Source organism: Sphingomonas panacis (assembly GCF_001717955.1).
GTDB lineage: Bacteria > Pseudomonadota > Alphaproteobacteria > Sphingomonadales > Sphingomonadaceae > Sphingomonas > Sphingomonas panacis.
In genome coordinates this window covers 285,026-340,163 of the sequence record NZ_CP014168.1, presented here as the reverse complement: position 1 = coordinate 340,163, position 55,138 = coordinate 285,026, and the positions used below count along the sequence as shown (strand labels likewise).

At 67.2% G+C, this 55,138-nt stretch carries 56 protein-coding genes (1 of these 56 only partly in view); 18 read left to right on the top strand and 38 right to left on the bottom strand.

The features are described 5' to 3' along the window. Nucleotides 1-207: the 3' end of an FKBP-type peptidyl-prolyl cis-trans isomerase gene (locus J0A91_RS01505; protein WP_069203432.1), read on the top strand. The gene continues 399 nt to the left of window position 1, outside the view; only the last 207 of its 606 coding nucleotides appear in the window; its start codon lies off the left edge, out of view; it ends in the stop codon at nucleotides 205-207. Between the two features lie 166 nt (nucleotides 208-373). Here J0A91_RS01505 and J0A91_RS01500 read toward each other — a convergent pair whose 3' ends face one another. From J0A91_RS01500 to J0A91_RS01470, 7 genes are all read right to left on the bottom strand, one after another. Beyond that, nucleotides 374-1,423, bottom strand: a complete 1,050-nt coding sequence (locus J0A91_RS01500) for a cell wall hydrolase (protein WP_150126790.1) — start codon at nucleotides 1,421-1,423, stop codon at nucleotides 374-376. A gap of 180 nt (nucleotides 1,424-1,603) precedes the next feature. Then, nucleotides 1,604-4,444, bottom strand: a complete 2,841-nt coding sequence (locus J0A91_RS01495; RefSeq protein ID WP_069206925.1) for a M16 family metallopeptidase — start codon at nucleotides 4,442-4,444, stop codon at nucleotides 1,604-1,606. Between the two features lie 191 nt (nucleotides 4,445-4,635). After that, nucleotides 4,636-4,818 carry a hypothetical protein gene (locus J0A91_RS01490; RefSeq protein WP_069203431.1) on the bottom strand — a complete coding sequence of 61 codons (183 nt, stop codon included), beginning with the start codon at nucleotides 4,816-4,818 and terminating at the stop codon, nucleotides 4,636-4,638. Next, nucleotides 4,815-5,960: a tRNA guanosine(34) transglycosylase Tgt gene (tgt, locus tag J0A91_RS01485; protein ID WP_069203430.1), complete on the bottom strand. Its 1,146-nt coding sequence runs from the start codon at nucleotides 5,958-5,960 to the stop codon at nucleotides 4,815-4,817. Before tgt ends, J0A91_RS01490 begins: the two co-directional genes overlap by 4 nt. A 96-nt stretch (nucleotides 5,961-6,056) precedes the next feature. Beyond that, on the bottom strand, nucleotides 6,057-6,953 hold the full coding sequence (gene era, locus J0A91_RS01480; RefSeq protein WP_069203429.1) for a GTPase Era: 897 nt from the start codon (nucleotides 6,951-6,953) through the stop codon (nucleotides 6,057-6,059). A 114-nt stretch (nucleotides 6,954-7,067) separates the two neighbouring features. Further along, nucleotides 7,068-7,796, bottom strand: coding sequence for a class I SAM-dependent methyltransferase (locus J0A91_RS01475; protein WP_069203428.1), 729 nt, complete (start codon nucleotides 7,794-7,796; stop codon nucleotides 7,068-7,070). Next, nucleotides 7,796-8,221 carry a GtrA family protein gene (locus tag J0A91_RS01470; protein WP_240502165.1) on the bottom strand — a complete coding sequence of 142 codons (426 nt, stop codon included), beginning with the start codon at nucleotides 8,219-8,221 and terminating at the stop codon, nucleotides 7,796-7,798. Before J0A91_RS01470 ends, J0A91_RS01475 begins: the two co-directional genes overlap by 1 nt. 65 nt (nucleotides 8,222-8,286) lie before the next feature. On the opposite strand from J0A91_RS01470, the gene J0A91_RS01465 reads away from it, so the two are divergent. Further along, complete coding sequence (locus J0A91_RS01465; protein WP_069203426.1) at nucleotides 8,287-10,062, top strand: hypothetical protein; 1,776 nt, start codon at nucleotides 8,287-8,289, stop codon at nucleotides 10,060-10,062. A gap of 118 nt (nucleotides 10,063-10,180) precedes the next feature. Here the strand turns inward: J0A91_RS01465 and J0A91_RS01460 are convergent, their stop codons facing one another. The 9 genes from J0A91_RS01460 to J0A91_RS01420 all read right to left on the bottom strand — a co-directional run bounded on the left by J0A91_RS01460 (nucleotide 10,181) and on the right by J0A91_RS01420 (nucleotide 19,337). Beyond that, nucleotides 10,181-10,801: a MarC family protein gene (locus J0A91_RS01460; RefSeq protein ID WP_069203425.1), complete on the bottom strand. Its 621-nt coding sequence runs from the start codon at nucleotides 10,799-10,801 to the stop codon at nucleotides 10,181-10,183. A gap of 10 nt (nucleotides 10,802-10,811) precedes the next feature. After that, nucleotides 10,812-11,405 carry a hypothetical protein gene (locus J0A91_RS01455; protein WP_069203424.1) on the bottom strand — a complete coding sequence of 198 codons (594 nt, stop codon included), beginning with the start codon at nucleotides 11,403-11,405 and terminating at the stop codon, nucleotides 10,812-10,814. Continuing rightward, nucleotides 11,402-12,277 (bottom strand): bifunctional methylenetetrahydrofolate dehydrogenase/methenyltetrahydrofolate cyclohydrolase FolD, encoded by an 876-nt coding sequence (gene folD / locus J0A91_RS01450; protein WP_069203423.1) that lies wholly within the window; start codon nucleotides 12,275-12,277, stop codon nucleotides 11,402-11,404. Before folD ends, J0A91_RS01455 begins: the two co-directional genes overlap by 4 nt. Before the next feature lie 4 nt (nucleotides 12,278-12,281). Beyond that, complete coding sequence (locus J0A91_RS01445) at nucleotides 12,282-12,605, bottom strand: DUF167 family protein (RefSeq protein ID WP_240502164.1); 324 nt, start codon at nucleotides 12,603-12,605, stop codon at nucleotides 12,282-12,284. After that, entirely contained in the window at nucleotides 12,572-12,883 is a 312-nt protein-coding gene (locus J0A91_RS01440) for a YggT family protein (RefSeq protein WP_338056937.1), read from the bottom strand. The genes J0A91_RS01445 and J0A91_RS01440 overlap by 34 nt, the downstream gene beginning before the upstream one ends. Before the next feature lie 61 nt (nucleotides 12,884-12,944). Then, nucleotides 12,945-13,844, bottom strand: a complete 900-nt coding sequence (argB, locus tag J0A91_RS01435) for an acetylglutamate kinase (protein WP_069203421.1) — start codon at nucleotides 13,842-13,844, stop codon at nucleotides 12,945-12,947. A gap of 54 nt (nucleotides 13,845-13,898) precedes the next feature. Further along, a complete protein-coding gene (locus J0A91_RS01430; protein WP_069203420.1) occupies nucleotides 13,899-15,488 on the bottom strand; it encodes a S1C family serine protease in 1,590 nt (529 codons plus the stop codon). Nucleotides 15,489-15,577: 89 nt separating this feature from the next. Beyond that, entirely contained in the window at nucleotides 15,578-17,104 is a 1,527-nt protein-coding gene (locus J0A91_RS01425) for a hypothetical protein (protein ID WP_069203419.1), read from the bottom strand. A gap of 64 nt (nucleotides 17,105-17,168) precedes the next feature. Continuing rightward, entirely contained in the window at nucleotides 17,169-19,337 is a 2,169-nt protein-coding gene (locus tag J0A91_RS01420) for a primosomal protein N' (protein ID WP_069203418.1), read from the bottom strand. Between the two features lie 147 nt (nucleotides 19,338-19,484). Here J0A91_RS01420 and J0A91_RS01415 point away from each other — a divergent pair, with 147 nt between their 5' ends. Further along, nucleotides 19,485-20,363: a tyrosine recombinase XerC gene (locus tag J0A91_RS01415; RefSeq protein ID WP_069203417.1), complete on the top strand. Its 879-nt coding sequence runs from the start codon at nucleotides 19,485-19,487 to the stop codon at nucleotides 20,361-20,363. 154 nt (nucleotides 20,364-20,517) lie between these two features. Here the strand turns inward: J0A91_RS01415 and J0A91_RS01410 are convergent, their stop codons facing one another. Beyond that, nucleotides 20,518-20,883 carry a PRC-barrel domain-containing protein gene (locus J0A91_RS01410; RefSeq protein ID WP_069203416.1) on the bottom strand — a complete coding sequence of 122 codons (366 nt, stop codon included), beginning with the start codon at nucleotides 20,881-20,883 and terminating at the stop codon, nucleotides 20,518-20,520. 132 nt (nucleotides 20,884-21,015) lie between these two features. On the opposite strand from J0A91_RS01410, the gene J0A91_RS01405 reads away from it, so the two are divergent. Then, on the top strand, nucleotides 21,016-21,558 hold the full coding sequence (locus J0A91_RS01405; protein ID WP_069203415.1) for a hypothetical protein: 543 nt from the start codon (nucleotides 21,016-21,018) through the stop codon (nucleotides 21,556-21,558). Nucleotides 21,559-21,674: 116 nt separating this feature from the next. On the opposite strand, the gene J0A91_RS01400 is transcribed toward J0A91_RS01405, so the two are convergent. Further along, nucleotides 21,675-23,237: an amidase gene (locus J0A91_RS01400; RefSeq protein ID WP_069203414.1), complete on the bottom strand. Its 1,563-nt coding sequence runs from the start codon at nucleotides 23,235-23,237 to the stop codon at nucleotides 21,675-21,677. 199 nt (nucleotides 23,238-23,436) lie between these two features. Between J0A91_RS01400 and J0A91_RS01395 the strand changes: the two genes are divergently transcribed. Beyond that, nucleotides 23,437-24,120, top strand: coding sequence for a hypothetical protein (locus J0A91_RS01395; protein ID WP_069206923.1), 684 nt, complete (start codon nucleotides 23,437-23,439; stop codon nucleotides 24,118-24,120). A 7-nt stretch (nucleotides 24,121-24,127) separates the two neighbouring features. Here the strand turns inward: J0A91_RS01395 and J0A91_RS01390 are convergent, their stop codons facing one another. The 4 genes from J0A91_RS01390 to J0A91_RS01375 form a co-directional block, all read right to left on the bottom strand. Continuing rightward, nucleotides 24,128-25,453, bottom strand: a complete 1,326-nt coding sequence (locus J0A91_RS01390; protein WP_069206922.1) for a glycosyltransferase — start codon at nucleotides 25,451-25,453, stop codon at nucleotides 24,128-24,130. Nucleotides 25,454-25,999: 546 nt separating this feature from the next. Next, entirely contained in the window at nucleotides 26,000-27,220 is a 1,221-nt protein-coding gene (locus tag J0A91_RS01385) for a GGDEF domain-containing protein (RefSeq protein ID WP_069203413.1), read from the bottom strand. A gap of 69 nt (nucleotides 27,221-27,289) precedes the next feature. After that, a complete protein-coding gene (locus J0A91_RS01380) occupies nucleotides 27,290-27,988 on the bottom strand; it encodes an HAD family hydrolase (RefSeq protein ID WP_069203412.1) in 699 nt (232 codons plus the stop codon). A 1-nt stretch (nucleotide 27,989) separates the two neighbouring features. After that, nucleotides 27,990-29,189, bottom strand: a complete 1,200-nt coding sequence (locus tag J0A91_RS01375) for a toxic anion resistance protein (RefSeq protein WP_069203411.1) — start codon at nucleotides 29,187-29,189, stop codon at nucleotides 27,990-27,992. Between the two features lie 262 nt (nucleotides 29,190-29,451). Here J0A91_RS01375 and J0A91_RS01370 point away from each other — a divergent pair, with 262 nt between their 5' ends. Both J0A91_RS01370 and J0A91_RS01365 read left to right on the top strand, forming a co-directional pair. After that, the gene (locus tag J0A91_RS01370) at nucleotides 29,452-30,558 is read left to right on the top strand and encodes a sensor histidine kinase (RefSeq protein WP_069203410.1); all 1,107 of its coding nucleotides are present in this window, start codon (nucleotides 29,452-29,454) and stop codon (nucleotides 30,556-30,558) included. Continuing rightward, on the top strand, nucleotides 30,555-31,355 hold the full coding sequence (locus J0A91_RS01365; protein WP_069203409.1) for a LytR/AlgR family response regulator transcription factor: 801 nt from the start codon (nucleotides 30,555-30,557) through the stop codon (nucleotides 31,353-31,355). The genes J0A91_RS01370 and J0A91_RS01365 overlap by 4 nt, the downstream gene beginning before the upstream one ends. Nucleotides 31,356-31,622: 267 nt before the next feature. On the opposite strand, the gene J0A91_RS01360 is transcribed toward J0A91_RS01365, so the two are convergent. Further along, nucleotides 31,623-31,892, bottom strand: coding sequence for a DUF3297 family protein (locus tag J0A91_RS01360; RefSeq protein ID WP_069203408.1), 270 nt, complete (start codon nucleotides 31,890-31,892; stop codon nucleotides 31,623-31,625). Nucleotides 31,893-31,988: 96 nt separating this feature from the next. Continuing rightward, nucleotides 31,989-32,366: a hypothetical protein gene (locus J0A91_RS01355; RefSeq protein WP_069203407.1), complete on the bottom strand. Its 378-nt coding sequence runs from the start codon at nucleotides 32,364-32,366 to the stop codon at nucleotides 31,989-31,991. A gap of 153 nt (nucleotides 32,367-32,519) precedes the next feature. Here J0A91_RS01355 and J0A91_RS01350 point away from each other — a divergent pair, with 153 nt between their 5' ends. Together J0A91_RS01350 and J0A91_RS01345 are read left to right on the top strand one after the other, a co-directional pair. Then, a complete protein-coding gene (locus J0A91_RS01350; RefSeq protein WP_206364962.1) occupies nucleotides 32,520-32,927 on the top strand; it encodes an EVE domain-containing protein in 408 nt (135 codons plus the stop codon). Nucleotides 32,928-33,090: 163 nt separating this feature from the next. Further along, on the top strand, nucleotides 33,091-34,032 hold the full coding sequence (locus tag J0A91_RS01345; protein ID WP_420852808.1) for a phosphatase PAP2 family protein: 942 nt from the start codon (nucleotides 33,091-33,093) through the stop codon (nucleotides 34,030-34,032). A gap of 95 nt (nucleotides 34,033-34,127) precedes the next feature. On the opposite strand, the gene J0A91_RS01340 is transcribed toward J0A91_RS01345, so the two are convergent. The 4 genes from J0A91_RS01340 to J0A91_RS01325 form a co-directional block, all read right to left on the bottom strand. After that, entirely contained in the window at nucleotides 34,128-35,213 is a 1,086-nt protein-coding gene (locus tag J0A91_RS01340) for a TrmH family RNA methyltransferase (protein WP_083224431.1), read from the bottom strand. A gap of 100 nt (nucleotides 35,214-35,313) precedes the next feature. Next, nucleotides 35,314-35,775, bottom strand: coding sequence for a transcriptional regulator NrdR (nrdR, locus tag J0A91_RS01335; protein WP_069203406.1), 462 nt, complete (start codon nucleotides 35,773-35,775; stop codon nucleotides 35,314-35,316). A 1-nt stretch (nucleotide 35,776) separates the two neighbouring features. Next, nucleotides 35,777-37,102 (bottom strand): serine hydroxymethyltransferase, encoded by a 1,326-nt coding sequence (gene glyA / locus J0A91_RS01330; protein ID WP_069203405.1) that lies wholly within the window; start codon nucleotides 37,100-37,102, stop codon nucleotides 35,777-35,779. Further along, nucleotides 37,099-37,551: an RpiB/LacA/LacB family sugar-phosphate isomerase gene (locus J0A91_RS01325; protein ID WP_069203404.1), complete on the bottom strand. Its 453-nt coding sequence runs from the start codon at nucleotides 37,549-37,551 to the stop codon at nucleotides 37,099-37,101. The genes glyA and J0A91_RS01325 overlap by 4 nt, the downstream gene beginning before the upstream one ends. Nucleotides 37,552-37,780: 229 nt before the next feature. Here J0A91_RS01325 and J0A91_RS01320 point away from each other — a divergent pair, with 229 nt between their 5' ends. Genes J0A91_RS01320 through J0A91_RS01310 form a run of 3 tightly spaced genes read left to right on the top strand, consistent with a single transcriptional unit; the run spans nucleotide 37,781 to nucleotide 40,227 of the window. After that, nucleotides 37,781-39,007: a BtaA family protein gene (locus J0A91_RS01320; protein ID WP_069203403.1), complete on the top strand. Its 1,227-nt coding sequence runs from the start codon at nucleotides 37,781-37,783 to the stop codon at nucleotides 39,005-39,007. After that, the gene (locus tag J0A91_RS01315; protein WP_069203402.1) at nucleotides 39,007-39,669 is read left to right on the top strand and encodes a class I SAM-dependent methyltransferase; all 663 of its coding nucleotides are present in this window, start codon (nucleotides 39,007-39,009) and stop codon (nucleotides 39,667-39,669) included. Before J0A91_RS01320 ends, J0A91_RS01315 begins: the two co-directional genes overlap by 1 nt. Before the next feature lie 12 nt (nucleotides 39,670-39,681). Beyond that, nucleotides 39,682-40,227 (top strand): Uma2 family endonuclease, encoded by a 546-nt coding sequence (locus tag J0A91_RS01310; protein ID WP_069203401.1) that lies wholly within the window; start codon nucleotides 39,682-39,684, stop codon nucleotides 40,225-40,227. Between the two features lie 294 nt (nucleotides 40,228-40,521). Here J0A91_RS01310 and hemA read toward each other — a convergent pair whose 3' ends face one another. Beyond that, nucleotides 40,522-41,763 carry a 5-aminolevulinate synthase gene (gene hemA, locus J0A91_RS01305; RefSeq protein WP_069206918.1) on the bottom strand — a complete coding sequence of 414 codons (1,242 nt, stop codon included), beginning with the start codon at nucleotides 41,761-41,763 and terminating at the stop codon, nucleotides 40,522-40,524. Between the two features lie 240 nt (nucleotides 41,764-42,003). Between hemA and J0A91_RS01300 the strand changes: the two genes are divergently transcribed. Beyond that, a complete protein-coding gene (locus tag J0A91_RS01300; RefSeq protein ID WP_169833063.1) occupies nucleotides 42,004-42,162 on the top strand; it encodes a hypothetical protein in 159 nt (52 codons plus the stop codon). Here J0A91_RS01300 and murI read toward each other — a convergent pair. Beyond that, nucleotides 42,159-42,956 carry a glutamate racemase gene (murI, locus tag J0A91_RS01295; protein ID WP_069203400.1) on the bottom strand — a complete coding sequence of 266 codons (798 nt, stop codon included), beginning with the start codon at nucleotides 42,954-42,956 and terminating at the stop codon, nucleotides 42,159-42,161. The two genes, J0A91_RS01300 and murI, sit on opposite strands and share 4 nt — an antisense overlap. Before the next feature lie 116 nt (nucleotides 42,957-43,072). Between murI and plsY the strand changes: the two genes are divergently transcribed. Further along, nucleotides 43,073-43,681, top strand: coding sequence for a glycerol-3-phosphate 1-O-acyltransferase PlsY (plsY, locus tag J0A91_RS01290; protein ID WP_069203399.1), 609 nt, complete (start codon nucleotides 43,073-43,075; stop codon nucleotides 43,679-43,681). Next, nucleotides 43,674-44,759, top strand: a complete 1,086-nt coding sequence (gene dprA, locus J0A91_RS01285) for a DNA-processing protein DprA (RefSeq protein WP_069203398.1) — start codon at nucleotides 43,674-43,676, stop codon at nucleotides 44,757-44,759. The genes plsY and dprA overlap by 8 nt, the downstream gene beginning before the upstream one ends. Before the next feature lie 42 nt (nucleotides 44,760-44,801). On the opposite strand, the gene J0A91_RS01280 is transcribed toward dprA, so the two are convergent. The 3 genes from J0A91_RS01280 to gor form a co-directional block, all read right to left on the bottom strand. Then, nucleotides 44,802-45,575 (bottom strand): helix-turn-helix domain-containing protein, encoded by a 774-nt coding sequence (locus J0A91_RS01280; RefSeq protein ID WP_069203397.1) that lies wholly within the window; start codon nucleotides 45,573-45,575, stop codon nucleotides 44,802-44,804. An 83-nt stretch (nucleotides 45,576-45,658) separates the two neighbouring features. Then, the gene (locus J0A91_RS01275; protein ID WP_069203396.1) at nucleotides 45,659-47,692 is read right to left on the bottom strand and encodes a M13 family metallopeptidase; all 2,034 of its coding nucleotides are present in this window, start codon (nucleotides 47,690-47,692) and stop codon (nucleotides 45,659-45,661) included. A 74-nt stretch (nucleotides 47,693-47,766) separates the two neighbouring features. Beyond that, nucleotides 47,767-49,116 carry a glutathione-disulfide reductase gene (gor, locus tag J0A91_RS01270; RefSeq protein WP_069203395.1) on the bottom strand — a complete coding sequence of 450 codons (1,350 nt, stop codon included), beginning with the start codon at nucleotides 49,114-49,116 and terminating at the stop codon, nucleotides 47,767-47,769. 144 nt (nucleotides 49,117-49,260) lie between these two features. On the opposite strand from gor, the gene J0A91_RS01265 reads away from it, so the two are divergent. Continuing rightward, nucleotides 49,261-49,698, top strand: a complete 438-nt coding sequence (locus tag J0A91_RS01265) for a hypothetical protein (protein ID WP_150126788.1) — start codon at nucleotides 49,261-49,263, stop codon at nucleotides 49,696-49,698. A 3-nt stretch (nucleotides 49,699-49,701) separates the two neighbouring features. Here the strand turns inward: J0A91_RS01265 and J0A91_RS01260 are convergent, their stop codons facing one another. Next, the gene (locus J0A91_RS01260) at nucleotides 49,702-50,118 is read right to left on the bottom strand and encodes a Rieske (2Fe-2S) protein (protein ID WP_069203393.1); all 417 of its coding nucleotides are present in this window, start codon (nucleotides 50,116-50,118) and stop codon (nucleotides 49,702-49,704) included. Between the two features lie 141 nt (nucleotides 50,119-50,259). On the opposite strand from J0A91_RS01260, the gene J0A91_RS01255 reads away from it, so the two are divergent. Next, nucleotides 50,260-51,267, top strand: coding sequence for a glycosyltransferase family 2 protein (locus J0A91_RS01255; RefSeq protein ID WP_069203392.1), 1,008 nt, complete (start codon nucleotides 50,260-50,262; stop codon nucleotides 51,265-51,267). 31 nt (nucleotides 51,268-51,298) lie between these two features. Here J0A91_RS01255 and J0A91_RS01250 read toward each other — a convergent pair whose 3' ends face one another. The 4 genes from J0A91_RS01250 to lepB all read right to left on the bottom strand — a co-directional run bounded on the left by J0A91_RS01250 (nucleotide 51,299) and on the right by lepB (nucleotide 53,539). Continuing rightward, complete coding sequence (locus J0A91_RS01250; RefSeq protein WP_069203391.1) at nucleotides 51,299-51,589, bottom strand: helix-turn-helix domain-containing protein; 291 nt, start codon at nucleotides 51,587-51,589, stop codon at nucleotides 51,299-51,301. Then, on the bottom strand, nucleotides 51,586-51,948 hold the full coding sequence (locus J0A91_RS01245) for a type II toxin-antitoxin system RelE/ParE family toxin (protein WP_069203390.1): 363 nt from the start codon (nucleotides 51,946-51,948) through the stop codon (nucleotides 51,586-51,588). The genes J0A91_RS01250 and J0A91_RS01245 overlap by 4 nt, the downstream gene beginning before the upstream one ends. Nucleotides 51,949-52,010: 62 nt before the next feature. Then, on the bottom strand, nucleotides 52,011-52,724 hold the full coding sequence (rnc, locus tag J0A91_RS01240) for a ribonuclease III (RefSeq protein ID WP_069206916.1): 714 nt from the start codon (nucleotides 52,722-52,724) through the stop codon (nucleotides 52,011-52,013). Further along, on the bottom strand, nucleotides 52,679-53,539 hold the full coding sequence (gene lepB, locus J0A91_RS01235; RefSeq protein ID WP_069206917.1) for a signal peptidase I: 861 nt from the start codon (nucleotides 53,537-53,539) through the stop codon (nucleotides 52,679-52,681). Before lepB ends, rnc begins: the two co-directional genes overlap by 46 nt. 107 nt (nucleotides 53,540-53,646) lie before the next feature. On the opposite strand from lepB, the gene pgi reads away from it, so the two are divergent. Further along, nucleotides 53,647-55,137, top strand: a complete 1,491-nt coding sequence (gene pgi, locus J0A91_RS01230) for a glucose-6-phosphate isomerase (RefSeq protein WP_069203389.1) — start codon at nucleotides 53,647-53,649, stop codon at nucleotides 55,135-55,137. Nucleotide 55,138 lies beyond the last annotated feature (1 nt).

The window sequence follows — 55,138 nt, the reverse complement described above, 5'->3', positions numbered from 1 at the left end:
AGCCTTGGCTACGGTGACGAGGCCAAGGGTCCGATCCCGGCGCATTCGGTTCTGGTGTTCACGGTCGACCTGCTCGATTTCATTCCCGAAGCGACGCTCCGCCAGATGCAGATGCAGCAGCAGATGCAAATGCAGCAGCAGGGTGGCGCGCCGGGTTCGGCTCCGCCAGCCGGCGCGGCACCGGGCGCGATCCCGCCGGGGCAGTGATTCGGGGGCGGCGCTTCGGCGCTGCCGTTGAAGGGGCTAACCGGACCCACTCCCATTCGTGCTGAGCCTGTCGAAGCACGTGTCCAGAACACGCCCTTCGACAAGCTCAGGGCGAACGGTCAGTTAGATCAATCATGGCGCTCCGTTCGCAAGAACGGGGCGTTATTTATTGCAGGGGCTTGCCCGAGTCTTTCCAGCGATCGAGGATCTGCGAGTCGCCGGGCTGCGCCTCGGCCGCGCGTACTGGCGCGATCGGTGTGCCGCTTTGCGCATACGCGGGCTGGATGGTCGGGGGCGGGGTGCGCGGCGCTGGGACAGGTACGGTCGCCGCGGCGAGCGTGATGGCCGGCACGGGCTGCGCCTCGACGATGCGGGCGTGTGGGCCGGGCACGGGTTCGCCGCCCGCGTAGATCTGGCGGAACGCGCCGGGCGTTCCCCACCAGCCCTGCCAGCGGTGGAAGAAATGCGCGCCGATCGCCGCCGTCATCACCAGATGACGGCTCCACGCGGGGGTGACGGCATAGGTGTGGTAATGCGTCGCCAGCCCGACCGGCGCGCTGACATAGCCGCCAAGCGCCGCCGCCGCGACTCGCATCGCGCGCAGCCAGTACGTGCGTGAGGGCTGGCCGCGCGTCATTGCGCCGTCGCAGGCGAAGCTGAACTGGCAGCCGCTGCGCTCCGAGCCCTGATAGACCACGCCGCACACCGTCGCCGGAAAGGCGGGGTGACGGACGCGGTTGAGGATCACCTGCGCGACCGCTTGCTGGCCGGCGTCGGGTTCGGTCGCCGCTTCGTAATAGATCGCTGTGGTGAGGCATTCGAGCGCGCGGCCGCGATCGAGCGCGGTGGCGTGGCGCATGTCGAATGGCGCGGCGGGGTGGATCGAGGCGTCGGCGGCGGCGAAGGACGCGGCTTCGGGGGGGAGCGGCAGATCGGGCAGGTCGATCGTGCCGGTCGTGCCCGTGGCCGGCGCGGCAAGCGCGGCGCCGGCGCTGTCGTCGGCGGCGTAGAGCAGTGCTGCGCCGGGGAAATGATCCTCGACCTCATAGCCGCGCGCGATCGTCGTGACTGGAGCGGCAGGCGCTCCCTGCGCCTCGATCGCGCGATAGGCGGCGTGCGCGGACATGCCCGCACAGACCAGCAACGACAGCCCGGCGACGTGCAGCCCGGTCAGCTTGCGATCAGGTCGCGATTCGGGGGCGGGCGGCCGGGTCATGCGCTCGCGCATAACCGATCGCGATCGAGGCGGCTCCCGGCATTTCACGGGTGTCTCGCTGCGAAACAGGTGGTGGTTTAGGTAACTTTTCGTCGCCCCGACGCGGGCCGGGGCCGCCGCGCTTCGGAGCAACCGGCCTGTCACATTACACAGCGGCCCCGGCCTGCGCCGGGGCGACGGTTATTTCAGTCCTGCCTTTCCAAGATCGAGCGCGCTGGCCGGGATCACCTCGACCTGCGGATAGGCCTTCTTCAGCGCGTCGAGGAACAGCTTGGCATCGCCGACCACGACGATGCTTGCGCGGGACGGGTCGATCACCGACTGCGCCGCTTTCTGTACGGCCGCCGGATCGACCGCCGTCACCGCCGGGATGTAGCGCTTCAGTTCGTCGAGCGGTACGCCCTCCAGCATATATTGGCCGAGCACCGCGGCGATGCCGCCAGTGGTTTCGCTGGTACGGCCGAAGCTGCCGATCAGCACCGCCTTGCGGGTTTCCAGCTCGGCGGCCGGCACGGGTTCGCTGCCGAGTCGCTTCATCTGCTCGATCATGATCGCGACCGTATCGGGTGCGGTCGGGTTCTTGGTCTGGGTGCGCGCCGAGAGCGTGCCGGGGCCGCGATGCGCGATAAGCGAGCTGCTCGCGCCGTATGCGAGGCCACGTTTGATGCGGATTTCCGAATTGAGCCGCGACGAATAGCCGCCGCCCAACACCGCATTGGCGACGCTCGCCGGGTAATAGGCGGGATCGTTGCGCGCGATGCCCGGCCGCGCGACGACGACGCCAGCCTGCCCGGCATCGGGCATATCGACGACGATCACGCGCGGCGCCGGATAGGCGCTCGCAACCGGGGCGGCGGGCGTGGCGGCGGCGGGTGCGGACCAGCGCGCGAAATTGGCTTGGGCGAGCGTTTTCGCCTGCGGGACCGTAATGTCGCCGACGAGGATCAGGCTCGCCTGATCGGGTCGCCACGCCTTGCCATAGGCGGTGCGGATATCGCCCTGCGTGATCGCCTTGAGCGAAGTGGGCGTACCCGACAGCGGATGGCCGTAGGGCGCGTCGCCGAAGACGGCGCGCGCCGCGACCAGCCCGGAAAGCTGGCCGGGATCCTTGAGCGTCACCGTGACGCCATCGATCGCCTGCGTGCGGGCGCGCTCGATCTCCTCGGGCGCGAACACCGGATGCTGCGCGACATCGGCGAGGATGGCGAGCGCCGGCGTGGCCTGATCCGACTTGATGGTGACGTCGACATCCGATCCATCCCAGCCGGCATCGCTGGAGATCGAACCGCCGAGCGCCTCGATCTCCCGCGCGATCTGAGTCGCCGAGCGTGTCGTCGTGCCCTTGGTCATCAGCTCGGCGGTGAGATCGGCGAGGCCGGCACGCGTGGCGGGATCATCGGCGCCGCCGCCGGTCGTGACGAGAGCGGCGCTGAGCAGCGGCAGTTCGTGGCGCTCGACCACCACCACGCGCAGGCCGTTGGCGAGCCGGAACTCGTTGGGGCTGGGGATGGCGGCGGTGACGGGTGTGCCCGGCTTGGGTGGCGCGATCCGGTCGGCCTCGCTCGCGAGGACCGGCGTGTCGATGTGCGCTGGCGGGGCCAGCGGCGAAACCTGCACGGTATTGGCGATCGCGATCGTGTCGCTTTTGGTGCCCGTCGGTGCGGCCTCGGGCGGCAGATAGGTGATCGCCGCCGAACGCTCGTCGCGGAGATATTTGCGCGCGACGCGTTGCACGTCGGCGGCGGTGACTTTGGCGATCTCGGCAAGCTGGCGATCCGAGGTGCGCGGATCGCCGTCGATGATCGCCGACATGGCGAGCGCGCGGCCCTTGCCCTCGGCGGTCTCGCGGCCGAGCAGCGCGGCGGTGAGGATCTGGTTCTTCGCCTCGGCCAGTTCCGCCGCGCTGACCGGCGTATCGCGCAGCCGCGCGACTTCGGCCCGCAGCGCGGCTTCGCCCGCCTTTACCGGCTTGCCGCTCGCCATTGCCGCGAACAGGATCATGTTGCCCGGCCCCTGCTTGGTATCGACATAGCTTTCCGCCTGCGCGGCGAGCTGATCGCGATAGACGAGCGTTTCGTAAAGCCGCGAACTTTCGCCCATCGACAGCACCGCGTTCAGGACGGTCAGCGCGGGGTTGTCGGGGTCTTTGTCGGCGGGCACCGGATAGGAAATCAGCACCGCCGGCAGCGGTGTGTTGGGTTCATACACGGTGTAATGCGTCGCCTTGGTCCGCTCTGGTTCAGCGACCTCAACGCGCGGGATCGGGGTGGCAGGGCGCTTGATGCCCGCGAAATACTGATCGACCCAGGCGTCGAGCTGCTTGGGGTCGAAATTGCCCGACACCACCAGCACGGCATTGTCGGGGCGGTAATAGACCGCGTGGAAGGCGCGGACGTCCTCGATCGAGGCGCTGTCGAGATTGGCGATGCTGCCGATCGTCGAGCGCGCATAGGGATGGCGGCTGTACGACACCGCCGAGGCGTAAGCGGAGAACAACTTGCCGTAGGGCCGGGCGAAATCGCCGCGCAACTCCTCCTTCACGACGTCGCGTTCGGAGGCGAAGCCGGCGGGATCGACGACGAGGCTCGCCATCCGGTCGGCTTCGGCGAACAGCAGCCGCTGGAGGTGATTGGCGGGGACGGTCTCGTGATATTCCGTGTAATCATCGCTGGTCGAGGCGTTGTTCGCGCCGCCGACATCCTCGGTCAGCCGGTCGAAGCTTTCCGGCGGCAGGTTGCGCGTCGCCTTGAACATCAGATGCTCGAACAGATGCGCGAAGCCCGAACGGCCGGCAGGATCGTCCTTCGAGCCGACATCGTACCAGACCTGAACCGAGACGTTCGACGTGCCGGTGTCGCGGATCGCGTACACCTTGAGGCCGTTAGGCAAGGTGCGCTCGGTAAAGTCGAGCGGCTTGAGCGCCGCGGCGGCGGCTCTGGCGGGTATCTTCGTGATTTGCGCTTGCGCGGTAAGCGGGAGCAGGGCGGCGCCCATCAGAAGGGCAGCACGGAACAGGCGCATCAACATCTCCGGCGAACAGGACGCGCTATCTGTTCGCCGGGCGACCGCCGCTGTCAATCTCTGTGAATCCTCACCCGCGAGGGGGAGGTGGCACGCGTAGCATTGACGGAGGGGGCGGACGCGGAACGATCGCGAAGGTACCGTGCCCTCCCCATCCGTCGCCTTCCCCTGCCGGGGAAGGATACTTTGCCCTACTTCTTGCGGCTGCTGTTCACGAACAGGAACGCCGCCGCCAGAGCGGCCGAGCCGACGCCGATCGCGATCGGCACGATCGGCCAGCTCTGGCGATTGTACACGGTCGAATCGGCGGCGGCTTCGCGCGCGCGCTTGGCGTCGCGGGCCGCGGCTGCGATCTCGTTGAGCTCGTCGGTCATGTCACCCTCTCTTTGTGTCGGCCATATTCCGATCTGAATCGATCCGCGAACGCCGTCAACGTGCCCGCCGCGGTCGCATCGCGCAGGTCGGCCATCAACGCCTGGTAGAAGTAAAGGTTGTGTTCGGTCATCAGCATCGCGCCGAGAATTTCGCCGGCCCGCACGAGATGGTGAATATAGGCGCGGTTCCATGTCGCGCAGACCGGGCAGGCGCAGGCGGGATCGAGCGGGCCGGTATCCTCGGCGAATTTGGCGTTGCGCAGGTTGATCGGGCCTTCGCGCGTGAACGCCTGGCCGGTGCGGCCCGAGCGGGTCGGCAGTACGCAATCGAACATGTCGATGCCGCGCTCAACCGCGCCGACGATGTCGTCTGGCTTGCCGACGCCCATCAGATAGCGGGGCTTGTCGGCGGGAAGCTGGCCGGGCGCAAAATCGAGGCAGCCGAACATCGCCTCCTGCCCCTCGCCGACGGCGAGGCCGCCGACCGCGTACCCGTCAAAGCCGATGTCGATCAGCGTGGCGGCGCTGTCGCCGCGCAAGGTCTGGTCAAGCGCGCCCTGCTGAATGCCGAAGATCGCCGCGTTTTCCGCGTGTTCGCCGCCGCCATCGAAGGCGTCGCGGCTGCGTTTCGCCCACCGCATCGATCGCGCCATCGCGGCGGCCTGCACCTCCGGCGTGGAGGTGGTCGGCACCAGTTCGTCGAACGCCATCACGATGTCCGAGCCGAGCAGCCGCTGAATCTCGATCGAGCGTTCGGGGCTGAGCGTGTGGCGCGTGCCGTCGAGGTGGCTCTTGAAGGTGACGCCGTTCTCGTCCCGCTTGGTGAGATCGGACAGGCTCATCACCTGATAGCCGCCCGAATCGGTGAGGATCGGCCGGTCCCAGCCCATGAAACGATGCAGACCGCCCAATCGCGCGACACGCTCGGCACCGGGGCGCAGCATCAGATGATAGGTGTTGCCGAGGATGATGTCGGCGCCGGCCGCACGCACGTCGGCGGGCTTCATCGCCTTCACGGTCGCGGCGGTGCCGACCGGCATGAAGGCGGGGGTGCGAATCTCGCCGCGCCGCATCTGGATGGTGCCGGTGCGCGCCTTGCCGTCGGTGGCGCTGATGGTGAACTCGAAACGCGGGGCCGTCATTGATCGGGTGGTAGCGTGGAACGGACCGGTTGGGAACCATTACGTCCGTATCGACGCGCTCCCCTCCCTGGAAGCTTCCAGGGAGGGGAGAAAAATTCAGTCCACCCAGTCGAGACCCATGTCGCGGTACACCTCGCGTTCGTCGTCCCAGCCGGGGCGGACCTTGACGTGCAGGTAGAGATGGACCGGGCGGCCCATGATCCCGCTCAGTTCGGCGCGGGCACGCGCGCCGATTTCCTTGATGCGCGTGCCGCCCTTGCCGAGCACGATCGCGCGTTGCGTCGGGCGTTCGACGAGGATCTGCTGGTGGATTTCGACGGAGCCGTCCTCGCGCTCCTTATACTGTTCGGTCTCGACCGCGCTGGCGTAGGGCAGTTCGGCGTGGAGCTGGAGGTAGAGCTGCTCGCGCGTCACCTCGGCGGCGAGCGCGCGTTCGGTCGCGTCGGAGACCTGATCCTCGGGATAATGCCACGGCCCCGCCGGCATCGCCTTGGCCAGATGCGTCTTCAGTTCGGGCAGGCCATCGCCGGTCGTGGCGCTGACGAAGAAGGTCTCGGCGAACGGGGCGAGGCCGTTCAGCCGCTCGGCGTGGAGCAGCAGCTTGGCCTTGTCGGCGAGATCGACCTTGTTGAGAACCAGGTATTTGGGTTCAGGGCGCGTCGCGATCGCCTCGGCGATTTCGGTGACCTTGTCCTTGAGGCCCCCCTTGGCATCGACCACCAGCGCGAGGATGTCGGCGCCTTCGGTGCCGCCCCACGCCGCCTGCACCATCGCGCGATCGAGCCGGCGCTTGGGTTCGAAGATGCCGGGCGTATCGACCAGCAGGATTTGCGCGGCCCCCTCGATCGCGACGCCCATCAGCCGGGTGCGCGTGGTCTGCGCCTTGGGACTGACGATCGCGACCTTCTGCCCGACCAGCGCGTTGACGAGCGTTGACTTGCCCGCGTTGGGCGCGCCGAGCACGGCGACGAGGCCACAGGTTTGATCGGTCATGAATATGCTTTCTGGTATGTTCGGCCCCATTACCACACCCGTTCGTGTCGAGCGAAGTCGAGACACCTGCGTTCCGCTATCATCCCTCGACTTCGCTCGGGACGAACGGCGAGGTTATTTGGGCGACGCCAATGTCACGATCGAGACGCCCGGCGACAACGGCACGCGGCCGAGGAGGTGGCGTTCGAAGCGGAACACCGTTTCGAACACGGTGTTGACCAGCTTGGGCGGCGGCGAATCGTCGCTGTCGTCCTTGCCGGTCAGCCGCCCGGCGATTCGCGAGGCGGCGGCGAGCGGGAACAGCAGCGAGTTGAAATAGCCGAGCTTGCGCGACTTCAACCCTGCAGCACCGATCGCCTTGGCGAGACTCGCCTTGGAATAGCGGCGGTGGTGGTGGTTGACGGTGTCGTGCGCGCTCCACAGCCATTGGTGCGCTGGCACGGTGATGAGGATCTTGCCGCCCGGCTTGAGGCACTCGGCCATCGCCCTCAGCGCCGCCACGTCATCCTCGATATGCTCGACCACGTCGAGCACCGCGACGAGATCATAGGCGCCGCGCTCCACGCCGGTCAGCGCGGGCAGCGGCGCGGCGCCGACCGGCTTGCCGAGCCGCTGGCTCGCGATCTCGCGCGCGGCGGGATCGATCTCGATCGCCTCGACCGTCCCGAACTGGGCGAGCATCGGCAGATTGTGGCCGGTGCCGCAGCCGATCTCGAGAATGCGCGCGTGCCTAGGCAGATGGCCTTCGCGCGTGAGGAAATCGGCAAGGATGTCGCGGCGCGCGCGATACCACCAGTGCGTCGAATCATGCGCCGCCATGCGGTCGTAAACGATGCGGTCCATTATCCGAATACCAGCCAGCGATTGAGGATGAAGGTGAAGATCGTAGCCAGCGCGACCGCAGGCAGCAACGGCACCCAGGCGGGATAGCCGAGCAACGCGGTGCCGACCCAGGTGATGACCGCGTTGAGCGCCATGCCGGATGCCTGAACCATCACGAACTTGGCCTGTTGCGTGCCGCCGCTTTCGCGTGCGCCATGCCCTTTGAAGCTCCAGCGGCTGTGCAGGAAATAGCCCGCCGTCACCGCCACCGCGAAGGCGAAGGGCACTGCGTAGACGGCATGGTGCCGCTCGAACACGTAGAGCGTGAGGGGCAGATAGACCGCCGAATAGATCAGCGTCGAGACGCCGCCGGCGATACCGAAGCGGATCAACTGGCCGAGCATTCCGCTCGATCGCATGTTTTCCACCCGCCCTGTCAATGTCATCGCGTTCACTTGCCCTTTGCGTCGCGCCTAGTAGAGCGCGCCGATACACGTGGAAAGCTTTTTGCATGGTTAGCGCGCGACCCAAGGATTTGGTCGATCACTATTGGGTCCGGCCGACGCTGATCGCCTGGGTGGTGATCGCGGCGTGGTTCCTTCACGACCGCTGGGCTCAGATGCACTTCCTGTCGCTGCCCGACACCGACGACAACATGCGGCTGATGCAGGTGCGTGCGCTGCTGAACGGGCAGGGCTGGTACGATCTGCGCCAGTACCGGATGAACCCGCCGGGCGGGTTCAACATGCACTGGAGCCGAATCGTCGACCTGCCGATCGCGGGGATGATCCTGTTGTTCCGTCCCTTCTGTGGACCCGCCTGGGCCGAGCGGCTGGCGTGCGGGATCGCGCCGCTGCTGCCGCTCAGCATCGCGATGCTGGGGCTGGCGGCAACGGTACGGCGGCTGGTGAGCCCGGTCGCGTGGCCGCTCGCGATCATGTTCCTGCTGTGTTGCACCGCGACGATGCTGATGTTCATGCCCGAGCGGATCGACCATCATGGCTGGCAGCTCGCGATGCTGAGCCTGACAGTGGCGGGGCTGTCCGACCCGAAGGGCGCGCGCGGCGGGCTGATCGTCGGGCTGGCGAGCGCGGTGTCGCTGACGATCGGGCTGGAGATGCTGCCGTTCTGCGCCGGGGCGGGCGCGATCATCGCGCTGCGCTGGGTGTGGGACCGCGCCGAGGCGCCACGGATGAGCGCCTATGCGCTGTGCCTCGCGGGCGGGTGTGCGCTGGGCTATGCCGGGTTCGCCTCCTACGCCAACAGCGTGCTGCGCTGCGACGCGCTGACGCCGGTATGGCTGAGCGTGATGATCGTCGCGGGCGCGCTGCTGTTCCTGCTCGCGCGGCTCAGCCCGCAGAACCGCACGCTACGGCTGGTGCTGGCGGTGGCGGCAGGGCTGGCGATCGTCGCCGGCTTCGCCTTGGTTTTCCCGCAATGCCTCGGCCGCCCCGAGCAGGTTTCACCCGAACTGGCGCGAAACTGGCTGGCCAATGTGCGTGAGGCCAAGCCGATCTACCAGCATCCGCTGCGCACCGCGATCCCCGTGGTCACGCTGCCGATCATCGGGGTGATCGGCGCGTGCGTGGCGACGTGGCAGGCGCGGCGGCAGTCCTCGTTCGTCGGCTGGATGACGGTGCTGCTGTTCACGACGATGGCGGCGCTGTTGCTGCTGTGGCAGGCGCGCGCCGGGCCGGGCGCGCAGATGCTCGCGGTGCCGGGTGCTGTGGCGCTCGGCTGGATTCTGTTTCCGCATCTCCTCGGCAGCCGCTGGATGGCGGTGCGCGTGGTCGGCACGGTCGCGGCGTTCCTGTTGGTGTCGGGTCTGTTCGCGGGCTATGTGATCCAATATCTGCCGATCGCCCGCCCGAGCGCGCGCGTGACCACGGTGATGCGCGCGGGCGGATCGTGCAACACCAACAGCGCGCTGCGCCCGCTCGATCGCTATCCGGCGACGACGATCTTCACCTTCGTCGATCTCGGGCCGCGCCTCATCACGCTGACGCATCACGATGCGGTGGCGGGGCCGTACCATCGCAACGGCGACGCGATCCTCGACGTGCAGCACGCCTTCACGCGCAGCCCGGCCGAGTTCCGCGCGATCGCCAAGCGGCACGGCGCGACGTTGCTTCTGGTGTGCCCGAACATGGCCGAATCGACCCAGTACCGGTCGCGCCATCCGGGCGGATTCTATGACCAGCTCGCGCACGGCAAGGTGCCGGCATGGCTGGAGCAACTGCCGCTGCCGGCGAAATCGCCGCTAAGGTTGTGGCGGATCAGCTACTGAGCATAGCGGAATCACCGAGGACCGTTCGCGCTGAGCGTGTCGAAGTGCGGGCCAAGCAGCGTTGTACGTGGGGCACGTGCTTCGACAGGCTCAGCACGAACGGGAAGGGGGGTGGGCTTTACCCCAGGCTGATCTTCACCCCGTCGATCACGAACTGCACCGCCAGCGCCGCCAGCAGCACGCCGAGGATGCGAGTCACCACCGCTTCGATCTTGGCACCGAGAACGCGCATCAGCGGCCCCGCCGCCAGCAAGGCCGTGAGCGTCAGCAGCAGGATCGTGGCCAAGGCGCCGAGGATCACCAGGCTGCGCTCGATGCCTTCATTGCGGCTCATCAGCAGCATCACCGAGGCGATCGAGCCGGGGCCGGCGATCATCGGCATCGCCATCGGGAAGATCGACACGTCCTCGACTTCCGGCGTCGCGGCGACCTTGGCGGCGCGGTCCTCACGGCGTTCGGTGCGCTTCTCGAACACCATTTCCAGCGCGATCAGGAACAGCATGATGCCGCCGGCGATGCGGAAACTCGCGAGGCTGATGCCGAGGCCATGCAACAGATTCTCACCGAACAGCGCGAAGACGATCAGGATCGCCGCCGCCACCAGCACCGCGCGCATCGCCATCGCGCGGGCGTGGATCGGCGTCGCGGTCGCGGTGAGCCCGGCATAGATCGGCGCGCAGCCGAGCGGATCGATCACCACGAAGAAGGTGATGAAGGCGGAGACGAACAGCTCGATCATAATGTGGCGGTCATTGTGGGGGTGCGACCACGTCGTTGATGACGCGCTGATATTGATCGCCGTCCCACAATTCGACCGACAGGGTGCGGCCCTTGGTGTAGGTGACGTTCCAGCGCCAGCGGAGCGTCTGGTCGCCCGATGACCCGAAACCGGCATCGGCATCGACCCCGAACGTACCGGCGCCCTTGCCGCTACAGGCGGCATGCCGCACGACCGGCTTGGGCGGGATGATCCGCGCTGCCGCGGTCGTGTCGCCGTGATCGAACACCCAGCGCCAGTGGCGCTTGCCGCGATGCCAGATCGTCGTGAAATAGCCGCTGGTGCCATCCGGGCGCTGCCAGCCGCCGGTGTTGACCGCCCAATGGCCGTCGCACGAGACATAGCTCACCGCCGGCTGCCAGCGGGTCGCGGTAGCGGGATCGTCGCGGTTCTGGAGCCATTCCTGCGCCTTCACCGCGTCGGGCACGAACATCACCGCGTCGGGCGCGGCGAAGCGGCGGAATGCGGTCCATTGGCCTTCGCCGCGTGCCGCCTTGGCGAAGGCCAGTTCGGCGTCGACGGCGGTTTGCGGGATGGCGGCGGCGAGCAGCAGCGTGAGGATCACAGCGCCACCTCGTCGATCGCGACGCCCTCGCGGCGTCCGGCGGAAACGAGCGTATTGCGGAGCAACACCGCGATCGTCATCGGGCCGACGCCGCCCGGCACCGGCGTGATCGCGCCGGCGACGCTCGCCGCGCCCGCGAAATCGACGTCGCCGACCAGTCCGGTCGCGGTACGGTTGATGCCGACGTCGATCACGGTCGCGCCGGGTTTGATCCATTCGCCCTTGACCATCTCAGCGCGCCCGACGGCCGCGACGACGATATCGGCACGCTTGACCACGCTCGACAGATCGCGCGTGCGCGAATGGGCGATCGTGACGGTGCAGCTTTCCTTGAGCAGCAATTGCGCCATCGGCTTGCCGACGATGTTCGATCGGCCGATCACCACCGCGTCGAGCCCGGTGAGATCGCCGAGCTGGTCCTTGAGCAGCATCACGCAGCCGAGCGGGGTGCAGGGCACGAACCCCTCCAGCCCGGTGGCGAGCCGCCCGGCGTTGACCGGATGGAAGCCGTCGACATCCTTGTCGGGGTCGATCCGCGTCGTCACCGCGAGTTCGTCGAGATGCCCGGGCAGCGGCAGTTGGACGAGGATGCCGTCCACCGCCGGATCGGCGTTGAGCGTATCGACCAGGGCGAGCAACTCGTCCTGCGCGACATCGGCGGGAAGACGATGTTCAAAGCTCGCCATTCCGGCGGCGACTGTCGCTTTGCCCTTCGAGCGGACATAGACGGCGGAGGCCGGATCTTCGCCGACCAGCACGACCGCGAGGCCGGGCTTGCGACCTGCCGCCGCCACGAAATTCGCGACCTGCGCCGCGATGCGTTCGCGCAAGCCCAGTGCGAACGCCTTGCCGTCGATGATGTTCGCGCTCATGCCGTCACCCCATTCGCTCTGTGGCAATCACCCCCAGCGTCGCTGGATCGCCCGTGATGTGCAGACGCTTGAGCCGCGCGGTCGCGCCGCCGGTCAGCGTCACCGAACGTTTCGCCACGCCGAACTCGCGCGCGACGAGCGCGAGCAGCGCGGCATTGGCGGCGCCGTCCACCGGCGGAGCGGAAATCCGCGCTGCGAAATGCTCGGGCGTGCCCGGCCCGAGCGCCTCGCGGCCGCCGCGCGGCGTCACCCGGACGGCGATGTGGATGCCGTCGTCGCAAGGCCGCCACGCGCTCAACCCGCCGACACCGCCAGCCCGTACAGCCACGGCAGTACCGCGAGATCGAGGATGCGGATGAGGATCAGCACCACCAGCGGCGCGAAATCGATCGCGCCGGTCGCCGGCAACATGCGGCGGATCGGCCGGTACACCGGCTCGGTGATGACCGTGAGTCCACGGTCGAGCGAGCGGACGACCTCGTTCGTCGTGTTGACCACGTTGAACGAGATCAGAAGCGACAGGATGAATTGTACGATGATGATGAAGCTCGCCACGTCCAGCAGGATCTGGACGATGTTGAGCAGCATGATGAAAAACGAGGCCAACGAAATCTCCCGATGCTGCGATCGTCCGATACTAGCCTAGACAGGGCGCGCGCGCGACCGTTTACGCGTGGACGAGCGTGCCCGCGCCGCGCTTGGTGAAGATTTCGAGCAGCATCGCGTGCGGAACGCGTCCGTCGAGGATCACCGCCGCCTCGACACCCTGCTCGACCGCCATCACGCAGGTCTCGAGCTTGGGGATCATGCCGCCGCTGATCGTGCCGTCGGCACGCAGCGCGGCGACCGCCGCCGGATCGAGATCGGTGACGAGTTCCTTGTTCTTGTCGAGCACGCCGGCCACGTCGGTGAGAAGAAAGAAGCGCTTGGCGCCGAGCGCGGCGGCGATTGCGCCGGCCATCGTATCGGCGTTGATGTTGTAGGTCTGCCCGTCCGCTCCGTGCGCGATCGGGGCGATCACCGGGATCACGCCCGCGTCGGAGAGCGTGTCGATGATGCGCCGGTCGACCGCGACGGGTTCGCCGACGAAGCCGAGATCGACATGGCGTTCGATGCCCTGCAATTTGTCCGGGGTCGACCGGCCGACCTTTTCGGCGGTGACGAAATTGGCGTCGCGCCCCGAGATGCCGACCGCGCGGCCGCCGGCCTGATCGATCCAGCCGACGATTTCCTTGTTGATCGACCCCGCTAGCACCATTTCCGCGATCCGCGCGGTCTCGGCATCGGTGACGCGCAGGCCATCGACGAAGCGCGATTCGACGCCGAGACGCTTGAGCATCGCGCCGATCTGCGGACCACCGCCGTGGACGACCACGGGATTGATGCCGACCGCTTTCATCAGCACGACATCCTCGGCGAAATCGCGCGCCGCCTCCGGATCGCCCATCGCGTGGCCGCCATATTTGATGACGAACGTCGTGCCGGCGTGGAGCTGCATGTAGGGCAGCGCCTCGACGAGCGTTTCGGCCTTGGCGAGCAGCGAGGCGTGGGGCGTATGATCGGTCATGCGGCGCCGCTTACAAGCTTCCGCGCGCGCTGAGTAGTCTTTGCGCGCGACGAATCACGGTGTCGTATCGGCGGTGCAGCGATAGACGATCTTCTCGTTGGGATAGGCGGGCAGCGCGGCGCGGATCGCGCCCTGTTGCGTTGCGAGCGCGGCGCGCGCGGCGGGATCTGCGGAGCAGGCCTTGAGCGGGATCTGCGAGCGGATCTTGCGCAGCGCATCCATCTGGTCGGCGCCGAGGAAGTAGCGCAGCGCGGTATAAGTCTTCGTCGCGGGATCGAACTGCAACAGCGATGCGGTCTGCTCCTCGTTGGGGACGAGGAAGCGATCCCACCGCGTTCCGTCCTCGGCATATTGGGTGCGGCCGTTCATGCAGCCATCCTGGCCCCAGTCGAGATGCACGTCGTCGGTCGAGGACGAGACGATGCGGCTGCGCTCGGGCACCACCGAGCAGACCAGCTTGCCGGTCGCGGTATCGGCGGCGACCGGGGTTGGCGTCGCGGTGGTCACCGTCTCGGGTGGCAATACGGGATCGCCGGTCGGGCGATTGAAGAAGACGATCGCCGCAGCGACCATCAGCAGCAACCCGCCCGCGCCGGCGCCGATCGCCCAGCGCCGCTCGCCCCGGAGTTCGAGCAGCCCCGCGCCGCCGACGCCGAGCGCGCCGAGCACCAGCAGCACCGCCGCAAGCGCCATCACGTCCTCGCGGTTGTTCTCGACATCCGCGCGTGCCTTGGCCAGCGCCGCCTCATGCGCGGCGGCGGCCTTGGCGGCGGCGTCGCGCTTCGCCGCATCGGCCTGTGCGCTCGCCTGCGCGTCGGCGTCGCTGTCGCGCTTGAGCGTGTCGGCGAGGCTGGTGCAGGGCAGGCCGACCGCGCTGTACGGCTGCTTGGCGGCGGCGAGGAACGCGGTCAGCTCGCTGTCGGCGATCGCGAAGCCGAAGCTGGTGTCGCCCTCCTCGCTGTGGGTGATCGCCGAATTGACGCCGAGCACGCGCCCGCACGGATCGAGCAGCGGCCCGCCCGAATTGCCGCGCGCGATGCCGGCGGTGTGGAGCAGCACCTGGACGCCGGTCATGATGCGCCGCCCGGAGAACACGCCGCCGGTGCGGATCGGCGTGAGCGGATGGATGTAATCGGTCGCCGATTGTGCCGTCGCGAGATCGACATTGCCCGGATAGCCGAGCGCGGTGACGGCGCTGCCCTCTTCGATCGGGCCGCTGTAGACCGCAACCGGCGGCAGACGTGCGCCGGGCACATCGATGATCGCGAGATCGCGGGTGGCATCGAGCGCGATCACCTTGCCCTCGTAGCTCTTGCTGCCTTCCGACGGCACGACGCCGACGACGACATTGTCGGGATAGCGTTTCGCCAGTTCGACGACGTGCGCGTTGGTGACGATCCGGTTGGGCGCGATCGCGAAGCCGCTGCCGTGGCCGAAGCCGACGACTTCGCCATCGACCATCGCGATCGTGACGACGCGCACGACGCCGCGCGCGGTCGCGCCGATATCATCGGCACGCGCCGGGGCGACGAGCGCCAGCACCGCGAGCAGGAGTGCGCAAAAGTGGCTAAGGTTGCCTAGACCGCGCACGGGCGAGGAGACGATGCGGCGTGCGCGCGCTGGGGTGTTGGACGGAACGGTCATCGCCGTGATTTTGACAGGATGCGGCGGTGTAGGACAGCGCAAAAGCACCTGCGACGCGGGCGGACGGTGGTTGGACGCGATGGAACGCATCAGCCGGCGGCGTTCTCCTCGGCCTGCTTCGCCTGCAGGGCTGTAGCCTTCGCGGTGATCGCGGCGGCGTCGCCGGCGTCTATGGCGGCGACCAGTTCGGCGGCCGATCGGGTCTTCGCATCGGGATGGGGCGCGTAGGCGAGCGGCAAGATGGTGTCGCGAACGGCGGGCCAATCCCGCTCGCGCATCTCGGCAAAAGCGAGTTGCCAGCGGATCGCGACATCGAACGGCACGAGCACCAGCGCCCGCCGCAGCCCGTTCAAGGCATTGGCGGTCGGAGTCTCGCCGCTCGCGAAACTGTCGTAGAACAGCGCGAGCGGTTGGGGATCGTCCGGGTCGAGATGGTTGGCGATGATGAAATGCTTGCGCACGCCGGCCCAGGTCTTCGCATCGGTCGCGCCGGCCTTTCGCGCCACCGCCGCCGCCGCCATGCCCTGATAGACATGCGCCGGCACGGCCTTGGCATCGGCGGCGAGCGCGCGGGCGGCCGCGGCATCGCACAGCGCGTAATTACCGGAATCATATTCGGCTTCGGCGAGCGCGATCTGCACCTTGGGATCGTCGGGATAGGGCGCGGCAGCCTTGCGCGCCTGTATCACCAACTGGCTGGCCAGGGCGCGGGTGACGCCGGCTTTCGACTGAACCCGTATCGGCATGATCGCCGCTTCGCCGGGTGTCAGCGGGCGCAGCGCGATCGCCCCGATCTTCAGCTTCGCCGCGGGGACGGTGAGGACGGTGATCCGCGAGGCATCGAGCGTTTTCGACAAATCCCGGTCGAGGCGACCCAGATCGCCGAACACGCTCGCGGCTTCGAGCGGCGACTTGCCGTGGTGCATCGCGGTGACATAAGCGCCGAGTTGCTCGCTGCGCGATTTCTCGAACGCGAGATAATGCACGAGCAGCCAGCCCTTGCCATACAGAACGTCGGTATGTTCGGGATCGAGTTGGCGCGAATCGGCGCTGAACATCGCCCTGAGCGACAGGCTCGGCCCTCTGAGCAGCCCAAGCGCGCGATAGCCCGGCATCTGCCCGAACGTCACCGATCCGTCGGGATTGAAGATCGCGGCCGCGTTGAACTCGGCATAGCCCTCGACCAGCCACAGCGGCAGCGCGGTGTCGCCGAACGTGCTGAACATGAAATGGTGGGCATATTCATGCCGCAGGACACTGCCGCCATCGAGATCCCAGATATGTCCCGCCTCGGTGACGCGCGGCACGAAGGCGGCGGGATGGACATGATCGGTGTACACGCCGCGCGCCTCGGACCCGCCGATGCGCCGGATGACCGAGGTGTCAGGCACGATATAGACGGTGACGCGGTTGACCGGGTCGATCGGTGGATCGTCTAGCCCGCGCATGACCCGCATCGCGGCGTCATAGCGTTCGAGCTGTTCGGTAAAGGCAGTCGTCGTCTTGGGGCTTTGCGGCGAATAGACGACGAAATGCTTCCCGCTCGCTTCATACCATTCGGCATGGGCGATGCCCGGCATCGCCAAAAGCAGTCCCAGCAGCAGCTTGCGAATCATGATGTTGACCCCCCGATCGGGACCGAAGCTAGGAGCGCGCGGTCGCCGCCGCAATCATGATCGCCTACAAGAAACTATACGGGTCGACATCCACCACCACGCGCACCTTCGCTGACCAGTCCACCCCGCCGAGCCACGCCCGGATCACGTCCTGAACGTCGAGCGCGCGCTTCGCGTGGACGAGCAGGCGGAAGCGGTGGCGGCCGCGCAGCATGGCGAGCGGGGCGGGGGCGGGGCCGTAGACTTCCATCGCGTCGATGCGCGGGGCGGCGCGGCCGATCGCCTTGGCGGCGTCCTGCGCGGCGGTCTGGTCTTCGCTGGAGACGACGATCGCGGCGAAGCGGCCGAAGGGGGGCGCGCCGGCTTCGCGGCGGCTTTCGGTTTCGGCCGCGTAGAACGCTTCGGCATCGCCGGTGATGAGCGCGCGCATGACGGCGGCGTTGGGGCTGTGCGTCTGGAGATAGACGTGGCCGGGCTTGGCGCCGCGCCCGGCGCGGCCGGCGACCTGCATGATCTGCTGGAAGGTGCGCTCGCTCGCGCGCAGATCGCCGCCTTCGAGGCCGAGATCGGCGTCGATCACCCCGACCAACGTCAAATTGGGGAAGTGATAGCCCTTGGTGATGAGCTGGGTGCCGACAATCAGATCGATGTCGTGCGCCTCCATCCGGCCGACGAACTCGGCGGCCTTGGCGGGGGACCAGATCGTGTCCGAGGTGACGACCGCGACCTTGGCCTCGGGGAAGAGCAACTTCACCTCGTCGGCGATCCGCTCGACGCCGGGGCCGACCGGCACCAAAGTATCCTCGGTGCTGCATTCGGGGCAGACGCGCGGCACCGGCTCGGTGTGCCCGCAGTGGTGGCAGGCGAGCCGGCGCACCAGCCGGTGCTCGACCATCCACGCGGTGCAATTGGGGCATTGGAAGCGGTGGCCGCAGGTCCGGCAGAGCGTCAGCGGCGCATAGCCGCGCCGGTTGAGGAACAGGAGCGCCTGTTCGCGGCGGCCGAGCGTCTCGTCGATCGCCTTGACCAGACGCGGCGCGATCCAGCGGCCGCGTTCGGGCGGTTCGGCGATCAGGTCGATCGGCGCGATCGACGGCATTTCGGCGGCGCCCCAGCGGCCGGGAAGCTTGACCTCGGCATAGCGGCCGGCGGCGACCTGCTGTCGGGTCTCGATCGCTGGCGTCGCCGAGGCGAGGATGACCGGGCATTGTTCGAACTTGCCGCGCATCACGGCGACGTCGCGCGCGTGATAATGAACGCCCTCTTCCTGCTTGAAGCTGGTCTCATGCGCTTCATCGACGATGATGAGGCCGAGATTGGCATAGGGCAGGAACAGCGCCGAGCGCGCGCCGACCGTGACGAGTGCCTGGCCGTCGGCGATCTGCCGCCAGGCGCGCCGGCGTTGCGATTGGCGCAAGCCCGAGTGCCATGCGACCGGCGCGCAGCCGAAGCGCGCGGCGAAGCGTTTGAGGAAGGGTTCGGTCAGCGCGATTTCGGGGAGGAGGACGAGCGTCTGCTTGCCTTGGGCGATGGCGGCGGCGACGGCTTCGAAATACACCTCGGTCTTGCCCGATCCGGTGACGCCGTCGAGCAAGGTGGGCTGGAAGCGGCTCGCCTCGACATCGGCGACGAGCGTTGCGGAGGCGGCGCGCTGGTCGGCGCTGAGCGCGGGCGCGCCGTGGCTTGGATCGGGGAGCGGGAAGGGTTGATCGATATCGACCGAAATGGGTTCGATCGCGCCCACTTTGACGAGGCCACGAATCACCGCGTCGGAGACATCGGCGATCGTCGCGAGTTCGCGGATCAACCCCTGATGCGCGCCGATCCGTTCGAGCGCCTGTTCGCGCTGCGGGGTGAGGCGATCGGGGATGTCGCCGGTGGCGCGATATTCGGTGACGAGCTTGGCGCCCTCCAGAGCCGAGGTCGAGGCGAGCGCCATCCGCGCGACGGCGGCGGGGGCGGCGAGATAGTAATCGGCGGTCCATTCGATCAGCCGCCGGAGCGGGGTGGCGAGCGGGGGGACGGGCAGCACGGCGAGCAGGTTGCGCAGGCGGTTGTCGCCGACTTCGGCGTCGGACGGCATCCGATCGGGTTCCCAGACGATGCCGAGCAACTGGCGCGGCCCAAGCGGCGCGACGACGACCGACCCCGGCTCGACGTGCATGCCGTGCGGCACGCGGTAATCGAGCGGGCCGAGCGCGGAGTTCATGACGAGGACGCGGGCGCGGGACATGCTGGGGGGTATTTAGGGAGTGGTGCGGGAAAAGGCGACCGTCGCCCCGGCGGGGGCCGGGGCCGTTGTGTAATTTGGCGGGACGATCGCACCACACGCGACGGCCCCGGCCTTCGCCGGGGCGACGGGTTGGTGTAAGCGACACACATGAACCTCCCCCAAGCCTTTGCCGAGCATCTCGCGCGTGACCGGCGGCGGTCGGTGCATACCGTGCGCGCCTATCAGGCGACGGCGGAGCGGTTGCTGGGGTTCCTGCAGGCGCATACCGGCGGGCCGCCGGTGCTGGAGGCGCTGACCGCCGCCGATCTGCGCGCGTTTCTGGCGATGCGGCGGGGTGCGGAGAGCGGTGCGGGGATCGGCAATGCCTCGGCGGCGCGCGAGCTTTCGGCGGTGCGGGCGTTTCTCGGCTTCGCGGGCGTCGCGGTGCCGCGCCTCGCCGGGCCGCGCGTCAAGAAGGGTGTGCCGCGCCCGATCTCGCCCGACGAGGTGATCGCGCTGACCGACGAGGTTGCCGAGGATCGCGACGAGGCGTGGATCGGCGCGCGGGATCTCGCAGTGCTGTTGTTGCTGTATGGCGCCGGCTTGCGGATCGGCGAGGCGGTCGGGCTGACCGGGGCGGTGCTGCCGCTCGGCGAGACGCTGGTCGTCACCGGCAAGCGCGCCAAGACGCGGATCGTGCCGCTGCTGCCGCAGGTGCGCGCGGCGGTGGAGGACTATGTGGCGCTATGCCCCTATGCGCTGGGGCGCGAGGCGGCGCTGTTTCGCGGCGCGAAGGGCGGACCGCTCGCGCCCGGGCTGATCCGCCGCGCCGTGCAGGCGGCGCGGGTGCGGCTGGGGCTGCCTGAGCGCACCACGCCGCATGCGCTTCGGCACAGTTTCGCGACGCATCTGCTCGGGCGCGGGGCGGATCTGCGCGCGTTGCAGGAGTTGCTCGGGCACGCGAGTCTGGGGTCCACGCAGATTTATACGGCGGTCGATGCGGCGCATCTGCTCGACGTGTACCGGAATGCGCATCCTCGGGCGTGAGCGCTTGGTGCGTTTTGCGCGCCTTCGCGTGAATATCCGTGGTCGTGCTGAGTTAGTCGAAACCCAACCGTTCGTGTCGAGCGAAGTCGAGACACCCTGCGCATCGCTTGGGGCTTGTCCCTCGACTTCGCTCGGGACGAACGGAGAGGGGAGGTCACACAGCCAGATTCTCGGCTGGCACCGAATAATAGCTGGCGACGCGATCGGCATAAGCCTGGTCGAAATCGGGGGCGTTGTTGGCCCAGCTCGGGCCGCCTTCTAGCACGCGGCGGTCGATCGTGACGACATAGGCGTCGGAGATGGGATCGAAATCGAGCAGCGCGAACGGCAGCGGGTAGAACGCCTTGCCCATGCCGAGGAACCCGCCGATCGTCAGCACCGCATACAGCGAATGGCCGCTGCGCTTGTCGATCATGAAGGCGTGGACCGAGCCGATCCGCTCGCCGTCGCGGCTGCGCACCTTCATCGCGTCGCTGCGGTTCGAGGAGATCAGCAATTGCGTGGCGGGCTGGTCGGTCATGCGGAGTTCCCATCTGTGTCGTCTGCGTAACGGCTGATGGTGCCGGCGGTTCCTGATCGTGGGTGTGCGGCATTTCGTCGCTCACGTGACACGGGTGGTTGAGCCGGGCGCGCGCATCGCCCATAGCGAGGCATGCGCGCACGTTTCCTTTCCGGCATCGCCCTCAGTCTCGCCGTGGCGGGGTGCGTCGCGCCAGCGCCTCGCCCGCAACCGTCGCGCCCCGCTCCGATGGTGACGCCCCGCCCGGCCGCGCCGCTCCCGCCGGCGCCGACGCCTGCCGCGGCGGACTGGCGCGACTGGCCGCTGACGCCGGGCGACTGGGTGTACCGGCAGGATGCGCGCGGATCGATCGCGCTGTACGGCACGCCGGGCAGCGACGCGGTGCTGACGCTGCGCTGCGACGCGGGTGCGCGGATGGTGTATCTGTCGCGCGCCGGCGCTGGCGGCGCGGGCACGGCGACGATCCGTACCACCAGCACCGCGCGCACGCTCAACCTGACGCCGACCGGGGGCGCGACGCCATATCTCGCGGTGGCGCTGATGCCGCGCGATTCGCTGCTCGACGCGATGGGGTTCAGCCGGGGCCGGTTCGTGATCGAACAGACGGGCTATCCGACTCTGGTGATCCCGGCCTGGGCCGAGATCGAGCGCGTGACCGAGGATTGCCGGAAGTAACGGGCTGACCTCTCACTCCGTTCGTGCCGAGCTTGTCGAAGGACGGGCCGCGAACGGGGCGTGTGGGGCACGCACTTCGACAGGCTCAGTGCGAACGGGGTGGGTGTGGGGCTCGCTTAAGGATGGCTTAAGGCGACATCCGCCGTGGGCAAATAGCGCGGGGCGACGCGGGCGTGGGAGGCCTGTTCGTAAACATAGCCGGCATCGAGCACGGTCTGGTCGCCCAGTGCCGTCGCGATGAAGGACAGGCCGACCGGCAGCCCTTTGACCAGCCCCATCGGCACGGTAAGGTGCGGATAGCCCGCCACGGCCGGAAGCTGGCTCGCGCTCGGGCCTTCGCCGCCGTCGCCCGAGACGGTGTCGCTGAGCCACGGGAGGCCATAGCTCGGCGCGACGATCAGCGTGGCGTTGGCCTGCGCGAGCAGCGCGTCGATGCCTTCCTTGCCGGCCAGCCGCCGCGATTTGGCGAGCGCGCCGAGATATTCGGGATCGGCGAGGCCGGTGGTCTTCGCGGCGGCGCGGAAGGTTTCCTGTGCGAAGAACGGCATTTCCGCGGCCGCGTTCGCATCGTTGAAGGCGATCACGTCGGCGAGCGTGCGGGTCTTCACCGCGGGCGGGGTGGTGGCGAGATAGGCGTCGAGATCGGCCTTGAGTTCGGTGTGCAGCACGAGGCTTTCCGCCTCGCCGATGCCGTCGAGCCTGGGCATCTCGACATCAACCAGAACCGCGCCCTGCGCCGTGAGCACGGCGAGCGCGGCGGCATAGGCGGGCTTCATCGCTTCGGGCATGTCGGGGTGGAGCACGGCGATGCGCACGCCCTTTAGCGTCGCACGCTTGAGATCGGCGGCGTAGGAATGCGCGGCGACATATTGGATGTTGCGGCTCGCGGGATCGGCGGGGTCGAAGCCGGTCATGCCGTCGAGCAGGATCGCGGCATCCTCGACGCTGCGTGCCATCGGGCCGGGCGTGTCCTGGCTGTGGCTGATCGGCACGACATGGGTGCGGCTGACCAGCCCGAGCGTCGGCTTCAGCCCGACCAGCCCGTTCATCGCCGCGGGGCACACCACCGATCCATCGGTCTCGGTGCCGACCGCCGCCGCCGCGAAGCTTGCCGCCACCGCAGCGCCCGATCCGCTCGACGAGCCGCAGGCGGTGCGATCGAGCGCATAGGGGTTGCGCACCAGCCCGCCGGTGGCGCTCCAGCCGCTCATCGAATGGTCGGAGCGGATGTTGGCCCATTCGGACAGATTGGTCTTGCCGAGGATCACCGCGCCGCCTGCGCGCAGCCGCGCGACCAAGGGCGCGTCGCGGCCGGTGACATTGTCTTTCAGCGCGACGCTGCCGGCGGTGGTGGCGGTTCGGTCGGCGGTTTCGATATTGTCCTTGATGAGCACCGGTATGCCGTCGAGCGGGCCGAGCGGGTGGCCGGCACGGCGGCGGGCGTCGCTCGCCCGCGCCGCCGCCAGCGCATCGGGGTTGAGCGCGATCACGGCATGGAGCGCCGGCCCCTTGCGGTCCATCGCCGCGATCCGGGCGAGATAGGCGCGGGTGAGGCTCTGGCTGGTCGCCGTGCCGTTGGCGAGCCGCGCGTCGAGTTGGGTGATCGAGACCTCGACCGTGCTCTGCGCGGCGAGCGGCGCGGCGATCGCGGTCGCCAAAAGGAACAGTCCGATCCGCATGTCTTGCTTCCCCAACCTCGCCACGGCCCGAAGGAGCGGCGGCGAGACGCGAGAGTGCTGGAAGCGCCGGCACGCGGCAAGCCGCAAGTGGCGCGAAAGGATGGTGTTCCTTTCAGCCATGATGCTATCGTCCGCGAAAGCCCGCAGAGGCGTTCGAGAGGTAGACCGCGCGCGGTCGTGAAAGGTGAAGCAACCGACGATGTTCGACGCTTTCAGACGCCGCTACCTCGACGTGCTCGGCTCCATCTACATCTACAACGAGCATCGCGGCTATACGAGCATCGACCGCGTGCTGGAGGCGGTGCAGGCGCATTGCCCCGACGATGCCGCCTTCATCGCCGCGATCCGCAAGCACCGGGCCGACGAGCGCAAACATTATGTGATGTTCCGCCGCTGGTTCGAACTGCGCGGGCAGATGCCGTTGTCGGTGGACCGGGCGTGCGGGCATATCGACCGTTTCGTCGAGATCGTGTTCGGATCGACCATCGACGACCTCGACACCGGGGCGGTGATCGCGAGCGAGGCGATGTTCGAGCGGCTGTGCCGGGTCATCATGCTCACCGAGATGCGCGGGATGAAGCAGGTCGACGTGCTGCTGCGGTCGCGGCTGGTGCGGTCCGACCCGGTGCTGGTGAAGATCTTCCGCATCGTCGAGCGCGACGAGCCGAGCCATTGGCAACCCTATCAGGATTGGCTGGTGCGCACCGGCCGGCCGCAGGCGAAGCGGCGCGAGAAGCTGATCGACTTCTGGATCCACCGCGAACTGCTGTTCCTGAAGCTGCCTTTGCTGTTCCTCAACCCCTGGCTGCCGCGCAGCCGCGACTGGGCGGATGCGGGCGAGATGGCGGAGCGTCCGGCCGGTCTCGCCATGCAGCGGGCCTGATCGCTCGCTACGCCATCGCCAGCCGGGGCACGAACGCGCGCGAGGGTGCGCGGGCCGGGCCGAGCGCTTCGGCGATCGCGGCGGCGGCCGCATCGGCGCCGTGTTCGCGGGCGACCTGCACGCCGATCCGCGCGGCAGCCTCAGCATATTCGGGTTCGTCGAGCAGCCGGGCGATCATGCGCGCGGCGCGGGTCGCGGTGAAGCGGTGCGCTTTCATCGACAGGCCGACGCCGAGCCGCTCGATGCGCTGGCCGTGATCGTACTGGTCGCCCATGTGCGGCACGACGAGCTGCGGCTTGCCGGCGCGCAGCGCCTGGCCGGTGGTGCCCGCGCCGCCGTGGTGGATCACCGCCGCCGCCGCCGGGAACAGCAGCGAATGCGGCGCATAAGCGCAGCGGAAGATGTCGCCGTCGCGGGCCGGCGCGCCGTGTCCGCCGGTGAGCAGCACCGCGCGCCGGCCAAGCGCGCGCGCCGCCGCCGCCGCCTCGGCGTAGAAATTGCCGGGGCAGTGGACCGCGAAGCTGCCGAGCGTGAAGATGATCGGCGCCGGCCCGTCGGCGAGAAATGCCGCCAGCGCAGGATCGAGCTCTTCTTCCGCGCCGCTCTGGCTGTCGAAGATCGGGAAGCCGACCACCCGGATATTGGCCGCGGCATCGGGCGGCAGCGGGCTGAAATGGCGCGAATAGGTGGCGAGCGTCAGCGCCGAGCGCTCGCTAGTTTCGAGCAGCCGCCGCGCGCTCTTGCGCGGCAGCCGGTGCGCGGTGCGGACGCGATCGATCTGCGGGCCGCATTTGAGCTGAACCGCGAGCCGCATCGTGCCGTACACCGCGCGGTTCCACAGTCGGCCGAGCACGGTGTTGGGCGCGTGCTTCATCATCCAGAAATCGGGCGTGCAGGGCGGATCATACGCGGACAGCATCGCCATCGGCTGGAGCACCACCGAGACGAGCGGGATGTTGAGCTTCTCCGCGACGATGGGGGCGGCGAACACGAAGGTCGAGGCGATGATCGCCTCGGCGCCGGCGGTGGCCGCTTCGAGTTTGTGGACGCAGCCGGGCAATGCCGGGAGCAGCACCTGATCGAGCATCTCGATCTGGTCGCCCATGATGCGCTTGACCGCTTCGTCCTCGGCAAGGCCGAGCCGATGCTGGACCGAGTCGAACCCCGGCAGCACCGCCACCGCTTCGATCCCCGCCGCGCGGCATTTGGCGAGCTGGTCCTCCGCCACCGCGAGCACGGGCGCGAAGCCGTGGCGGCGCAGCGCCTGCGCGATGGCGATAAAGGGATGCAAATCGCCGAGCGTTCCGATGGTGGTTAGGACAATCTTGCGCATGCCCTTCGCTCCCTGTGGAATCGCGGGCCGATCGTCAATCTCGGGATTGTACCGAGGCGGGAAATGCGACGTGTCGCTGGCGACCACCCGCCATAGGCCCGTTCGTGCTGAGCCAGTCGAAGCACGTGCCCCAAGCGCTGTGTTGCGTGTTTGGCACGCCCTTCGACACGCTCAGGGCGAACGGAAAGGTGGAAATGAAAAGAGGCTGCCGGGGCCTTTCGGCACCCGGCAACCTCCTGACATGGTCAGCGGCCGGAAGCTCCAGCTTGGGAGACCATGCGAACCGCCAGTCTTCACCGGAATCGCGACGTTGGCTGGGAGACGATCCTCCCCGTCGCTTTTCCGCGAAGCTTAGCGGTGCGTCCCCCGAACGAACTGAACCGACCCCATTGCTGAACCATGAGACATCGGATCACCTCCTTTCGCTTGTTAAAACGGCGTGCCCAGGCTTGGGCACGACTCATTTTTGAATCAGATTTTTTTGCGAAACAAGCCTTGTAATGCGGCGATGTTTGGACGAATCTCTTCCGCCTGCGCTGCGCCGCCTCAGCGCTTCACCGCGGCCTTCCGGGCCGCCCCCGGCGGGTCCGCCGGAACCAAACGCAACGGGACGGCGGTGACATCGGGCGGCACGGGCACGATGCGATCACGGCCCGAGAATTTGGCTTCGTAGGCGCGCTGGTCGGCGCGATCGAGCAGCGTTTCCAGCGTGTCGCCGGGTTTCAGCTCGGCGATGCCGCCGCTGGTGGTGACGGCGGGGAGATGCGCGATGCCGGGCAGCGCGATGCGGATGGCCTGGGCGATGTGCCACGCACCGGTCATCGTCGTGCGATCGAGCAACACCACGAACTCCTCGCCGCCGAGCCGCGCGACGGTTGCCGAACGCGGCGCCATCGCCAGCAGCAGATCGGCGAAGGCGCGGATCACCGCGTCGCCGGCGGCATGGCCATAGCTGTCGTTGACGCGTTTGAAATGATCGAGATCGAACATCGCCAGGGCGAGCGGTTCGCCCGCCTGATTGGCATGAGCGATCATCCGCGCGGCGGCACGCTCGAAGCCGCGGCGATTGGCGACGCCGGTGAGCGGATCGGTTTCCGAATCGAGGATGGTCCGGTTCATCGCCTGTTCGACAGCGATGAGCATCACCAGCAGCCCGGCGGTGACGATGAGCAATCGGCCGGTTGCCTGCGAGAACAAGGCATAACCGCTGCTCGCAAAGGCTTCGGCGGTGGCGCCTGACGCTAAGGTGCTGGCGAACACCGGCTTGGTCGCGAAATAGACAATCGAGATTCCGAACAGGATCGCCACCGCCGCCCAGAGCCGGCTGACACGCTGGCGGACCGTGCGGATCGCGACCAGAGCCGAGAGCGTCGAGGCTGCGACGAAGGGCAATTGGAGCGCCAGTCCGTAGAGCAGATCATCGCGGTGGCCGTTCCCGATGGCCGCGCGCAGCACGGCGCCGACGACCAGAATCAGCGTGGCGGCACGCCACGGCATGGGGCGGCCGGACATCGCCGTGAGACCGAGCGCCATCGCCAATGTGTAGAGCAGGAGGCTTGCGTAGCTGATCGCGGCGAACAGCGCGCTGCCGCTGCAATAGCGGATGCCGAGTTCGCTGAGCGGGCTCAGCACGCCGATCGCATAGGCCGCGCAGAACCATTCGACCGCGCGCTGGTGCTGATACGAACACCGGATGACCGCGAACGCGACCGCGAACAGCAGCGCCACGCAGGCATTCACGATAAGAGCGTAGACCGCGCCGTCCATCACCGAAGAACCCCCTTCGGCCGATGTACAACGATCACCTCGAAAAAATGGTTAACGCGCCTGTCGGCGTCAGGCCGCGCCCTCGTCGCGGTATTTGATCTCGAGGAAGCGGCCGCGCGTGGCGAGCGCGTCGAGGTCGCCTTGGGCGAGCTGTTCGGTCATCTCACGGATTTCGGTGTCGATCAGGCGGAGGCTGTCGGCGAGTTGCGCGTCGGGCGACTTGCCGTTGCGCGCTTGCGCCCGCAGCGGCTCGGGGACGCGGGCATAGCCGCGGATCAGTTCGGGGAGTTGCTCGCCGAGCAGTTTGCGCACCTCGAACGCGGCGGGCTGCTGTTCGTCGAGGGTGGCGAGCTGGGGCGCGAGCGTGTCGAGCCGGGTGCCGATGCCGTCGAGCAGCGTCTGCGCGGGGGCGGGCAGCGCCGGGCGCTGCGTCTCCAACCATTGTTCGGTGCGCGCGGGCAGCGCCTTGAGCGGCACTTCCGCCAGTTTCTCGGGCGCGATCGGCGTGTCGAGCCGGGCAAAGGCGAGGATCAGCGTCACTGCCACCAGCAGCGCGGCGACGAGCAACGCGCCGCCCATGCCGATCGGCACGATCCAGCCGACGATCAGCGTGGCGACGATGATCGCGAGATCGGCGCTCGCGATCAGCGCCGCGCGCTTGGCGAGGCTGGTGGCCCCACGTGCGCGGCGGCGTTGCGCGATGCTGCGCTCGCGGGTGCGGTCGAGCAGTTCATTGGTGCGCGCGAGCTGGCGATCGACGTCGGTCATGTCACACTGCCTCCAGCTTGAACGCGCTGTTGGGGCCGGCGAGGGTGTTCTGCGCGGCACCCTCGGCGCGGGCGATATAGCCCTTCGATTTCTCGACCTCGTTCGACAGCGTGTTGACCGTGGTCTTCATCGAATCGAGCGCCTTCAGCTTGAACGTGTCGATCGCGTCCATCGTATCGTAGATGTTCTGGAATGCGCGCTGGAGCGTCTCGACGGGGATGGTCGAGGCGGCGGCCTGTTCGTGGATCGTCGCGGTCTGGCTCTTGAGCAGCTTGCCGGTGGCGTCGATGATGTTGGCGGTGGTGGTGTTGAGCGCGGTGATCTGGTCGAGCACGAGCTTCTGGTTGGCCAGCGCCTGCGCGACGGTGACGGCGGTGCGAAGCGCGGAGACGGTGGTGGTCGAAGCGCGATCGACGCCCTTCACCAGCTCGACATTGTTCTTCTTGACGAGATCGAGCGCGAGATAGCCCTGCACCGTCACCGCCATCTGTGTCAGCAGATCCTGCGTGCGCTGGCGGACGTAGAACAATGCGGTCTCGCGGATCGCTTTGGCCTTGGCGGGGTCGCTATGGTCGAGCTCGTTGGCCTTGTCTTCGAGGCGGCTGTCCATTTCCTTGGACAGCACGATCATCTGTTCGAGCCGGCCCATCGCCGACCACAGGTTGGCGCGCTCGGTATCGATCGCGGCATTGTCCATCAGCAGCTCGTCCTTGCCGCGCGCGAGCGTCTTGAGGATGGCGTTGATGTGAGTCTGCGAGGAGCGGTATTTGTCGAAATAGCTGGTGATGCCGCCGCCGAAGATCTTGCTGACGAGGCCGCCCTTGCCCGACAACAGGCTGCTGTTGGCGGCGGGATCGAGCTTTTCGATCGTGCGGCGAAGCTCGGTGAGATCGGCGCCGACGCTGCCTTCGCCGTCCATCGCCTTGACGGGACGATCGAGGAAGCGGTTCGACTGGCCGGCGGCGTCGCGGATCTCCTTCTGCCCCATCGCCGCGATCGCATCGACTCGCTTGCCGAATTCGGGAGAGTTGACGTCCTGCGCGACGAGCTCGTCGACGAAGCCCGACACCTTGGCCTGAAGCTGGGTGCGGACCTTGTCGTCGACCGGCACCAGCCCGGCGGCCTTGGCAGGCGCGACGACGGGCACGGGATCGGGCGGGGTCAGCACCAGGCTCTGCTCGGTCGTGTCGGTATCGGCCATCGTCTCTTTTCCTTTGCGGGTGTTTGCCCGTCTCAAGCTGTTATATGTAAATAACACACGAGGTTTTGCAATCTCTGGCTGTTCTTCGCCTTTAGCGCTTCCCGTTCCCCCGCGAAAGCGGGGGGGCAGAGCCGCAGGCGTTGCGCTCCTGGCTCTGGCCCCCCGCTTTCGCGGGGGAACGGCTATCGTCGCCCCTGGCGTAGGCCGGGGCGACGATCTGGTGACTTTGCGCTCTTCTTCCAGCCGGGCTAGGGTGGGCGGCATGGCGCTGTTTTCCCTTCCCGCGATCTTCTCGCGGCCGTTTTTCGAGGACAAGGGGCGCGCGTTCTGGCGGCTGCAGGCGGCGGGGTGGTCCGGCTATCTGCTGTTGCGCAGCGTCTCGAGCGTGTCGAACGGGCAGGACATTTCGGGTGTGGTGCCGGTGATCGTCGAATCGATCGTCGGCTATTGCATCACGTTGCTGCTCTCGACCTTGTACCATTATTACCGGAGCCAGCGGCAGCTCGCCGCGATCCTGCTGACGATCGTCACGCTCGCGGTGGCGACGGTGCTGTATTCGGTGCTCGACGCGTTTTCGTTCTCGTTCATCAAGCTCGCCGATCCGGGATTGAACCTCGGGCTGGTGCTGGGGACGATCTTTCTCAACTTCACCGTGCTCGCCGGCTGGTCGGCGCTGTATTTCGGGATCAATTTCTATCTGATCGTCGAAGCGCAGATGGACCAGATGGCGGCGCTGGAGAACACCGCCAGCTCGGCGCAGCTCGCGATGCTGCGCTACCAGCTCAACCCGCATTTCCTGTTCAACACGCTCAACTCGATCTCGACGCTCGTGCTGCTCAAGCAGACCGAGCGCGCCAATGCGATGCTGAGCCGGCTGTCGTCGTTCCTGCGCTATACGCTCGCCAACGAGCCGACCGCGAACGTGACGCTCCAGCAGGAGGTTGAAACCCTGAAGCTCTATCTCGAAATCGAGAAGATGCGCTTCGAGGACCGCTTGCGCCCGAGCTTCGAGATCGATCCGCGCGTGTCGCAGGCGCGGCTGCCGTCGCTGCTGCTTCAGCCGCTCGTCGAAAACGCGATCAAATATGCGGTGACGCCCAAGGAAGAGGGGGCCGAAATCAACGTTACCGCGCGGTTGAGCGGGGATCGGGTGCAGATCGCCGTATCCGATACCGGGCCGGGCTTGTATGAAACGAAAGCGCGGGCAAGCGCATCGACAGGCGTGGGGCTCGCCAACATCAGGGAGCGGCTGGCGCAGACTTTCGGGTCTGACCACCGTTTCGAAACACGTTCGATCCCAGGGGGCGGGTATGGGGTCGAGATTGAGATACCGTTCCAGTTAGAGGAACCGAAGAGAGAGGCCGCATGACGATCCGTACCATCCTGGTCGATGACGAACCCCTTGCAATTCAGGGGCTTGAGCTGAGACTGCAAGCGCATGACGATGTCGAGATCATCGAGAAATGCGCCAATGGCCGCGAGGCGATCCGCGCGATCAAGACTCACAAACCCGACCTCGTATTCCTCGACATCCAGATGCCCGGCTTCGACGGCTTTTCCGTGGTGCAGGGGCTGATGGAAGTCGAACCGCCGTTGTTCGTGTTCGTGACCGCCTATTCGGACCACGCGCTGAAGGCGTTCGAGGCGCAGGCGACCGATTATCTGATGAAGCCGGTCGACGAGGCGCGGCTCGCCGACACGCTCGACCGCGTGCGTCAGCGGCTCGCCGAGAAACGCGGCGTCGAGGAGGTCGACCGGCTCCGCGAGGTGCTCGCCGAAGTCGCGCCCGATTCGGTCGAGGATATCGTCGACGGCGGCGATCAGGTTTCGGCCAACCGCTTCGAGAAGCTCATCAACATCAAGGATCGCGGCCAGATCTTCCGCGTCGATGTCGACACGATCGAGCGGATCGACGCGGCGGGCGATTACATGTGCATCTACACCGGCGACAACACGCTGATCCTGCGCGAGACGATGAAGGATCTGGAGAAACGGCTCGACCCGCGCCGGTTCCAGCGCGTGCATCGCTCGACGATCGTCAACCTAGATCTGGTGAAGGAGGTGAAGCCGCACACCAATGGCGAGTGCTTCCTGGTGCTGGGGAGCGGCGCGCAGGTGAAGGTGAGCCGCAGCTACCGCGACGTGGTCGCGCGGTTCGTGCATTGAGGTGAGGTGGGGAGGTGCGGATGGGCACCTCCCAAGTCCCGAGCGCAGGTGTCTCGACTTCGGCCCCTTGGGCCGAAGTTTATCTTGAGCGGCTGGCTTGTCAGCCAGCCGAAGGGCTCGATACGAAAGGTTGGGGTGCGAACGGTTGAGGGCGGGCGTTTCAGCACCGCACCGTATCCGTCACCCCAGCGTAAGCTGGGGTCTTTCGCGGCAAGGGCACACCCTGTCACCGGGAGACCCCAGCGTGCGCTGGGGTGACGACGAAAGTCAGTCCGCCGCGATCTCTTCTTCGCCTTCGGCCGGGCGTTCGAACCACGCCTCGACCTCGCCCGACAGTTTGAGCGTCAGCGGCTGGCCGTTGCGGTCGACCTTCTTGCCGAGGGCGACGCGAATCCAGCCTTCGGAGCGGCAATATTCCTCGACGTCGGTGCGCTCCTTGCCCTTGAAGCGGATGCCGATCCCGCGCGAGAGCTTGGCCTCGTCGAAGAACGGGCTGCGCGGGTTGGACGAAAGGCGATCGGGGGGTGTGTCGGTCATGATGGCGCGCTTCTTGGCGGAAAAGATGCGGGAAGGCCAGATGCGAAAACGGCGCGGGGAAAACCCGCGCCGTCTTGTCGTTCCGTGCCGGTCGGATCAGTTGCAGACGCGAACGCGGACGTTTTCCTCGTAATAAGGATCCCAGCGCCACGAGCTGTAGCAACGCGGGCCGCGATATTCGTCGTAATAATAGGTGGGCGGCGCGGTGTAATAGCGCGGACCATCGTAATAGCCGCCGCCACGGTAATAGCCACGATCATAGCCGCGATTGCTGCTGGCGATCGCCGCACCGACGCCGAGGCCGACGATGCCGCCGAGCAGCGCCGCGCCGGTCGTGTCACCGCCACGATGCCAGCCGCCGTGATATCCGCCGCGATAGCCACCGCGCCACTGGGCCTCGGCAGGGACCGCCGCCGTCAATGCCGTTGCGGCCAGGGCGACGCCAAGACCGGCCTTCTTCAAAAACGCGTTCATCTCCAACCTCCTCGTATCAAAGCCTGTCCGCACCGACCGATTAACGCTTTGGTGGACCAGCTTGTTGCACTTGACTAGCCGAGTCGGTCTGAACACGTTCGGAATGGGGCGTTAAGCCGCGGTTTATGCGGCGGATCGGGAAAGGCGGGGAGCGTGGCATATTGGCTGATGAAATCGGAGCCGGAAAGCTACGCCTGGGCTGACCTGCTCGCCGAAGGCACGACCGAATGGACCGGCGTGCGCAACCCGGCGGCGGCGCTTCACCTGAAGGCGATGGCGGTTGGCGACCGTGCTTTCTTTTACCATTCGGGCAAGGAGAAGGCCGTGGTCGGCGTGATGGAGATCGTGCGCGGCGCGCGACAGGACGGCGATCTGCCGCGCTGGGTGTCGGTCGCGGTCGCGCCCGTCGCGGCGATGCCCCGGCCGGTCACGCTGGCGGCGATCCGGGCCGAGCCGAAGCTCGCGGGACTCGAGATGCTGCGCCAGTCGCGGCTGTCGGTCAGCCCGGTCGATGCGGCGCAATGGGCGGTGATGCTGGCGCTGGGCGCGTTCGATGGGTGAGTGCGTCGATGTGGCGCGGATGACACGTCTGTCACGCACAGTTCAGAACGGCGATAGTCAGCACGGTGCAGAGGGCTGTCATTTATGTGTAACGCACTATAGTGCGAAACGCGACCGGCACGGCTCCCGTGCCGCTCGGCAGCCCCGGAGTTTCGGATACACCGTGTTGACCCTGTCCTCTGCGCCCAAATGGATCGCCTCGGGCCTTTTGTTGTCGTTCGTCGTGCTGGTTGGGCTGTTGCATCATGCCGGGCTCAGCATCGATCCGTGGAGCCCGAGCAACCTGCCCTTCGTCGGCGTGGCGGTGACGGCGACGGCGCTGCGCCTCGCGGTGCGGCGGTGGCCGTCGCGGCCGCTAGTGATCGCGGCGCGGGCCGGCAGCTTCTATGCGGTGCTCACCGCGATGGTGCTGATGGGCGCGGTCGCCTCCTATCCGCTCGCGGCGATGTCGCACGGGTTCAGCGATGCCGCGCTCCAGCATGCCGACCGGCTGCTCGGCTTCGACTGGATCGGGATGTACGATATGGTCGCCGCGCATCGCAGCCTGCAACTGCTCGGCACCGCCGCGTATCGCAGCATCTACCTGACGCCGGCGGTGATCCTCGGCTGGTTCGCGTGGCAGGGGCGTAACGAGGAGGCGTATCGCTTCCTCGCGACCTTCTGGCTGGCGGCGACCATCACGCTGGTGCTGTATCCGATGATGCCGGCGGTCGGCCCGCTGTCATACCTGTGGCACGGGCCGCTGCCGTACATGCCCGAGAGCGAGACGTGGCAGCAGGGGCTGATCCCGGTGCTGCGCGCGGGGCGCGATACGGTGATCGACCTGGGGCAATTGCGCGGCCTCGTCTCGGCGCCGAGCTTCCACACCGCGTCCGCCTTCGTGTTCATCGCGGCGGGGTGGCAGATCCGGCCGCTGCGTTGGGCGGTCGTCGCGGTCAACGTGGCGATGCTGCTGTCGACGCCGATCGAGGGCACGCATTACCTCTCCGACATGATCCTCGGCATGATGGTCGCTTTGGTGGCGATCGCGGTGGTCGGGTTCGTCTCCGCCGAGCGCGGGCGCGAGCGGGTCGCGGAGCAGGAATTGCTGCCGAGCCGGGTTTGAATTTCGGGCGGGGGTAAATTGCCCCAACAGTGGCACCTGCGCGCGCGACCATCCCTCGACTTCGCTGGGCACGAACGGAGAGCGTGAACGAGCGGTTATTTCTGGCGCGGTTCCTTCTTCCGCTTCGCCCCCGCCAGCGCCGACAGCACGCCGCGTAAGGTGCGGACTTCCTGGCTCGACCAGCCCGGCTTGGTGAGCAGGGTGCGCAAGGTCCGCCGCGTCGCGACGGTGCGATCGGGCGGATAGAAGAAATTGGCGTCGACCAGCATTCCGTCGAGCTGTGCGATCATGCCGTCGAGGTCTTCCTGGGCGGCAGGCTCGGGCAGATCGACTTCGGGAGGCTGGGCGAGCGCGACCCCCTTGGACCATTCATAGGCGACGAGAATCACCGCCTGCGCGAGGTTGAGCGAGCCGAATTCGGGGTTGATCGGCACGGTGATGATCTCGCGCGCGACCGCGACATCGTCGGTCTCCAGCCCCGAACGTTCCGGCCCGAACAGGATCGCGCTGCGGCCCGGCCCGGCGTGGACCTTGCGCGCCGCCACCTCGGGGGTGACGACCGGCTTGGTGACGCCGCGCTTGCGCACGGTGGTCGCGTAGACGTTGGGGCAATCGGCGATCGCCTCGGCGAGCGTGTCGAACACCTGCGCCTGTTCGAGCACCTGATCGGCGCCCGAGGCGGCGGGGCCGGCGGCGGGGTTGGGCCACCCGTCGCGCGGCGCGACGAGGCGCATTTCGGTGAGCCCGAAATTGAGCATCGCGCGCGCGGCCTTGCCGATGTTCTCGCCGAGTTGCGGGCGGACGAGGACGATGACGGGGGGTGGGGGCGGGGCGCTCCGTTGATCCGCACCATTTTCCCCGTTCGTCCTGAGTAGGGGCTGAGCTTGTCGAAGACCCGTATCGAAGGACTTATGCGCGAGACCGCTGATCCGCGCCCAATCGCCTTCGATCAGCGCGATCTTCTTGGCGCGTGTCCAGCCCTTGATCTGGCGCTCGGCCTCTAGCGCTTCGATGCGTGAGGGGAAATCCTGCGACCAGACCAACTCGACCGGACGGCGCGATTGCGTATAGCCCGGAACCTCGCCGGCATCGTGTTGGGCGATGCGGTGTTCGAGCGTGTCGGTATGGCCGATGTAGAAGCTGCCGTCGGAACAGCGCAGCATGTAGGTGTGGAAGCTCACGGGCTTGTCCTTCGATACGCGTCTTCGACTTCGCTCAGCCGCTACTCAGGACGAACGGGGTGGGTGTTGGCGTGGCCGGGGTGGGGTGAGTCGAGCGCCATCACCCCTTCGCCACCGCGCTGACATTGCCCGCGAACTCCTCGAAGTCCTTCGCCTCGCGGAAGTCCTTGTAGACGCTGGCGAAGCGGATGTAGGCGACCGAGTCCATGCCTTTGAGGCCGTCCATCACCATTTCGCCGATGCGTTGCGAATGCACTTCGGTTTCGCCCTGCGTTTCCAACTGGCGCTGGATGCCCGAGACGAGCTTCTCCAGCCGCAGCGGCTCGATCGGGCGTTTGCGCGCGGCGATCAGGAGTGAGCGGAGCAGTTTCTCGCGGTCGAAGGGTTCGCGGCGGTCTTCGCTTTTCAGCACCACAAGTTCGCGGAGCTGGATTCGTTCGAACGTGGTGAAGCGCGCCGCGCAGCCTTCGCACTGGCGGCGGCGGCGGATCGCCGCCCCGTCTTCGGTGGGGCGGCTGTCCTTTACCTGACTGTCTTCATGTCCGCAGAAGGGACAGCGCAAATCACACCCCCTCCGGGTAGATCGGGAAGCGCGCGCACAAGGCCGCGACACGTTCGCGGACGTTGGCCTCGACCTGCGCGTCGCCCTGCTCGCCGTTCTTGCGGAGACCATCGAGCACGTCGGCGACCATGTTGCCGATCTCGCGGAACTCGGCTGGCCCAAAGCCGCGCGTGGTGCCGGCGGGTGAGCCGACGCGGATGCCGCTGGTCTTGGTCGGCGGCAGCGGATCGTTGGGGATGCCGTTCTTGTTGCAGGTGATGCCGGCGCGTTCGAGCGCCTCGTCGGCGTCCTTGCCGGTGACGCCCAAGGGCGTGAGGTCGATCAGCGCGAGGTGCGTGTCGGTGCCGCCCGAGACGACCTCCGCGCCGCGTTCCTTGAGCGTGGCGGCCAGCACCTTGGCGTTCTCGATGATCGCGGCGGCATAGGTCTTGAACTCAGGCCGAAGCGCCTCGCCGAACGCGACCGCCTTGGCGGCGATGACGTGCATCAGCGGGCCGCCCTGAAGCCCCGGGAACACCGCCGAGTTGATCTTCTTGGCGACGGCTTCGTCGTTGGTCAGCACCATGCCGCCACGCGGGCCGCGCAGCGTCTTGTGGGTGGTGGTCGTCACCACATGCGCGTGGGGCAGCGGCGACGGGTGAAGCCCGGCGGCGACGAGTCCGGCGAAATGCGCCATGTCGACCATGAAATAGGCGCCAACCTCATCGGCGATCGCGCGGAACTTCGCGAAGTCGATCTCGCGCGGATAGGCCGAGCCGCCGGCGATGATGAGCTTGGGGCTGTTGGCGCGGGCGATCTCGGCGACCTGCTCGTAATCGATCAGGTGCGTGACCGGATCGACGCCATATTGCACCGCGTTGAACCATTTGCCCGACATCGCGGCGCGCGCGCCGTGGGTGAGGTGGCCGCCGGCGTCGAGGCTGAGGCCCATCACCGTCTCGCCGGGCTTGACCAGAGCGAGCATCACCGCGCCATTGGCCTGCGCGCCCGAATGCGGCTGGACGTTGGCGAAGCCGCAGCCGAAAAGCTGCTTGGCGCGGTCGATCGCGAGTTGCTCGACCTCGTCGGAGGGGTGGCAGCCCTGGTAATAGCGCTTGCCGGGATAGCCCTCGGCATATTTGTTGGTGAACACCGAACCTTGCGCTTCGAGCACCGCCTTGGAGACGATGTTCTCGGAGGCGATCAGCTCGATCTGGTCCTGCTCGCGCTTGAGTTCATGCGCGACGCCGGCGAACACGGCGGGATCGGCGTCGGCGAGGCCGCGCGTGAAGAAGCCGTCGGGCTGCACGGCGTTGAGTGGCTTGGACTCGAGGATCTGGGTGCTCATGCGCTTGCCCTTTCGATGGCGGGGGCGCCGAGCTTGTCGACGCGGGGTTGATGGCGACCACCGGCGAAGGTGGTGGCGAGGAACGATTCGAGACAGGCCTGCGCCATGTCGGGGCCGGTCAGTCTGGCGCCCATCGCGATGACATTGGCATCGTTATGCTCGCGGGCAAGGGCGGCGGCATAAGGATCGGACACCAAAGCGCAGCGGCACGCGGGATTGCGGTTGACCGCGATCGAGATGCCGATGCCCGACCCGCACAGCGCCACGCCGAAATCGGCTTCGCCCGCGGCGACATGTGCGGCGAGCTTGTAGCCGTAATCGGGATAATCGACTCGGTCGGCCGTTTCCGGACCGAGATCGACGACAGCGTGCCCCGCGGCGCGCGCCCAGGCGATGAGCGCCGCCTTGAGATCGACGGCGGCGTGATCGGAAGCGAAAGCGATGTGCAAGACGGCGCGAGTCCTCGAGGCGATGCAGACGCGGCGCTCTTACGCAAACCGTCACGCAAATGCCACACCGCTGTTGCCGCTTGCCCGTTGAACGTGGGTGCGGTGGCGCTCGGGCGGCACTCTCTGCCGACAGGTTCTTTTCATTTGGTCGCGGAGGCGTCATGGAAGCGTCATCGCATTGTCGTAGGCGAGCGCCGCGTGTCACCCGCCCGGCCCGCAGGAGATTGTAATGGCCACCGCTGTCCGCCCCCCCAAGAACCGCGCCGTGCGTGCGGCGGTTCACCGCCATGAGCATCTGTCCAAACAGGGCATTCTCGAACGCGCTTTCACCTTCGCGTTCCGGGGCCTTGTCTATGCGCAGATCTGGGAAGACCCGGCGGTTGATATGGAAGCGCTGGCGATCACGCCGGACAGCCATGTCGTGACGATCGCCTCGGGCGGCTGCAACGTGCTGTCGTATCTGACCGCGAACCCGCGCGCGATCACCGCAGTCGATCTCAACACCGCGCACATCGCGCTCAACAAGCTGAAGCTGGTCGCGGCGCGGCATCTGCCCGATTACCAGACATTCCACCGCTTCTTCGCGCGCGCCAACAGCCGCGCCAACATCCTCGCCTATCGCACCTACGTGCGCCCGTTCCTTGACGAGACGAGCAAGCGCTATTGGGAAGGCCGCGACATGGTCGGCCGGCGGCGGATCGGCGGGTTCGCCAAGGGCGTGTACAAGCGCGGGCTGCTCGGCAATTTCATCGGCGCGGCGCATCTGATCGCGCGGATGAACGGGGTGAACCCCAAGGTGCTGCTCAAGGCCAGGACGATCGAGGAGCAGCGCGAGATCTTCGACCGCGAGTTCGCGCCGGTGTTCGACAAGGGCTTCATCAAGTGGCTGACCGACCAGCCCGCCTCGCTGTTCGGCCTCGGCATCCCGCCCGCGCAATATGAGGCGCTGGCCGGCGACGAGAAGATGGCGGTGGTGCTGCGCGAGCGGCTCGAAAAGCTCGCCTGCGACTTCGACCTCAAGGACAATTATTTCGCGTGGCAGGCGTTCAATCGCGGCTATAGCGAAGACCCCAATGCGCCGCTGCCGCCGTATCTGCAGAAGGCGCATTATGCGGAGATCGTCGATCGGGTCAGCCGGATCGAGGTGCGCCACACCAATTTCACCGATTATCTGCGCAGCCAAGGCGAGGGTTCGCTCGACCGCTACATCCTGCTCGACGCACAGGACTGGATGACCGACCAGCAGCTCACCGAGCTGTGGAGCGAGATCACCCGCACCGCGAAGCCGGGCGCGCGCGTGCTGTTCCGCACCGCCGGGATCGAGACGATCCTGCCGGGCCGCGTGCCGGACGAGATCCTGTCGAAATGGGATTACCGCGCCGAGGAGTCGCTCGATTACACCAAGCGCGACCGCTCCTCGATCTATGGCGGCGTCCACCTGTACGTCCTGAAATAATGGCCGGGGCGGGCGATACCGGCCATGCCGGGCACATGGATGCGATCTACAAGACTCAGCGCCATTTCTACGACCTCACCCGCAAATATTACCTGCTCGGCCGCGACGCGCTGATCCGCGATCTCGCGCCGCCGGCGGGCGGGAGCGTGCTGGAGATCGGCTGCGGCACCGGGCGCAACCTGATCGTGGCGGCGAAGCGCTGGCCCGATGCGCATTACTACGGGATCGATATTTCCGAGGCGATGCTGGAGACGGCGCGCGCCAATGTCGCCAAGGCCGGGCTCGCCAACCGGATCACGCTGGCGCAGGGCGATGCGACCGCGTTCGATACGGTGTCGCTGTTCGGGGTGGCGGCGTTCGACCGCATCTTCCAGAGCTATACCTTGTCGATGATCCCAGACTGGAAGGGCGCGTTGCGCGAGGGCGCGGGCAAGCTGGCGCCCGGCGGGCGGCTCGACATCGTCGATTTCGGGCAGCAGGAGCGGTTGCCGGGCGCCTTCAAGGCGGTGCTGTTCGCATGGCTCGCGCAGTTCGACGTGACCCCGCGTGCGGAACTGAAGGGTGCAGCCTGTTCGGTAGCGCGCGACACCGGGCTGACCGCAAGCTTCGCATCGCTCCGCAATGGATATGCCTGGTCTGCGCGGTTGAGCCGGGCGGTGTAAGAGGGTGCGGTGATGACCGCACCCTTGCCGGTAAAGACAGATTTCAAGGCGCGGTTCACCAACGCCGAGTTTCTACGGATGTGTGCGGTGGATGCCTTCCCCGACATGAAGATCGAGTTGGTCGATGGTCAGCTTGAGCGGCACGATCTGGCTATGAACCGGCATGCGATGCTTCAGGGGCGGGTCTGGTTCGCGTTGGCGGGTGCCATCGACGCGGCTGTATTGCTCGGAACGGTTGGGATCATTCTGGGCGACGATACGGTGGTTGCCTGCGATGGGGCAGTTCTCCGAAAGCCGATCACGGGAAACCGGATGCTCGTGCCTGACGATATCGCGCTGGTGATGGAGGTTGCCGAGACGACGATCGCGCGTGACATGGGAATGAAGCGTATCAAATACGCTTCAGCGGGCATTGCGGCCTATTGGGTTATCGACGGCGCGCGTTCGGTCGTTCATGTCTTCACCGAGCCGGTCGATGGCGACTATGCAGAGATCAACACGGTGCGGTTCGGTCAGCCTTTGACTGTGCCGGGCGCCGGGACGATTGTGGTCGACTGAGCCCTAAGCTCCGTTCGTGCTGAGCGCGTCGAAGCACGTGCCCTGAGCGTCGTTCTTGGGGCACGCCCCCTTCGGCTGGCTGGCAAGCCAGCCGCTCAGGACAGGCTTCGACGAGCTCAGGGCGAACGGCGGTTCGTGTCGATGCGATCAGTGATGGAAGATCAGGTACAGCACCAAAATAACGGGCAGCGGCACGCCCAACGCCCAGAGAATGCAGCCTTTTCCCATCGTGATGCCCTTGATTGCAGGTCCGTCACGACATAACCGCGGACGCCGCCGCCAGTTCCGCCCGGATCAGGCGGCCTTGCGCAATTCGAGCCGGCTCCAGATTTCGGACAGCGCTTCGGTCAGCTCGAGCATCATCGCCTCGGTGTGCGCGGGGCCGGGGGTGAAGCGAAGCCGCTCGGTGCCGCGCGGCACGGTGGGGTAGTTGATCGGCTGGACGTACACGCCGTATTCGGCGAGCAGGATGTCGCTGATCTTCTTGGCGCGGGCGGGATCGCCGACCATCAGTGGCACGATATGCGTGTCGCCGGGCATCACCGGCAGCCCGGCCTCGGCGAGCATCGCCTTGAGCTTCGCCGCCGCCGCCTGCTGCGCCTCACGCTCTACGCTCGACGCCTTGAGGTGGCGTACGCTCGCCAGCACGCCAGCGACGAGCACCGGCGACAGCGAGGTGGTGAAGATGAAACCGGGCGCGTAGCTGCGGATGACATCGACGATCATCTGGTCGGCGGCGATATAGCCGCCCATCACGCCGAACGCCTTGCCGAGCGTGCCCTCGATGATGGTCAGCCGGTCGGCGACGCCGTCGCGTTCCGAGATACCGCCGCCACGCGCGCCGTACATGCCGACCGCATGGACTTCGTCGAGATAGGTCAGCGCGTTGTATTTGTCGGCGAGGTCGCAGATCGCTTCGATCGGGGCGATGTCGCCTTCCATCGAATAGACGCTCTCGAATGCGATCAGTTTCGGCACGGCCGGATCAGCCGCCGCCAGCAATTCCTCGAGATGGTCGAGATCATTGTGGCGGAACACGAACTTCTCGCAGCCCGCGTTGCGGATTCCCGCGATCATCGAGGCGTGGTTGAGTTCGTCGGAGAAGATGACGCAGCCGGGCAGGATCTTGGCGAGCGTCGCCAGAGTCGCCTCGTTCGAGACATAGCCCGAGGTGAACAGCAAAGCGCCCTGCTTGCCGTGCAGATCGGCGAGTTCGGCTTCGAGATCGATATGGTAGTGCGTGTTGCCGCCGATATTGCGCGTGCCGCCCGAGCCCGCGCCGACATCGTGGAGCGCCTCTTCCATCGCCGCGATCACCTTGGGGTGCTGGCCCATCGCGAGATAATCGTTCGAACACCAGACCGTGATCGGCTTCGGCCCGTTGTGCCCGGCGAAGCAGCGCGCATTGGGGTAGGCGCCCCTGTTGCGCAGGATGTCGATGAAGACACGGTAGCGGCCTTCGGCGTGCAGCCGGTCGATCGCCTGGGTGAAGATCCGCGAGTAATCGACCCCGCGCGCCGGTGCATGCGATTCCATGATTGTCGCCATCTAGTCCCAACCCCTCCCGATATCCAGCGATTTGCACATCTGATGAGATGGCTGGAGATATGCGATGATCGCCGGATTCTTCTTGTTCTGGATCAAAGCCGTGTCGGTTCGATCCTGCTATGATCGCAAACATCGCAGCGCATCGAGTCGCACGCAAGTCCAAGATCACGAGCGTCGCCCGACGCTGCCCCGAATGCCGCTGTGCTTGCGAGAGACGGAGCTGGGATCATGAACGAAGGACAGGATAAAGCCCGCTATTACGCGCGACGTGCGGCGCAGGAGCGCGCCGTGGTGGAGCGATCCGATGATCCGCTGGCGCGGCGCGTTCATGCCGAGCTGGCGGAACGCTATGCCGCGCTCGGCCATGATCGGGATGCGCGCGGCTAAAGCGACTCGGTTTCGGCAAGACCGAAACGGGCGAGCGCGGGACGGAGTGTATCATCCGCCGCGCCCGCACCGGTGAAAACGGCCCGGCCGGGCCCGGCGCGTTCGGGCCATTCGTGATCGCGCGTCAGATACGCGATTCGCCGCGCGATTCCGGCTGAGCCATCGACGAAGGTGAGCGGGCGCGGCGCGGCGGCGGCGAGTTGGTCCGCGACCAAAGGAAAATGCGTGCAGGCGTTGACGATCGTGTCGATGCGGTCGCCGCCGGGCTGATCGAGCAGGCCGGCGAGGATCGCGCGGTAGCGTTCGGGCGGCGCTACCGTGCCGCGCAAGGCGTCTTCGGCGAGCGTGACCAGCTCGGCGGAGCCGTGGCGCAGCACGAGGCAATCGCCGGCGAAGCGCGCGGCGAGATCATCGACATAGGGCTGGCGCACGGTGGCATCGGTGCCGAGCACGCCGATCGCGCGGGTGACGCTCGCTTGCGCCGCGGGCTTGATCGCGGGCACGGTGCCGACCACCGGCAGATCGAGCGCGCTACGCACCGCGCCGAGCGCGATCGTCGAGGCGGTGTTGCAGGCGATGACGATGAGGCGCGGGCGATAGCGCTCGGCCAGGCGGCCGAGCAATGCCGGCACGCGCGCGGCGATCTCCGCCTCGGTCTTGGTGCCATAGGGGAAGCCCGCCGAATCGGCGACATAGACGAACGGCGCTTGGCGGAGCAGCGCGCGGGTCGGCGCCAGCACCGACAGTCCGCCGACGCCGGAATCGAAGAACAGGATCGGGCGTGTATCCACCATTGCCCGCGGCATAGCTTTGCGCGCGGATTTGACAATCGTCGAGGTTGATGAAGAGCAATGGCGTGGAAGGCCCGGGTTCGCTAGAAGCGAGGCGTCTGGGGGCGAAACGATCCATCATGCCAACCGAATATCTCTGGGGTGCGCCGGCGGGCGTCTTGCTGCTCGGCTATCTGCTCGGCTCGATTCCGTTCGGGCTGATTCTCACGCGCGCGTTCGGTGCTGGCGATCTTCGCCAGATCGGCTCGGGCAATATCGGCGCGACCAACGTGCTGCGCACCGGGCGCAAGGGGCTGGCGGCGGCGACGCTGATCCTCGATGCGCTGAAGGGCTATGCGGCGGTGGCGATCGCCGAAGCGATTGCGCCGGGGATGGGCGTGCTCGCCGGGGCGGCGGCGTTCGTCGGGCATCTCTATCCGGTGTGGCTGCGCTTTCGCGGCGGCAAGGGCGTGGCGACATTGCTCGGCGTGGCGCTGGCGCTGCACTGGCCGGTCGGGCTGGTCTATGCGGCGGTGTGGCTGGGGCTGCTCGGCGCGTTGCGAATCTCCTCGGTGGCGGGGATGACGGCGGCGGTGAGCGCGCCGGTCGCGGCGGCGTTCTTCGACAAGTTCGACCATGTGCCGCTGCTGATCGCCTGCGCGCTGCTCGTGCTGTGGAAGCACCGCGCCAATATCGAGCGGCTGCTCGACGGCACCGAGCCGAGGGTCGGCAGCAAAGCGCATGGCTGATGCCGCGTCGGTCGCGCGGCTGCGGTTGATCCGTACCGCGTCGATCGGCCCCGTCACCTACCGGCAGTTGATCGCGCGCTTCGGCGATGCGGCGGCGGCGATCGAGGCGCTGCCACAGCTTGCCGCGCGCGGCGGCGGACGGCCGCCGGTGGTTGCCACCGTCTCCGTGGCGGAGCGCGAGATCGCAGCCGCGCGCAAGCTCGGCGCGCGGCATGTGTTCATCGACGACGCCGACTATCCCGAACGGCTCGCGCAGATCGACGATGCGCCGCCGGCGCTGATGGTGCGCGGTGATGTCGCGCTGCTCGCGCGTGACACGGTAGCGATGGTCGGCGCGCGCAACGCTTCCGCCGCCGCCTGCCGGTTCGCGCGGCAGATCGCTGCGGAGCTTGGGCGCGAGGGGGTGACGGTCGTGTCGGGCCTGGCGCGCGGGGTGGATACGGCGGCGCATGTCGGCGCGATCGAGGGCGGCACCGTCGGGGTGATCGCTGGCGGGATCGACGTGGTCTATCCGCCCGAGAACGCCGCGTTGCAGGAGCGGATCGCGTGCGAGGGGTTGCTCGTCGCCGAGCAGCCGCCGGGCACGGAACCGCGCGCGCGGCATTTCCCGTATCGCAACCGCATCATAGCGGGCGCGTCGCTGGGCACATTGGTGGTGGAAGCGGCGCCGCGTTCGGGCTCGCTCATCACCGCGCGGCTGGCGGGGGAAGCGGGGCGTGAGGTGATGGCGGTCCCGGGCAGCCCGCTCGACCCGCGCGCGCAGGGGTGCAACGGGCTGATCCGAGAGGGCGCGATTCTGGTGCAGTCGGCGGCGGATGTGATCGAGGCGATCCGGCCGATCGACGCGCGCAGCGTGCGCTCGCGCGGGGTGCGGTTCGACCCGCCGGTCACGGCGGATGCCAGCGAGAGCGAGCGACGGGTGATTACCGGGCTGCTGGGGCCGGTGCCGGTGGCGGTGGATGAGCTGATCCGGCAGTCGGGCGCGGCGCCGGCGGTGGTGCAGGTGGTGCTGTTGGAACTCGAACTGGCGGCGCGGCTGGAACGCCATGCCGGCGGGCGGGTGAGTTTGATCGGGTAGGGCGGTTCCGGGCGTCCCCGGAACCGCCGTCCGCTGGCCTCGCTATTCGATCATCACGCCGGCCACACGCCAGCGGCCATCCTCGCGCACCAGCGAGACCGTTTCCAGCGCTTCCGCTTTTTTGGCGAAGCGGGTGCGGAACTTGGTCACTTCATAACCGGCAGGCGGGGCGGGGAGGTTTTCCTGACTGACGAAGGTGCGTGAGATCATCTTACCGAACTGTGCGCGCGCCTTTTCAGACTCCGCTGTCCACATCTGTAGGGTATTCTGATTGCGGAAGGACGCTCCGGTTGCGCGATAGCTTTCGTCCCAGCGGGACTCGTCGAGCAGGGCGAGCCAGTGTTGCGCGGTGTTCACCACCTCGGCGTCCGGCGCCTCGGCGGCGGTGGCGGGCGTCGGGGGCGATGCGACCTGGGGCAGTGCGGCAAGCAAGGCGAGGCCGAGAGCGAGCGTCATGAGCAGGACTCCAAGGAGGACCGGGCGGCGATGTGCCTGCCCCGCGCCGTCGATCGGCGCGGTTTCCTGATCGACCCGAGGGCTGGTCGCGTCTGCCCCGATTTGCGCGTCCCCAACCAAATCGGGGGTGGGGGAGGCGACATCGCCGCCTTCGGCCTCCAGCAGAATGCGCGCCGCCTCGCGGCTGCTCGACACCTCCATCTTGCGTCGAGCATCGCGGAGGCGCTCGTTGATCGTATGGACCGACAGCCCGAGGCTGCGCGCGATCGATTTTGCATCGTGACCGCGCACGATGAGGCGAAGCGTCTGCTTCTCCTTTTCGGTGAGCGCGCGAGACCCTGATTTTTCCGGCGTGTTCATGCCTCTCGGCACCTATGGCGGGCCGGCCGCCGCGGCCACCCCGAAAAATTTGTATCTTCGGAAGGGCCGGGTGAGGATCAGTGTTACCAGATATGGACGCGGCTTGCGGGCGGCAGATACAGCTTGTCGCCGGGCTTTACGTTGAACGCGGTGTACCAAGCGTCGACGTTGCGGACGACGCCGTTGGCGCGGAAATAGACCGGGCTGTGCGGATCGGTGAGCAAGGCCTGGCGCTGCGCGTCGGGGCGGGTCTTGCCGCGCCACGCTTGCGCGAAGGCGAGGAAGAAGCGCTGGTCGCCGGTGAGGCCGTCGATCACCTTGGCCTTGCCGTGCTTGGCCTGATAGCGCTGGTACGCCGCATAGGCCGCTTCGATCCCGCCGAGATCGCCGATATTCTCGCCGAGCGTGAGCTTGCCCTGGATGTGAGTGCCGGGGATCGGCTCATAGGCGTCATACTGGCCGGCGAGCGCGGCGGTGCGCGTCTCGAAAGCCTTCTTGGCTGCGGGCGTCCACCAATTCTCGAACTTGCCGGTCGGGCCGAAGCCGGCGCCCTGATCGTCGAAGCCGTGGCCCATTTCGTGGCCGATCACCGCGCCGATCGCGCCGTAATTGACCGCCGCATCGGCATTGGGATCGAAGAACGGGGGTTGCAGGATCGCCGCCGGGAAGGTGATCTGGTTCATCAGCGGGTTGTAATAGGCGTTCACCGTCTGCGGGGTCATTTCCCACAAGGTACGATCGACCGGCTTGGGGAAGCGCGACAGTTCGAGCTGATGCTCGAACTCGCCCGAGCGAATCGCATTGCCAAGCAGATCGCCGCGCACGACCTTGAAGCTCGTGTAGTCGATATATTTGGTCGGGTGGCCGATGCGCGGCTCGAACGCGGCGAGCTTGGCCAGCGCGGCGGTGCGGGTCGGCGTGTCCATCCACGGCGCCTTGGAGATGCGCTCCTGATAGGCGCCGCGCAGATTCTCGATCAGCTCGTTCATCTGCGCTTCGGCGGCGGGCGGGTAGAAGCGCGCGACGTAAAGCTGGCCGACCGCCTCGCCGAGCGCGTCGTTGGTCAGCGCGACACCGCGCCGCCAGCGCTCGCGCTGCGTCGGCACACCCGACAGCGTGTGGTTGTAGAAAGCGAAGCGGGCATCGTCGAACGCCTTGGGCAGATAATTGGCGTGATCGCTGACGAAGTGGAAGGTGAGATACTCCTTCCACGTCGCGACCGGGGTGGCAACGAAGATCTTGCCCATCGCGGCGAGCGCGGTGTTCTGGGTCATCAGCACGGTGGGCGAGCTTTCGACGCCAGCGGTGCGCAGCATCAGCGCCCAGTCGAACTCGGGCGCCTTCTTCGTCAGCCCGGCGATATCCTCGGGATCGTTGAGCGCGGCGATGTCGCGGCTCTGCGCCGGCGACCATTGATCCTTGGCCATCGCGGTTTCGAGCGCGAAGATCGCATCGGCCTTGGCGCTCGCGTCGCCGATACCGGCGAGCGTGAGCATCTGCTCGATATAGGCGCGGTAGGCCTTGCGGAACGCGTCATACTTCTCGCCCGCGAGCAGGTAATTGTCGCGCGGCATGCCGAGGCCGCCCTGGCCGGCGGCGGCGGTGTAGCGCGTCGGATCGGCGAGACCGGGCATCACGCCGATTTCGACCGGGCTGGCATAGCCGACCGTCGCGAACAGCGTTTGCAAGCCTGCGCGGTCCTGCACCGCCGCGATCTTGTCCAGATACGGCTTCAGCGGCGCGGCGCCCTTCGCCTCGATGGCGGCGGTATCCATCCACGTCGCGTAGAAATCGCCGACCTGCTTGCCGGTCGCGCCGTATTTGGCTGGGTTGGCGGCCATGTCGTCGAGGATGGTGCGGACGTTCGCCTCGGACGCATCGCGCAGCAGCACGAACGCGCCGGTCGAGGCCTTGTCGGCGGGGATTTCGGTCTTTTTGTCCCAGCCGCCATTGGCATAGGTCCAGAAATCGTCGCCCGGCTTCACGGCGGGGTCGCGCGCGGTGAGATCGACGCCGAAATCGCCGTAGACGGTTTTGGCGGCGGGCGCCGCGATCGTCGGCACGGCGACCGCGAGAGCGAGCATCGCCGATGTGCGAAGCAGAACGGACAAGCGCATGAAATCCCCCAATAACTGTATTAGTGGAGGATAGCGGTGCGCCGGCCCGGCGGCAATCCCCGGGCCGGCCGCATTTATCGCAGCAGCACGAGTTCCTCGGCCATCGTCGGGTGGAGCGCGATCGTGTCGTCGAACGCCTGTTTGGTGAGGCCGGCCTTCACCGCCACCGCCGCCGCCTGGAGGATCTCGGGCGCGTCGGGGCCGATCATGTGGATGCCGAGGATTCGGTCGGTCGTGCTATCGCACACCATCTTGTAGAGCGCGCGTTCGTTGCGGCCGGCGAGGACGTTCTTCATCGGGCGGAAGTCCGAGGTGTAGACCTTGACCGATCCGAACTTGTTCTTGGCCTGCCCCTCGGTCAGCCCGACGCTGGCGATCGGCGGATGGCTGAACACGGCCGACGGGATGTTGTCGTAGTCGACCGTGCGCGGGGTGCCGCCGTAGATCGTGTCGGCGAACGCCTGACCTTCGCGGATCGCGACGGGGGTGAGCTGGACTCGGTTGGTGACGTCGCCGATCGCGTAGATGCTTTCGCACGCCGTCTGGCTCGCATCGTTGACGGGGATCGCGCCCTTGGCGTCGACCTCGATTCCGACGCTTTCCAGTCCAAGTCCCTTGGTGTTGGGGTCGCGGCCGGTGGCGAACATCACGCAATCGGTCTCGATCGGGTCGTGCCCGGTCATCGACACGAGCAGGCTGCCATCGGCCTGTTTCTCGATGCCGCGGAAATCGGCGTGGAAGCGGAACTCGATCCCCTTCATCATCGAAATCTGGAGCAGCCGGTCGCGGACCTGCTCGTCATAGCCGCGCAGGATCACATCGGTGCGGTTGATGAGCGTCACATGCGCGCCGAGCTGGTGGAACACGCCGGCGAATTCGTTGGCGATATAGCCGGCGCCGGCGATCACCATGCGCTTGGGCACCGCATCGAGGTGAAACGCCTCGTTCGAGGTGATGCCGAGTTCGTGGCCCGGGCAGCTCGGCACCGAGGGAGTCGCGCCGGTCGCGACGAGGATGCGGCGCGCGGTCAGCTCGCGGCCGTCGCCGAGCTTGACGGTGTGCGGGCCGGTGATGACGGCACGGTCGTTGATGATCTCGACCTTGTTGTTGGCCAGCGTCGAGGTGTACGCCTGATTGATCCGGTCGACCTCCTCGAAGACGTTGTTGGTCAACACCTTCCAGTCGAAATCGCAATCGGGCACGTTCCAGCCGAAGCGGCGCGCGTCGGCGAGATCCTCGGCGAAATGCGCGCCGTAGACGAGCAGTTTCTTGGGCACGCAGCCACGGATGACGCAGGTGCCGCCGACGCGATATTCCTCCGCCACCGCCACCTTGGCGCCGTAGGCGGCGGCGACGCGCGAGGCGCGTGTTCCGCCGGAGCCTGCGCCGATGACGAAGAGATCATAATCATAGCTGTCGGTCATGCATTGCTCCTAGACCGCGCGACATCGCTTCGAAAGCGCATTGTCGCGTGCCCGCTTTCCTGTATCGAAGCGCTTAGGTAGGGTGCCGGGGCGCCCTGGGGAAGCGGTCGATAGTGCCGCGGGGTCGTTTCAAGGAGACAGTCGATGCGCCGTATTTCGTGCCTGTTGGGGCTGTTGGCCCTCGCCGCGTGCCAGCAGAGCACGCCGACGACCGACGCCGCCCCCCAGCAGGAAGTCGCCGAGCAGACCGATACGCCCAATCCCACCGAATCGCCGATCGACCCCGATCCCAACAATCCGCTGATCGGCGACTGGAAATTGGATGACGGGCTCGCCTGTATCTACAACCGGCTGACCTTCACCGAGGATATGCGCGTGATGCACCGCACCGGCAGCGCCGCGCAGGACATTCCGACCCCGATCGACACCTACAAGGTGGCGGGCGGCAAGGTTCAGGTCAATGTGGTCGGCGAGGACAATCCCGTTACCTATGTGGTGTTCGATCCGACGCATATCGGTGACGGCACCGAAGCCTGCCGGTTCCACAAGACAAGTGCGGTAGCGGTTCCGCCGGCCAATTGAGGCCTACGTCCGCCCGAGCAGCCGCCGCCACCACGGCGGCGGCCCGCTCCGCGCGGTGAGGATCGTGCCGTTGCGCACCTCGACCGGCCAGCTTTGCAACTGCTGTTTGACGCATGGCCCGGCCACGCAGACGCCGTCCTCTGCGCGGAACAGTGCGCCGTGCCATGTGCAGGCGACCAGCAGGCCGGTCGATACCGTGTGGACCTGATAGCTGTCCGGCTGCGCCGCCAGCGGTACGCCGGCGTGGGGGCACAGATCGACGTAGCCGGTCACGCTGTCGCCGCTGCGCACCACGAAGCCGTCGAACCGGCCGGTCTTCAATCGCAAGCGGAACCCGCGTGCCGTGCCGTCGGCGATGTCGGCGAGCGGGGCCAGCTTGAGCCCCGGCGGCGTGGCGTAGAGGCGGGTCTCGGCTGGCATCGGGCGTCCTTCGCGAAAGCGCGGCCTTATCCTTTATAAACCGATGCGATGCTATCCGCGCGGGCGGTCAAGGGGAGTCGTCGCGTGGTAAGGCAATTTTCGGCATCGGAATCTGGCGGGCAAGGCGCTATGCGACACGCCATGCAACGTCCCGCCCTGTCGATCGTGATCCCCTGCTACAATGAGGCGGCATGCCTCGGTCAGCTCCATGCGCGCGTCTCCGCCGCCGCGCGGGCGGCGGTGGGCGAGGATTTCGAGATCCTGTTCATCAACGACGGATCGAAGGACGATAGCTGGCCGGTGATGCAGCAGCTTTCCGCCGCCGACCCGCATCTCGTCGCGATCAACCTGTCGCGCAACCACGGCCACCAGCTCGCGCTCACCGCCGGGCTGGACCTGTGTGCGGGCGAGCAGATCCTCATCATCGACGCCGATCTGCAAGATCCGCCCGAACTGCTCAGCGACATGCGCGCGATGATGACCGCGCAGAACGCCGACGTCGTCTACGCGGTGCGGCGCAAGCGCGCGGGCGAATCCCTGTTCAAGAAGGTGACGGCGGCTGCGTTCTACCGGCTGCTCGACCGCGTCACCGATACCGCGATCCCGCTCGACACCGGCGACTTCCGGCTGATGAGCCGGCGCGCGCTCGATGCGTTCCTGTCGTTGCCCGAGCAGGCGCGCTTCATCCGGGGCATGGTGGCGTGGGTCGGCTTCCGCCAGGTGCCGTTCGCCTATGACCGGCACGAGCGGTTCGCGGGCGAGACCAATTACCCGCTCGGCAAGATGATCCGCCTCGCGCTCGACGCGGTAACCGGCTTCTCGACCGCGCCGCTGCGGCTCGCCAGCCATGCCGGGCTGGTGCTGACGGGGCTGTCGCTGCTGCTGTTCGTCTATATCGCGATCGGCTTCTTCACCGGCTCGGCAGTGGCGGGCTGGACCTCGACGATGCTGGTGGTGGTGCTGCTCGGCGCGGTGCAGATGTTCGTGCTGGGCATGATCGGCGAGTATCTCGGCCGGCTGTATGTCGAATCGAAGCGGCGGCCGCTGTATCTGGTGGCGGACGTCGCCGGCCCGGTGCAGGGCCGCGCGACTTTGGGGTTCAATGCGGTGCCCGTGGTTGAAGTTTCGGGTGAGGTTGCGGCGGAGTAGCGCGACGCGCCCACGCCCAGAGGAGGCTAGTCTAGGAAGTGCGCAAGGCTTCGCGTGCCTGCGTTGGCAGATGCGCGATGACCGAAAGATACGCGCTTGCGGTCGCATCGGGCTGGCGGCGCCCCTGTTCCCAGCCCTTGAGCGTCGCCAGCGGAATCCGGTAGGCGGTCGCGAACGCCTGCTGCGACAGGCCCAGTCCCTCGCGGATCGCACGCACATCGGGCACGTCGATCGTGTGGACGCGCGCGACCGCGCCCTTGCCCTCGATATGCGCCAGGGCCTCGTCCATCGCCGCGATCAGGTCTTCGCCAAAGCTGCTCATCGTGTGTCTCCTTGTCGCCGGTCTGCGGCGGTCTTGATCGCCGTCGCCAGCGCCGCCACCGCCCTCTTCTCGTCGGGTGTCAGGTCGGTCGCCTGCGCCTTGGCATAGGCGAGCAGCAGATAGAGCGGGCAGTCGGGCCGGTAGTAGAAATAGATCACCCGCGCGCCGCCACGCTTGCCGCTGCCCGAGCGTCCCCAGCGTAGCTTGCGCACGCCGCCGGTGCCGGGGATCAGGTCGCCTCCCTCCGGATTATGCGCGACATGATCGACCAGCTCGGCCAATTCCGCTGCGTTCCAGATCCTCTCCGCAGAGCGCACGAAAGCCTGTGTCTCGGCGACCGTGATCGGACGAGTCGTCATAAATGTGTATATACGTCAATGACGCCCAAACGCAAGCTTAGACATCATCTCGGAAGAAGGGGCTACCCAGTGACCTTCGCCAGCAGCGCCGCCGCCGCCGCGGTTTCGGCTTCCTGCTTCGATCCGCCCTCGGCCTGCACCTCGGCAAAGGTGCCGAGCGAGGCTTTGACGGTGAAGCGCGGGGCGTGGTGGGGGCCGGAGCGGTCGATCACGTCGTAGCTCGGCGCCTTGCGGTTGTGCGCGGCGGCCCATTCCTGGAGCGCGGACTTGGGGTGTTGCGGTGCCGCCGTCGCGCGCGTGGGGCGGTCGCCCCAGGCGGTGCGGATCGCGTTGCGGGCGGCGTCCAGCCCGGCTTCCAGATACAGCGCGCCGATCAGCGCTTCCATCACGTCGCCCAGCACGTTGTCGCTGTCGGTCGCGCCGTCGTCGCGCGCCTGCTTGCCGAGCCGGAGGTGCGCGGGCACGCCGAGCGCACGCGCGACATCGGCGCAGGCGGCCCCCGTCACCAGCGTGTTGAGCCGCCGCGACAGCGCGCCTTCGGGTTCCTTGGGGTAGAGCGCATACAGCCACTCGGCCATGACGAGGCCGAGCACGCGATCGCCGAGAAATTCGAGCCGCTCGTAATTTGCCGCCGCCTGGCTGCCGTGAGTCAGCGCGCGCTCATAGGTAGCGAGATCGACCGGCGTGTGGCCGAGGATCTCGGTGAGCCATGTCGTCAGCGCGCCGCCGCTCAAAAGCCTTCCCCGATGCGGTTCAACCGCGCGGCGGTGAACCATGTCCACGGCAGGAACCAGTTGGCCGAGCCATCGGTCGACCAGAAACCGACCACCGCCTTGCCCTCGATCCGCTCCATCGGGACATAGCCCATGCCGCTGCTCTGGCCGGGCAATGCGTCGGCGGGGGCGGGGAAGCGGCTGTCGGAGCTGTTGTCGCGGTTGTCGCCCATCACGAAGACGTGGCCGGCGGGGACGTTATAGACCGTGGTGTCGTCGCGGTCAGGCATCTCGCCCTTGTCGAGCACGTCGTAGCTCTTGCCGTTCGGCAGCGTCTCGCGGAACTGCATGTAGCGGCACACCGGCTTGCCCTTGGCGTCGACATCCTGGAACTGGCTGTCGCAGGCGTCGGTACCGTAATTGGGGCTGAGCGGCAGCAGGAAATCGCCGACGCGCTGCTTGGGCACGGGCACGCCGTTGAGGATCACCTGGCCGTGGCGGACCTGAATGCTGTCGCCGGGCAGGCCGATCACACGCTTGATGACATCGACATCGTCGCCCGGAGGCCCACGGAACACGACCACGTCGCCGCGCGCCGGATCGCGCCCGAAGATCCGCCCCGGAATCGGCGGGAGGCCCCACGGCAGCGACCAGCGCGAATAGCCGTAGTTCCACTTCGAGATGAACAGATAGTCGCCGATCAGCAACCGCGGCATCATCGACTCGCTCGGGATGCTGAACGGCGCGAAGATGAAGCTGCGGAACACCAGCACGACGATCGCCAGCTTGAGCAGGAAGGTGAGCGTCTCGCGCGTTTCGGACCGGGGCTTCTTCGCCTTGGCCGGGGTCTGCGCCGGAGTGGAGTCGGTTTCGGACATTTTCGGGCCTTTGGGCAGGGCGGGCGGGCGCGTCAAGCTGGCGGTTGTAATGGGACACGACTAGGACGATCTCACCAACCGTTCCTACCATAAATACCGAGGTGCCCATGCCTGCCGACTGGACTGCGATCGAACAGCTCCCCGCGACCAAGCTCACCGATCTCTTCGCCGCGGATGCGGGGCGGCTCGACAGCTTCAGCCTCGATATCGCCGGCCTGCATTTCGACTGGTCGAAGACGCATCTCACCAAGGATGCCGTCGCCGCGTTCGAGGCGCTCGCGAAGGCGCAGGATCTCGCCGGCAAGCGCGAGGCGCTGTTCGCGGGCAAGGTCATCAACACCACCGAAGGCCGTTCGGTCACGCATGTCGCCGAGCGCGGCGAGGGCGCCGAGGAGGATGTCGCCAAGGCGCAGGCGCTCCACGCCCGCATGCGCGCGCTGATCGACGCGATCGATGGTGAGGCGCTTGGCGCGATTGCGCATATCCTCCATGTCGGCATCGGTGGCTCGGCGCTTGGGCCGGATCTGCTCGTCGATGCGCTCGGGCGCGAGTCGGGCCGGTACGACGTCGCGATCGTCTCCAACGTCGATGGCGCGGCGCTGGAAGAGGTGTTCGCCAAGTTCGATCCGACCGCGACCCTGCTCGTCGTCGCCTCGAAGACCTTCACCACCAAGGAGACCATGCTCAACGCCGAAAGCGTGCTGCAATGGATGGCCGAGGGCGGTGTCGAGGACGTGTACGGCCGCGTCGTCGCGCTCACCGCCGATCCCGACAAGGCGATCGAATGGGGCGTGGACGAGACTCGTATCCTGCCGTTCGCCGACTCGGTCGGTGGGCGCTATTCGCTCTGGTCGTCGATCGGCTTTCCGGCAGCGCTCGCGCTCGGCTGGGACGATTTCGCCGATCTGCTCGAAGGGGCTGCCGAAATGGACCGCCATTTCAAGCAGACCGCGCTTGGCCAGAACGCCCCCGCGCTCGCCGCCTTCGCCGATCTCTATTATGCACAGGTCCGCCACTGCGAGACCCGCGCGACTTTCGCCTATGACGAGCGGCTGCGGCTGCTGCCGTCGTACCTCCAGCAGCTCGAGATGGAATCGAACGGCAAGGGCGTGACGATCGACGGTGAACCGCTCACCCGCCCGAGCGCGCCGATCACCTGGGGCGGTGTCGGCACCGATGCGCAGCATGCGGTGTTCCAGTTGCTCCATCAGGGCACGCATCTCGTGCCGGTCGAGTTCGTCGCGGTGATCGAGCCGGGCGACACGCTGAGCGAGGACCACCACCGCCAGTTGTTGCTCAATGCGTTCGCGCAAGGCGCCGCGCTGATGGCGGGCCGCGACAATGCCGACAAGGCGCGTGCCTATTCGGGTAATCGGCCGTCTTCGACGATCCTGCTCGATACGCTCGACGCACGCACGCTCGGCGCGCTGATCGCGTTCTACGAGCATCGCACCTTCGTCAGCGGCGTGTTGCTCGGCATCAACTCGTTCGACCAGTTCGGCGTCGAGCTGGGCAAGGAAATGGCCAAGGCGGCGGATGCCGGCGGGCAAGAGTTCGACGTTTCGACGGCCGATCTCATCAAGCGCGCGTTCGGGTGAT

Coding starts and splice junctions, on each gene's coding strand:
- J0A91_RS01500 (WP_150126790.1), bottom strand. CDS start 1,423: ATGACCCGGCCGCCCGCCCCCGAATCGCGACCTGATCGCAAGCTGACC.
- J0A91_RS01495 (WP_069206925.1), bottom strand. CDS start 4,444: ATGCGCCTGTTCCGTGCTGCCCTTCTGATGGGCGCCGCCCTGCTCCCG.
- J0A91_RS01490 (WP_069203431.1), bottom strand. CDS start 4,818: ATGACCGACGAGCTCAACGAGATCGCAGCCGCGGCCCGCGACGCCAAG.
- tgt (WP_069203430.1), bottom strand. CDS start 5,960: ATGACGGCCCCGCGTTTCGAGTTCACCATCAGCGCCACCGACGGCAAG.
- era (WP_069203429.1), bottom strand. CDS start 6,953: ATGACCGATCAAACCTGTGGCCTCGTCGCCGTGCTCGGCGCGCCCAAC.
- J0A91_RS01475 (WP_069203428.1), bottom strand. CDS start 7,796: ATGGACCGCATCGTTTACGACCGCATGGCGGCGCATGATTCGACGCAC.
- J0A91_RS01470 (WP_240502165.1), bottom strand. CDS start 8,221: ATGACATTGACAGGGCGGGTGGAAAACATGCGATCGAGCGGAATGCTC.
- J0A91_RS01465 (WP_069203426.1), top strand. CDS start 8,287: ATGGTTAGCGCGCGACCCAAGGATTTGGTCGATCACTATTGGGTCCGG.
- J0A91_RS01460 (WP_069203425.1), bottom strand. CDS start 10,801: ATGATCGAGCTGTTCGTCTCCGCCTTCATCACCTTCTTCGTGGTGATC.
- folD (WP_069203423.1), bottom strand. CDS start 12,277: ATGAGCGCGAACATCATCGACGGCAAGGCGTTCGCACTGGGCTTGCGC.
- argB (WP_069203421.1), bottom strand. CDS start 13,844: ATGACCGATCATACGCCCCACGCCTCGCTGCTCGCCAAGGCCGAAACG.
- J0A91_RS01430 (WP_069203420.1), bottom strand. CDS start 15,488: ATGACCGTTCCGTCCAACACCCCAGCGCGCGCACGCCGCATCGTCTCC.
- J0A91_RS01425 (WP_069203419.1), bottom strand. CDS start 17,104: ATGATTCGCAAGCTGCTGCTGGGACTGCTTTTGGCGATGCCGGGCATC.
- J0A91_RS01420 (WP_069203418.1), bottom strand. CDS start 19,337: ATGTCCCGCGCCCGCGTCCTCGTCATGAACTCCGCGCTCGGCCCGCTC.
- J0A91_RS01415 (WP_069203417.1), top strand. CDS start 19,485: ATGAACCTCCCCCAAGCCTTTGCCGAGCATCTCGCGCGTGACCGGCGG.
- J0A91_RS01410 (WP_069203416.1), bottom strand. CDS start 20,883: ATGACCGACCAGCCCGCCACGCAATTGCTGATCTCCTCGAACCGCAGC.
- J0A91_RS01405 (WP_069203415.1), top strand. CDS start 21,016: ATGCGCGCACGTTTCCTTTCCGGCATCGCCCTCAGTCTCGCCGTGGCG.
- J0A91_RS01400 (WP_069203414.1), bottom strand. CDS start 23,237: ATGCGGATCGGACTGTTCCTTTTGGCGACCGCGATCGCCGCGCCGCTC.
- J0A91_RS01395 (WP_069206923.1), top strand. CDS start 23,437: ATGTTCGACGCTTTCAGACGCCGCTACCTCGACGTGCTCGGCTCCATC.
- J0A91_RS01390 (WP_069206922.1), bottom strand. CDS start 25,453: ATGCGCAAGATTGTCCTAACCACCATCGGAACGCTCGGCGATTTGCAT.
- J0A91_RS01385 (WP_069203413.1), bottom strand. CDS start 27,220: ATGGACGGCGCGGTCTACGCTCTTATCGTGAATGCCTGCGTGGCGCTG.
- J0A91_RS01380 (WP_069203412.1), bottom strand. CDS start 27,988: ATGACCGACGTCGATCGCCAGCTCGCGCGCACCAATGAACTGCTCGAC.
- J0A91_RS01375 (WP_069203411.1), bottom strand. CDS start 29,189: ATGGCCGATACCGACACGACCGAGCAGAGCCTGGTGCTGACCCCGCCC.
- J0A91_RS01370 (WP_069203410.1), top strand. CDS start 29,452: ATGGCGCTGTTTTCCCTTCCCGCGATCTTCTCGCGGCCGTTTTTCGAG.
- J0A91_RS01365 (WP_069203409.1), top strand. CDS start 30,555: ATGACGATCCGTACCATCCTGGTCGATGACGAACCCCTTGCAATTCAG.
- J0A91_RS01360 (WP_069203408.1), bottom strand. CDS start 31,892: ATGACCGACACACCCCCCGATCGCCTTTCGTCCAACCCGCGCAGCCCG.
- J0A91_RS01355 (WP_069203407.1), bottom strand. CDS start 32,366: ATGAACGCGTTTTTGAAGAAGGCCGGTCTTGGCGTCGCCCTGGCCGCA.
- glyA (WP_069203405.1), bottom strand. CDS start 37,102: ATGAGCACCCAGATCCTCGAGTCCAAGCCACTCAACGCCGTGCAGCCC.
- J0A91_RS01320 (WP_069203403.1), top strand. CDS start 37,781: ATGGCCACCGCTGTCCGCCCCCCCAAGAACCGCGCCGTGCGTGCGGCG.
- J0A91_RS01315 (WP_069203402.1), top strand. CDS start 39,007: ATGGCCGGGGCGGGCGATACCGGCCATGCCGGGCACATGGATGCGATC.
- J0A91_RS01310 (WP_069203401.1), top strand. CDS start 39,682: ATGACCGCACCCTTGCCGGTAAAGACAGATTTCAAGGCGCGGTTCACC.
- hemA (WP_069206918.1), bottom strand. CDS start 41,763: ATGGAATCGCATGCACCGGCGCGCGGGGTCGATTACTCGCGGATCTTC.
- J0A91_RS01300 (WP_169833063.1), top strand. CDS start 42,004: ATGAACGAAGGACAGGATAAAGCCCGCTATTACGCGCGACGTGCGGCG.
- murI (WP_069203400.1), bottom strand. CDS start 42,956: ATGGTGGATACACGCCCGATCCTGTTCTTCGATTCCGGCGTCGGCGGA.
- plsY (WP_069203399.1), top strand. CDS start 43,073: ATGCCAACCGAATATCTCTGGGGTGCGCCGGCGGGCGTCTTGCTGCTC.
- dprA (WP_069203398.1), top strand. CDS start 43,674: ATGGCTGATGCCGCGTCGGTCGCGCGGCTGCGGTTGATCCGTACCGCG.
- J0A91_RS01280 (WP_069203397.1), bottom strand. CDS start 45,575: ATGAACACGCCGGAAAAATCAGGGTCTCGCGCGCTCACCGAAAAGGAG.
- J0A91_RS01275 (WP_069203396.1), bottom strand. CDS start 47,692: ATGCGCTTGTCCGTTCTGCTTCGCACATCGGCGATGCTCGCTCTCGCG.
- gor (WP_069203395.1), bottom strand. CDS start 49,116: ATGACCGACAGCTATGATTATGATCTCTTCGTCATCGGCGCAGGCTCC.
- J0A91_RS01265 (WP_150126788.1), top strand. CDS start 49,261: ATGCGCCGTATTTCGTGCCTGTTGGGGCTGTTGGCCCTCGCCGCGTGC.
- J0A91_RS01260 (WP_069203393.1), bottom strand. CDS start 50,118: ATGCCAGCCGAGACCCGCCTCTACGCCACGCCGCCGGGGCTCAAGCTG.
- J0A91_RS01255 (WP_069203392.1), top strand. CDS start 50,260: ATGCAACGTCCCGCCCTGTCGATCGTGATCCCCTGCTACAATGAGGCG.
- J0A91_RS01250 (WP_069203391.1), bottom strand. CDS start 51,589: ATGAGCAGCTTTGGCGAAGACCTGATCGCGGCGATGGACGAGGCCCTG.
- J0A91_RS01245 (WP_069203390.1), bottom strand. CDS start 51,948: ATGACGACTCGTCCGATCACGGTCGCCGAGACACAGGCTTTCGTGCGC.
- rnc (WP_069206916.1), bottom strand. CDS start 52,724: ATGGTTCACCGCCGCGCGGTTGAACCGCATCGGGGAAGGCTTTTGAGC.
- lepB (WP_069206917.1), bottom strand. CDS start 53,539: ATGTCCGAAACCGACTCCACTCCGGCGCAGACCCCGGCCAAGGCGAAG.
- pgi (WP_069203389.1), top strand. CDS start 53,647: ATGCCTGCCGACTGGACTGCGATCGAACAGCTCCCCGCGACCAAGCTC.